The organism is Gemmobacter nanjingensis, from assembly GCF_014652195.1.
In the GTDB taxonomy this organism is placed as follows: Bacteria; Pseudomonadota; Alphaproteobacteria; order Rhodobacterales; family Rhodobacteraceae; genus Gemmobacter; species Gemmobacter caeni.
The window spans coordinates 1-41,025 of sequence record NZ_BMYI01000025.1 but is presented as its reverse complement, the minus strand read 5'-3'; the positions used below and the strand labels follow the sequence as shown (position 1 = coordinate 41,025).

Below are 41,025 nucleotides of genomic sequence, written 5' to 3'. Positions count from 1 at the left end.
GGACGTGCGACCCGAAAATCAGGCGCGACCGAGTTATCCACAAAAAACCCGCACAACAGACTGACCAAACAACAGAATCACCCCAGAAAAGCCAGACGATGCACGCGCCCAAGCCCCCCCAACACCCCAACGCGAGTCACACCTCGACCCAATACCGTCAGGCGCGGCATCACTGATGCCTCGCTCCCGGTGGCTCAGCCTGCTCCCCACATCTGTTGCGTCAGACGGTGATCCCGTAAGCTCCGCGCAGAACGCCCGCCGGGAGATCTGCATGTGCAACCTCTATGCGCAAACAAAGTCACAGGACGACATCCATCACGCGCTGCGGGAGATCACCGATGACGATGCGGTCATCGAGGATCTGACGGGCAATCTGCCCTCCCTGCCCGGCATCTGGCCGGATTATGCCGCGCCGATCCTGCGGCACGGGGCGCACGGCTACCATATATCCATGGGACGCTGGGGTATGCCGACGCCGCCGCAATTCCTCACCGGCAGAAAGGTTGATCCCGGCGTCACCAATATCCGCAACCTTGACTCACCGCATTGGCGGCGCTGGCTGGCGGTGCCGCATCGCTGCCTGGTTCCGTTTAGCAGCTTCGCCGAACCCGACAGCCGCCCCGGCCCGATGCGCGGGAAACCCGTCTGGTTTACCCTTGGCCGCGAACCGCCAGTGGCCTTCTTTGCCGGTATCCGCACCGAATGGACCTCAACGCGAAAGCTGAAGGAGGGCGCCGTGACTGTGGACGCCTTTGCCTTCCTGACCTGCGCGCCCAACCGCGAGGTGGCAGACATCCACCCCAAGGCCATGCCGGTCATCCTGACCCGGCCAGAGGACTGGCGCATTTGGCTGACAGCCCCGTTCGAACGTGCCCGCCGCCTGCAACAGCCCCTGCCCGATGGCGAGCTGGAAATCCTGCCAGAAGGTTCGTCCGCAGAGTTCGGCTGACCCAAGGGACACGACCAGCCCCTCCAGGCATGCCCGCAGCGCACAAAAGTTAGCCAACTGGCAAAGTTTTCCTTGCCAAATCTTGTTGAAAGATCATTGTTAGCCACATGGCTAAGTATGATTCTGACCTCTCTCTGCTGTTCCACGCCCTGTCAGACCCGACCCGCCGGACGCTTCTGACGCGGCTGGCGGCCGGGCCTGCGCCGGTGACGGAGCTTGCGGCCCCGACCGGGCTGCGTCTGCCGACCGTGATGCGGCATCTTTCGGTGCTGGAGGAGGCAGGGCTGATCGCCACGTCCAAGGACGGTCGCGTGCGCTCCTGCGCCATCGTGCCCGAGGCGCTGGCGCCGGTTCGTACCTGGCTGGATGAACAACGCAACATCTGGGAAAGCCGCCTCGACCGGCTTGATTCTTATGTCATGAAGATCATGGAGGAACGCGCGAAATGACCACCGATCTCGACCCCGATACCGATCTGAGCTTTACCCGCACCCTTGCCGCCCCCCGCCAACTGATCTGGGAATGCTGGACGCAGCCGCGCCATATCCCGCATTTCTTCATCCCCTCCCCGCACAAGGTGACGGCGGTGGATATCGACCTGCGGGTCGGGGGCCGCTTCAACACCACCTTCGAGGTGGAAGGCAACGTGATGGACAATCGCGGCGTTTATCTGGAGGTGGTGCCGGGCGAGAAGCTTGTTTTTACAGATGCTTATACCGAGGGGTGGAAACCCGCGCCGGAGCCGTTCATGACAGCGATCCTGTTGCTGTCGGATGCCCCGGATGGCGGCACGACCTATACGGCCATCGCCCGTCACCGCAATCCCGAGACCCGCAAGTCGCATGAGGCCATGGGCTTCTTCGATGGCTGGGGCACGGTCGCGACCCAACTCGAAGCCTATGCGCGCGGGCTGATTTGATGGGCCGCTTTGCCACGCTGCATTTCGAACGGCAGGTTGCGGCACCCGTCGCGACCCTGTGGCAGACCTGGACCGCACCCGCCGCACGCGCGGTCTGGGCGGCCCCCACGCCCACCGTCTCGGTTGAGTTTCTGGAAGCTGACAGCCGGACCGGCGGGCGCGAAATCTCCCTGTGCAAGGTCGACGGACAACCTGACATCCGCTGCGAGGTCGGCTGGCTGGACATGCAGCAGGCACAGCGCAGCGTGAACTACGAGGTCGTTTCCGTTGATGGCGTGGTGCAATCGGCAGCCATGGTCACGGCAGATTTCACCCCCGAGGGCGAAGGCTCCCACCTCTCGGTCACGGTGCAGCTTTCCTTGATGGCAGGGGATATGGAGGCAGGCTATCGACAGGGCTTCGATGCCGGGCTTGGCAATCTCGCAGCGACCGCCGAACGGACCATGGTGATCCGGCGGACGATCAGGGCGCCGCGGCAACTGGTCTGGGACACCTGGGTAAACCCGGACACCTTACCGCAATGGTGGGGACCAGAGGGGTTTTCCTGCCGTACCAAACGGATCGACCTGCGGTCGGGCGGAGAGTGGGTGTTTGACATGATCGGGCCGGACGGCACGGTTTTCCCCAACCATCACCGCTATGGCGAACTTCGACAGCCCGAGCGGCTGGGCTATACGCTGCTCTGGGGCGAAAACGGGCCGAAACACGCCGACGCCTGGGCCCAGTTCGACGAGACGGATGGCACGACAACCGTCACGCTGGCGATGATCTTCAGTTCGGCGGCCGAGTTCCAGCAGGCCAAAGGCTTTGGCGCCATCGAACTTGGCTTGCAGACCTTGGGAAAACTGGCCCGGCAGATCGGTGCGCCGTAAACCACGCCCGCGCAGCCGGGTCAGCCCGAGGCCTTGGCGATGTCGACGGTGACGCGCACATCACATTTGCCCAGCCCCGCCGCGTCGATCACGGCCTGCGAAGCCCCCTGTGCCCGCACCTTCAACTGCACTTCGATGCGGGCAAGGCGCGGGTCAACCAGCCGCGCGTCATAGGTGACACCAATGTCCACCAGCGAGGACGCGCCCGACTGACTCACCGCGGGCCCCTTCCCCGTGAAACGGGTGTCATCCACGCGGCTCCAGTCGATTGTGCGGGCCGCGCCTTCCATGCGGAACCTGTCCGGATGGAAGGCACCGTTCCAGACGATATCCCGCGGGAAGACCAGCGCATCGGTCACCGGGTCCAGCGCCGCATCCAGACCGGCCGGGCAGTGCGAAACCTGCCTGCCGGTCACGGTGCCGATCCATTTGCCATCCTCCGGCACCATCACATCGAAAAGCTCCAGCGGGCATTCCCCGTCGCCACCGGCGGCAAGGTCGATCTCGCGCAGGGACAGGCTGCTCCAGATATAATCGCCGTCAAAGCGCACAAGCGTCGTGCTGCCAGCAGGTGCGGCGGTGCCCAGAACGACTTCGGCCTCTTCCATCGTCACCGCCGCCAGTGCGCAGCGGCAACCGCCCGCGCCGCAATCCGCGACAACCAGCTTTTCCTGCGCCAGCGCGGGGGGCGCCGCCAGGAGGGTGACAATACACAGGGCAAGACGGGTCATTCGGGGCTCCATCCGGGGACAAGCGTGGAAATCGGGTCGTCGCTGGCCGGCCGGAACGCGACACCCCCGAAAGAGGGTGCCTTGGCCATCGACAGGCTGGGCAGAATCACGGCCATTGCTCCATCGGTCACAGCGTCTGTCTCCCCGAAGACGCACAGCGGCCCCAGCGCGCTTTCCTCGCATGGACCGTTCTGCGCCAGCCATTGCAGCGGATTGAGCACCAGCATCCTGTCATCCGGCCCCGTCAACGTGACACCTGGAAAGCGTGCCCTCACCCCGGCAGCCGTTTCCGCGAAGAACGCCTCCTCCGCCTGCCATCCGTCTGGCAGATTAAATGACAGGCCGGTCGCGGCATCTTTATAGGGGGTGGCACCCGGCAGAGGCACCGGCTCGGCAGGGGGAGCATCCTCGCCCATTCCCGCCTGTTCAAAGCCCACCGGAATCTCGAACGTCCGAACCCCGTCTGGGGTTACCTCGATCTCGGCAGCGAAATACATCCCCCCGGCAGCAAGCCCCTCGACCTGCCAGCGTCCGGGGTAAAGCGTGGTCTCCCACGCCCCGGAAAAGGCTTCGGGCATCGCCACGGCCTCGGGCGCGGAAGCCAGGGGTGTGAGCGGCACCGCGCTCCACGAGACCGGATCATTTTCGTATCCGGACGGGGGCGAAATCCGCACCGGGGTCTGGACGGGAACGCCTGCATCACTCCCCACCTCCAGCGGCATGGAAAAGATGACACGACGGTCGGCGCTGCGACCAAGAACGTAGCGCAGCACATAGCGCCCCGGAGCGTCTGGCGCCACCATGCTGCCCGCACCTTCGGGGCGATCCCCCGGCTCTATGGTTTCCGCGACATAGAAATATGAGAGATCCCCGGATGTGTCCTCTTGCCCCTCGGGCACGATCGCGACCCAGTCATCCGCTCCGGCGGGACCAGCCCACAGCACGGTGAACGGCTCCCCCGGCAGAACCGGCCCCGTCGGCGTCAGGCGCGCGGTCACATTGGCGCCGATCGCGACATAGGGCGAGGTCAGGCCCGGAACACCCGGCTTCATGCCCGACACGAAACCATCGGCAACGGGATAGACATCGGGACGAAACTCGGTGCCTGGCCGGAACGCAAAACAACGTGCATGCTCCACAAAGAAGCTGCCGACGGGTTCGAAACGCCATGACCCGCAGGCGCCGTCAGCCTCGCAGATGGCGCGACAGGCTTCGGCGGTGCCGTCTGCCGGAAAGTCGAAAGCGGCGGGTTCCGGCAGATCGGGGCCAAAACTCTGGCCTGTCGTGGCAATGGCGAAACCGGGCATCCAGACATCGCCGGGGAAATGGCGCGCCGGGGCATCGGGCTCCGGCTCGGGCAAAGGTTCCGGCGCTGGAAGTTCTGCCCCGCTCACCGCCTGCTCCAGCGCGCCTGCAAGGCCCCCGGCATCCGAGGCCTCGATATAGCGCCCGCCGGTATTGTCGGCGATACAGGCGACCTCCGCCGCCTCATCGCGAGTGAGGCCAAAGCCGATGACATGCGCGGTGAAATCGACGCCGGACTGTTCCAGCTCGGTGGCCAGCGCGCAGGGGTCGGCCTCGCAGGTTTCGATCCCGTCGGTCACAAGCACCACGGTTGCAGGTTCCTCCGTGCTGCGCAATGCTTCGGCCGCCTGTCGCACGGCCTCGGTCAACGGGGTCTTGCCCTGAAACCGCATCGTCCGGACCGCATCGAGGATCGCCGTCGCGCTGCCGGCCTCGGGCGCCACCATCAGTTCGATATCCGCGCAATTGCCGCGTTCCCGGTGCCCGTAGGCCATCAGTCCCAGCACCCGGTCGGCGGGCATATCCGCCAGAACATCGGCCACCACCTCGCGCGCAATCTCCAGCTTGGGTCGCCCGTCGATCTGCCCCCACATCGAGCCCGACCCGTCCATCACGATCAGCGTGCGGCTTTGGGCCATGGCAGGCACAGCCAGGCCAAGCGCAAGAAGCGTCGCGCACAGACGATGACAAATCAGGGGCATGGCGGTCTCCGGCTCATGGTCATGCGCGATCATGCTGCGAGAATGCCCGCGCGTCTTGGGCCGAGCGGCAGTGAATGCGGGTCAGACGGAACCCTGCCCCCCGTCGCGCAACCGCTGGAGAGCAAGATTGCGCGTTTCAGTCGGGGTCTGTCCGAAAGCCTGCCGGAACCGCTGATTGAACCAGGAGAGGTCACCAAACCCCGCTTCAGCGGCAATCCGGCTGACCGGCAGCCCATGTTGCATCGGGTCAGACAGGCGCCGACAGGCCAGCATCAGACGCCTGCTCAGGACGTGATCCGTGAACGAGGTCCCCTCATCGGCAAAAAGTGCCCGCAGATAGCGCGGCGAGATTCCATGACGCCCCGCTATCCAGCCGGACGAAAGATCCGGGCTGGTCAGGTGCCGCTCGATGTCCGCCCTGATGGCCCGCAACCGCGCAACGCGCGCGCCCCGTCCCCGCGCGATCTGTTCGGTTTCACGGTCGGCCCCGATCGCCAGCATCACCAGATCCTGAAGATGCGTGCCGCATTGTTCCAGATCGGATGTCGACAACTGCGCCGCCTCGGCGTGGATGGCACGGGCATAGGCCAGCATCAGTCGCCATTGCGGTGTCAGCGAGATCTGCGCCCGGAGTGCAAGCCTGTCGCCCGCCGGTGCCAGCAGCGCACGCGGAAGCGACAGGTAGAAGGCATGCGCGCCCTGCCCCTCAAACCGGGCGACGCCCGGCTCCCCGGTCGGATCAAGGTAGATCGAGCCCACCGCGCAGGCCTGCTCGTTGCCGCCCCGCTGACGAATGGTGAAGCCGCCGGAAAACGGGATATGCAGCAGGATATTGTCACCCGTTCCCGCCGCCAGCGCCAGGGTCCGGCTGGTCACGCAGGCGGAATGGCTGGTATCGGCAAAGACCGCCTGCCCGATCAGCGCAATCGAGGTGCGCGAGGCGAAATCCTCGCCCGTCGGCGCAACCATCAGCTGACAGACCTGCGCGCAGGCCGCTTCGAATTCAGCAATCCGCTGGCCGGGGTCCAGCGCATTGGTGTCGAGTTGGAAATGGGTCATGGCAAGCAGGGACTTTCGGCAACCCCCAAAGCCTTGCCTGCGGAAATGAAGCTGTCAACCGATCCCCGCGACACAGGCCGCGCGGGTTCTGGGATTTGCCCGCCTGTTCCGGCAAAAAAGAAACCTGTTCCCCTCTGGCACGGGATCGGGTGCAGATATTCCCGCCGCCGCGCTGAAGGGATTCAACTGCGGGCGCGCACAGCCAAAGGCCAAGAAAATATCCCGGCAAAATACCCAAGGAGGCAGGATTGGTTCCTTGATCATCCGACAAGAACCCATGAAATGAGAACAAAAGCCTCCTTCAGCGAGAGAACCCCGATGACCCGTCTTGCCTTTGTTCCTCTTTCAGGCCTCGCCGCGCTGTTTGCCAGCACTGCTTTCGCAGCCGATCTTGGCCCGCTGGTCACCCCTGCGGAGCTGGCCGCCGCCAGCGCCGACGCGCCGATCATCCTCGACATCCGCGCCAAGGGCTATGCCGAGGGCCATATCGAAGGCGCGGTTTCCGCGCCCTACGGCCTGTTCCGCGGCCCCGAGGAGAATCCGGGCGCCGTCCCCCCGGTCGAGAAGCTGGAAGAAACCTATGAATCGCTGGGCCTCGATCCGGCGCGGCCGGTGGTCATCGTGTCGCAGGGCGATACCGATACCGATTTCGGTGCCGCCGCGCGGGTTTACTGGACGCTGAAAAGCTCGGGCTTTACCGAACTTTCGGTGCTGAACGGCGGGGCGACAGCATGGGCCAATGCCGGGCTGCCGATCTCGACCACCGCCGTGACCCCGGCGCCGACCGACCTGACGATCACCTGGAACGATACCTGGACCGCCGATACTGCGGCTGTCAGCGATGTCGTCGCGGGCAAAAGCAAGGCCATCCTTGTCGATGCACGTCCGCCCGCCTTCTTTGAAGGCAAGAAGGCCGCTCCCGCCGCGGCCCGTCCGGGCACGCTGCCCGGCGCGCAGAATCTGCCTTACACCGAATTCTTCCGCGCGGGCGCCACGGCGATCAACCCGACCGGCGATGTGGCGGCGCTGAAGGCGCGGCTGGGCATCGGCGCGAATGACGAGGTGGTGTCCTTCTGCAACACCGGCCATTGGGCCGCGACCGACTGGTTCGCGCTGTCCGAACTGGCTGGGATCGAGAATGTCCGGCTCTATCCCGCCTCGATGGTCGAATATTCCCATACCGATGGCGAGATGGCGAACCAGCCGGGGCTGTTCACCAACCTGCTCAATCAACTGACGGGCGGCAACTGATGTCCGCCGCTGGCACGGTTTCGGCACGGCCATCCGGTCAGGGCCTTTGGCGCGCGGGCCTGCTCGCGGGGGCGCTGGCGGCTGTGGCGTTGGTCGCGCTGTTCGTGGGCGCGCGCTACGGGTTGATGCTGGCCATCGGCCTCGGCTTCGGCATCACGCTGGAGGGGCTGCGCTTCGGCTTTGCCGGTCCGTGGAGGGCGATGATCCTGCGGCGCGAACCCGCCGGGGTGCTGGCGCAGCTTCTGGCCATCGCCCTTGTCGCGGTCGTGGCCATCCCGCTGCTCAGCAGCCATCCGGGGGAGCTGTCGGGGGCACAGGCGCCGATCGGCTGGGCCATGATCGGTGGCGCCTTTGCCTTCGGCGCAGCGATGCAGGTGGTGCTGGGCTGTGGCTCGGGCACGCTGGTCAATGCGGGCTCGGGCAATCCGGTCGGACTGCTGGCCCTGCCGTTCTTTGCCATCGGCAGTTTCGCCGGGGCCTATGGGCTGGTCTGGTGGACAAGCCTCGGTGCGCTGCCGGTGCTGACGCTCCGCGGCGGCTTCGGGCTTGGCGTGACGCTGGCAGGGCTGGCGCTGGTAGCCGGGCTGTTCTGGCTGCTTGGCAAACCCGGCACGCGGCGCCTGCCGACACGTTATGTCGTCGCGGCCCTGCTGCTTGCGGCCCTTGGCATCGGCAACCTGCTGGTCGCGGGCCAGCCCTGGGGCGTGGTCTACGGTCTGGGCCTTTGGGCTGCCAAGGGCGCCAGCGCCATGGGGGCGGATCTGTCCGGCTCTGCTTTCTGGAGCGCGCCGGGCTCGGTCGAGCGACTGCAAAGCTCTCTGCTGACCGATTATACCTCGCTGACCAATCTTGGCCTGATCGCCGGGGCGTTCGGTGTCGCCACATGGCGCAGCGGCGGCCTGTCACAGCCCTTGCCGCGCTATCCGGCCCGCGCCTGGATCGCCACGATCATCGCCGGGCTGCTGCTGGGCTATTCCTCGCGGCTGGCGTTTGGCTGTAATGTCGGCGCCTTCTTCTCGGGCATCTCGACCGGCAGCCTGCACGGCTGGGTCTGGTTCGCGGCCGCCTTCGCAGGGGCCTTTGTCGGCATCCGCATTCGCCCGATGGTCGGGCTGGAGGCACGCGCATGACCCGCCGTTTCACCGCGACGCTGATGGTCCTTGGCCTTGCCGGGCTGCTGGCCTTCGACCTCACGACCACACCCCCCAACCCTTACAAGGCACCCGTGGTCTTTGCCTTCGGCTCTGGCCTTGCCGCATCGGGCGGCTTCTGCGGAGCCTTGCCGAACTAAGGCCAAACCAGAAAGGCGCCCGGATCAAGCCTTGCAGACGATCCGGGCGCGGCTTCTGCACCTCTTTGCCAATACTCTTACGAGCCATTGATTTAACTTGATTATTTTGGCACCGCACGCGGATGATTTGGCGCCGCAGCCCCAGACACCACCCGCTTCGCCTGTTTAAGCTCTGCCCAGAGACGGCGGTCTGCCGTCGAGGGAGGAAGCCATGGAATACAAAATGCTCATCAACGGCAGGTTGGTGGCAGGCGAGCGCATGCTTGACGTCATCAACCCCGCCACCGAAGAGGTTTTCGCGCGCGTTCCGCACGCGACTGAAGCCCAACTTGACGAGGCCGTCGCCGCCGCAGCGGCGGCGCAAAAGATCTGGGCGAGGACCACCATGGCCGAGCGCCGCGCCGTGATCGAGGATCTGGCCGCCGCCATCCGCGCCAATGCCGACGATCTGGCCCGCACCATCACCATGGAACAGGGCAAGCCCCTGCCCGAAGCGGCGGGCGAGGTGGAGTGGAGCCAAGGCTACCTGCTGCATACATCGACTCTGCAGCTGCCCGACCGGATCATTCAGGACGATGCGCAATTTCGCATCGAGACCCGGCACAAACCGCTGGGCGTGGTCGGCGCCATCGTCGCATGGAATTTCCCGCTGCTGCTGGCCTGCTGGAAAATCGGGCCTGCGCTGATGGCCGGGAATGCCATCATCCTCAAACCCGCACCGACAACACCCGTCACCACGCTGAAGCTGGGCGAGATCTGCGCCCGTATCCTGCCCGCGGGGCTGGTCAACATCCTGACCGACAACAATGATCTCGGCCCGAAGATGACCACCCATCCGGGCATCGCCAAGATCGGCTTCACCGGATCGTCTCAGACCGGCAAGCGCATCATGGCCAGCGCCGCCGACACGATGAAGCGCGTGACGCTGGAAATGGGCGGCAATGACCCGACCATCGTGCTGCCCGATGTCGACGTGCGCGCGACCGCCGAAAAAGTTTATGGCGGGGCTTTCTTCAACGCGGGTCAGGTCTGCCTCGCGATCAAGCGCGCCTATGTGCATGACGCGATCTATGACGATTTCTGCGACGCGCTGGCCGACATCGCCAGGGCCGCCGTGGTGGATGACGGGCTGAAGCAGGGCACCACCGTCGGCCCCATCCAGAACAAGGCGCAGTTCGAGAAGGTGAAGGGCTATCTGGAAGATGCCCGCACCAGCGGCCGCATCATTGCCGGGGGCGAGTTGCGCACTGGCAAGGGCTATTTCATCAGCCCGACCATTGTGCGTGATGTAACCGACGGCCAGCGTATCGTGGACGAGGAACAGTTCGGCCCGATCCTGCCGGTGATCCGCTTCAGCGATGTGAATGACGTGATCGCGCGGGCCAATGCCTCCGAATACGGGCTGGGCGGGTCTGTCCATTCCGCCGATCTGGACAAGGCAACCGAAATCGCGGGCCAGATCGACTCTGGCACGATCTGGGTGAATCAGCAGCTCAACATCGGGCCGCATATTCCGATGGCGGGCTTCAAGGGCTCGGGCCTCGGGGTGGAACAGTCTGTCGAAGGGCTGGCCGAATACACCCAGATGCAGGTTCTGAACGTCGCGCGCGGCTGAGGCCACCATTGACGGCTCCGCCTGCCCGGCCCGCCGGGCGGGCCTTGCCCTTTCCGGAGATCAAACATGTCTCATGCAATGGCGGCAGGCGCTGCCCCGAAAGACGGGCTGTCGCATGTCACCGGCCCCGGGGAACCACCGCTAAAACAGGCCACCATCCCGCAGCTTCTGCGCGAGGCGGTCGCCAGCCATAGTGATGCCGAGGCGCTGGTGTTCTGCGAAACAGGCAAGCGGCTGACCTATCGGGCTTTCGCGCAAGAGGTGGACCGCTGCGCCGCCGGTTTACTGTCACTCGGGGTGACGCAGGGCGACCGGGTCGGTATCTGGTCACCCAACCGGCTGGAATGGGTGCTGACGCAATTCGCCACCGCCCGCATCGGCGCCATTCTGGTAAACATCAATCCGGCCTACCGTCTGTCGGAACTCGACTATGCGCTGAACAAGGTTGGCTGCCGCGTGCTGATCACGGCCCGTTCGTTCAAAAGCTCGGATTATGTGGCAATGATCCGCGAACTGGCCCCGGAACTGGGCCGTGAGGGGCCCTTGGCCTGCTCCCGCCTGCCGGAGTTGCGGCATATCGTGGTCATGGGCGATGACGCGTCCTCCGGCATGATCGCCTTCACCGATCTGACCGGCCGCGCCACCCCTGCCCTTCTGGCGCGGCTGGACGGCATCGAGGTCGGGCTTACGCCTTCGGACCCGATCAACATCCAGTTCACCTCGGGCACCACTGGCATGCCCAAGGGCGCCACACTGTCGCATTTCAACATCGTCAACAACGCGCGTTTCGTGACCGACCGTATTGCTCTGACCTCAGCCGACCGGCTGGTCATTCCGGTGCCGCTTTATCATTGCTTCGGCATGGTGATGGGTGTGCTGGGCGCGGTCAGCAAGGGCGCGAAGATGATCTTCCCCGGCGAGGGCTTCACCCCGGCGCAGACGCTTGACGCCATCGCGGCGGAAGGTGCCACCGCCTGCTACGGCGTGCCCACCATGTTCGTTGCCATGTTGCAGGAACTGGATCGCCAGCACCGCGACCTGTCCACCCTGCGCACCGGCATCATGGCGGGGGCGCTGTGCCCCATCGAGGTGATGAAGCGCGTGAACCGCGACATGCACATGCGCGAGGTGACGATCTGCTATGGCATGACCGAAACCTCCCCCGTCTCGTTCCAAAGCTTTACCGACGATCCCACCGAAAAGCGCTGCGAAACCGTGGGCCGCATCCATCCGCATCTGGAGGTGAAGCTGGTGGACGCCGAGGGCAACACCGTGCCGGTGGGTGAAAAGGGTGAACTCTGGACCCGCGGCTATTCGGTGATGGCGGGCTACTGGGGCGACGAGGCCGCAACGGAGGCCAGTATCACAGACGGCTGGATGCACACCGGCGATCTGGGCGTGCTGGATGCGGAAGGCTTCTGCACAATCGTCGGACGGGTCAAGGACATGATCATCCGGGGCGGCGAGAACATCTACCCGCGCGAGATCGAGGAGTTCCTGATCCGCCACCCCGAGGTCAGCGATGTGCAGGTCTTCGGCATCCCCGACGATACTTTCGGGGAAGAGGTCTGCGCCTGGGTCGTGCTGAAACCCGGCAGCACGCTGATGGCAGAGGCATTGCGCGACCATTGCAAGGGCCAGATCGCGCATTTCAAGATCCCGCGCCATGTGCGGATCGTGACTGACCTGCCGCTGACCGCCACGGGCAAGCCGCAGAAATTCGTCATGCGCGACCGGATGCAGGAGATGCTGCGCAACGAGGCGGCTCAGAACGCGTGATCGTCCAGATGGCAGGCGATGCAGCGGCGGGTGGGACCAGAGGGCCTGCCCGCCGCATGTTCGTCGATATGGCAGCTCTGGCAAAGGCCATGGAACTGCGCCTCCAGCAGCGGGGCGACCTTCTGGTCGGTGACATGGCAGGCCATGCAGGGCGGCCCGGCCGTGCGGTCGACAAACTCATGGTGACAGGTCGCACAGGGTTTGCCGAAATGCGACTGATGGGTGAAGGTCATCGGCAGCACCGCAAGGCTGCCCCCGAAGCGGGCCGCGCGCTCCGGCAGTGGCTGGTCCATCGGCAATCCGGTGACGACCAGCGCCACCCCGGCCAGAAACAGCGCGGCCAGCAGCCATTTCACGGCATCACCTCACGCATCAGGACGAAGACGGCCACCGCCCCGCCACCGGCCCCCAGCCAGGCTGCAACCGGAACAGCGGATGCGCGCGGCCAGATCCGGCGACCAAAGGCGCAGGCCAGCGCAATGGCGGCCAGAGCCGCCGCCTGCCACCACAGAGGCAGATAAAAACCGCTCAACAGGACATGCAGCAGCGTTGCCGCCAGACAGGCCAGCGCAAGATGCCGGTGCAGCCTGCGAAAGCCGCGATAGCTCGGGTGCAGGCGCCGGCGATCAGGCATGCGGGCAAGGATGCTCAGCCCTGCCAGAAGCAACAGACCGGCAAGGCCCAGCCACATATGCAGGGGACCACCCGGCAACAGATAGAACCGCGCCACGGCATCGCCCGCGAGAAACCAGAACGCATGCAGACCGGCAATGGCCAGAACCCAGTAGCCCAGCAATTCATGCGGGCGCGGTGTGCCACGCGGGCCGGGGATCATCTGGAACAACAGACCCGCCAATGCCAGAAACCCCAGCGCATTGCCGAAGTCCCAGAACAGCCCGCCACTGCGCCACGGATCGGCCAGCGCCATGACCGCAAGGATCAGCAGCGCCGGAACCGCCCGTTCACGGCCAGGGATATTCCGCAATCTCGATGCCCAGATTGCGCAGATCCTCGACCACCTTGCGGCGATAGATCACGACATCGCCAACCGGCACCGCCCGACGGCGCGTCACCTCGGCCTCGGTGAAATGGCCGCTGCCATCAGACCACTGATCAAGAATATAGTTCATCACCTCCGCGATCTGAGCGTTGGTCATGTTGTTCCCGACCACGCCGGGCACATGCATGACGTAGTCACGACCGGATTCGATGCTGACGATATGGCCAACCGAATTGGGAAAGGCGGGAATGCCGCCTTCCACCGTGCCCAGCCCCTGCATGCCGTGGCAGCCGGAACAATGCAGCACATAGTTCGCACGGGGTGAGGTCGCGGTATTCCCCGCGACACCCGGTGCAGCCGTGGCCAGAACCAGAAGCGAAGCCAGCAGGGCCTGTTTCATCATGCTCTCACTCCGTCGGCGGGCGCAGGGCCTTCAGATCATCCTGCGTGGTCATGCTGGCGCGCATCTCGGCGATCTGGGCAGGCGTCACTGGCTGGTCGGTCTGGCCCAGATCAGACAGAACCCAGGTGGTGATCTGCGCCAGTTCCTCATCCGTGGTTCCGGCGACCGGCACCATGATCAGCCCCATATAGCGTTCGCCGTTCACGGTGATCGGCTTGGCGAAGCCCTTGGTGACGATGCCGCTGATATAGGTCGGCGCCTTGTCGCCCAGCGCCTGCCAGAAATCCGGCCGGTTCAGCGGCGGGGCCAGCCCCGGCGTTCCGATCCCGCCGGTATTATGGCAGGCGGCGCAATGCGCGTCGAACAGGGCCGCCCCCGCATCCTCGGCGGATGCGGGACCGGACAGGAGACCGGCAAGAGCGGCCACAAGGAGAACCGCGCGCATCAATCGGCCAGACCCACGACGACCGACACCGTACAATGATAGCCCTTGTCGGTATTGGCGGTGCACCAGTTGATGTCGTTGTAAAGACCCATGCGATAGCCGGGACGTTCGCCCTTGTTGTTGTTGCAGAAGGTCGCGCTGGGGATGAAGGGTTTGCCGCAGCAGTCATTGTAGCTGATGAGGTAGTCCTTGCCGTCATCGGGATTCGAGCAGGTGCCGACCCAGGACACCGCCGAAACGCTGCTGCCCGGCGGGCAGGAGGTCAGCGAGCCGCCGGAATCCTCGCACAGGAAACCGTCGATGGCGCAATGCCGCCAGTAGCTGCACGGATCCGCCGCGCCGCCTTCGGTCGAGGCGAAGGCCCGGCGGTCGAAAGGCAGCACCGGCACCGAGACGGCGGCGCCCAGCAGCGCCATGCCGGTGCGGGCGAGGAAGGACCGGCGGCCATTGCGGCGCGCGGAAGAACGGATATTCGCCTCAGTCGCACCATCGAGGCGCTTGAGGAATCTGTCAATGAAACGGGTCATGTCGGTTTCCTTCTTGATGTCACGATATGTCAGGAGGTCATCCCGGCCACAGCGGCCTGATAGGAGGGGATGCCGGTTTCAGAAGCGGTGAACAGGCTTTCAAGCTGTTCCCGGCTGTTCACGAGACCCTTGGCCGCCACCTTGCCATCCTTGTCGATGAGTACGGCGAAGGGCAGTTTCGAGACCTTGAAGCTCATCCCCAGCTCCGGGGACAGCACATAGGGGAAGGCTTCGAGGTTTTCGGCTTCAATCAGGCGGCGGTGCAGTTGCTCGCGCCCGTCCGAGGCCAGAACCACGTCGAGCCAGCCCTGTTCGTCAGCCTTGATGGATTTCAGCGCGGGCAGCAGCGCCTTGCAGATCGGGCAACTGGTCGACAGGAAAAACACCAGTTGCGAACGCCCCCCTGCCCGTCCGAGCGTCAGCCCAGGCCCGTTCAGGTTGGGCAAGGCCAGCGCCGGAACCTTGTCACCCAGCGCTGGCCCCGCATCCGAGATCATCGCGCCGACGGGCGAGACACGCTCGAACAGAATACCGATCTGGCGGGCCAGGGCGAAGATCACCGCAAGCTGGATCAGCACCACGACCCACAGCAGGATGTTCGAAAAGATCAGGAGGTTCATGCTAGAGGTCTCCCTGCCGGATATAGGGCAGATGCGAGGCAAGGCGCTCGATGATGGTATAGATGGCGACAAGGACCAGCGCGCCGGCAATGGCGATGGCAACATCGAACTTCGGCACCGGGGCCGCAGGCAGCATCGCCACCGACAGCGCCAGCAGGGTCAGCACGGCATTGCGGCCCAGCGTGAAGACCGACACGATTTGCGGCAGACCGCCGCAACCGCAGTCGATCCGGCTGCGGCCCTGCACCAGGGCCACTGCCATGATGGCCGCGTAGCCCGAGAACAGACCCGCCGCCAGAAACCCGCCGAAAGGACGCGAAACCGGCAGGATCAGCGCAAGGATCGTTGCCACCTCGACGCCGGTCAGCAGCCGAACCGCCGGGGCAGCCCAGGCTTCGGGCACCAGGCCGTAACCCTGTGCGAAACCCACGGTTTCCAGAAACCGTTCCACCTTGTGCCAGACCGCCCGCGCCAGCACGATGACCAGGAAGCTGGTCACCGTCACCGAAGCAAGAGAGGCAAGCGCCGCCATCTCAGTAATCCGTCGCGATCATCGTCGGGAAGAAGGCAGCCCCTTCCTTGGCGGCGCTTTCCGTCAGGCTGACGGTATCGCCCAGCGTCACATCGTAACGATGCAGCCCGCCCAGATGATCCACGCCGATCAGTTGCGGCACCTCGCCCGTGCTCACGGCGATATTGGTTTCGCCATGCGCAGCGCTGCGACCCACAACCTCACCGCTGGTCATGTTGATCGCCCAGATCTCTTCCGCCGGGTTCTTGTGCGTGCCGTCGCCCGCATTGGAATGCATCATCACGAACAGGGTTTTCGACGCGGCGTGATAGGCCATCAGCGTATAGCCAGAAGGCGCCCAGCCATCTTTTGCGAAGGCGATGGTGCGGCCCAGCACCGGCTTGTCGCCGCTGTCATCAACCTCCAGCAGCTTGCCGTCAAACGAGATGTAGACCAGCTTGCCGTCGATCCGCAGCGCGACACCGAAGATCGGCGCCGTATCGGCATCGAAGATCTTGTCCGATTTCGCCGGTTCGCTGACCGTGCCATCGGCGCCAACCGTGTATTTCACCAGAGAGCCATCACCGCAGATGGTGGTGAAGGCCAGCTCTTCAATGGAGGGATAGGCGGTCCAGCAGCCGGGGGTCGGCACCTCGACCAGATCCTTCCCCGCCGCCAGATCGACCACGTTGATCGAGGTCGCGGGCGTGGCATTCTGGACCAGCATGTATTTGCCATCCGCCGAAAGGTTCAGTGCGCCCTTCTGGCTAAGCGTCTGAGCCATCTTGTCGGACACCGTGAACTCGCGCCGCAGGTTCAGGGTTTGCGGGTCGTATTCCTCGATCACCGCCTCGATGGGGCCGCGGGTATAGCGCTTCATGTAGACCGAGCCGGTATAGATCGACTTGCCATCCCCACTCATCAGCATCTGGCTGAAGGTGCCCGCGCCGATATTGCCTTCGAGCGACAGGTCATCGGCGTTCAGCACGAAGACCGAACTGGACCCCGAGATGCCCATATCCATCAGATAGATATGATTTCCCTCGGAAATCCGCGCTTCGACGGCAAGGGTTTCGGGCTGGATGTCTTTTTCCTGTGCAAGAACCTGACCGCCGGTGGCGGCCAGAACCGAAAGCGAAAGCAGAAGATGGTGTTTCATTTGGCGACCTGCTGAAGTGACTAGGGGTTTCATGCGGCGGCGCGGTCCCGCCGGAATCCGGGGGGTGGGGCGGAGGAAGGGCTTTGCCGAAGCCATCCCGCCACGCGCGGCGGGTTCGGTCCGGTCAGACTCTGCACGTCCATTCTGTTCATCCTCGACCGCCTCCCCTCGGTTCTGGATGAAAACCAGATCACGGCAGCGCGGGCCGGGTCTTGGCCGGGTGCGCCAGAATTGCGGCCCCACGCGCCAAAAAAAACATTTCAGATCAATGTTCGATCAGGATTTGAAGATGGTCTTCATAGTAGCCGCCCGGCGAAAGCTGATAAAGCTGCCGGAAACTGCGGTTGAAGTGCGACAGATCACTGAACCCCGCGCGATAGGCCAGATCGGAAATCGCGGGCCGCTGTTTCTGCCGCGCCGCACGGCGCAGATGGCTGGCGACCAGCTTCATCCGGGCCTCGCAAAGCACGCGGGTAAAGGTGGTGCCATTGTCGCGGAAATCGCGTTGCAACTGACGGCGCGACATATGCACCAGCCCGGCGAGCCGCTCGATGGTGAAGTCGCTGTCGGGGACATGCCGCTCGATCGTGTCGCAGATGTAGCGGAACCGCCCGTGCCGGTCGCGGAACGACGCCGCGTCGCCCGGGCGTTCATCAGGGCGGAACATCATGGCAATGAAATCGAACAGATAATCGGCATGGGAATCGCCATGCCCCTCGCCGTTCATCAGCGCATCAAGACTGGGCCGCAGCGGATGCGCCCGGTCCATGCGCCGCCCGGTGACAGGACTGGCCCCCCGCCCTTCCAGGCAGAGGCTGCGTGGCAGATGCACCGACAGGAACGACGATGCCTTGCCGTCGAAACGCAGTTCGGCCGTGCGCGTCGAATCCATCAGCAGACTGTCGCCCGCCATCAACACCTCTTCCCGGCCATTATGGGCCACGCGCATCTCGCCGGATTTCTGCATCAGCAGGAAAAGATATTCGTGGTCGTCCCGGCGAATGCCCGCGCGCAGACGTTCGATCTGGTCGATCTCGCATTGCATGTCTGCGATATCGACCCCGTGACGGCGGCGCAGACTGAAGATTCCGACCGGCTTGCGGGTGTTCTTCACCGGCTTGCTATAGTAGTGGCCACAATTGTTGAGGATACAACTGTTCCACTCGTCGAAACACATCATGGCCTTTCCTCCCCAAAAAGGCTGCATGGTCATCGTGCCGGTTCCGGTGCCCTCGACGCCTCTTTGCGGGCGTGTTTTCAGGGAACGCAGGGAATCCGGGCGTTGCCGGGTATAGTGCGCTGGCCCGGGTCGGTGATCAATAGTGGAATGTAACCGCTGTCTGACAAGGCCAAAGCGGCAACGGTCAGGTTGGGAACCGTTCACGCCGCGCCTCGGGCGATATCTTGCTGCGCGGTCAGGGCGCAGCACAAAGGCCCTGCGCAAGAGCGTGTCGAACCACAGCCACCTCAGGATGTTTCCGGCAACAAAGCCTTCACAATCTCCGTATTCGCCACGAACCACCGGCAGGTTTTGATGCAAACGCGAGGCATACGGCCGGTCAGAGGAGCCGCATCAAATATCACTATCAAGCCACGCCACACCCGAGTTGCGATCCACTCCGCACACACGGTGGACGCCTGCATTCTGGAGTTAATCGAGTAACCGGCATCCAGGCCACAGCACCGCCACCTGCTGCCAGTCAGGTACAGAGCCTCATAGTAGCGCTTATCGGATCATTCATGCGGTAGCGGCGGGTGAAGAACCGCATATCAGATTCAGGGTGGGACGCCGGAAGGAAAGGCAGTCGCGAAAATCTTCAGCGACAAAGATGATGTCGCGCAACCCTGTCACCGGCGTTTCGGTCGTGATCGAGCGCCGGATAGAGGATATGATGACCCGCGCCGACCGGGACGAATTCGACCCTTATCTGCTGCCCGGCGATGCCATCGCCTGCTATGACAGCGCGGTGACCAACATTGCCGATGTGGCCCGCGTCGTGGGCACGGTACTGGGAAGCACTTGACCTCAGGCGCCGGGCGGCATCCGTTCCAGCCAGGCAAGGATCTGCCCGCGCGTCTCTTGCCAAAGCGGCAGGATGTTGCGAGCCGCGTCGGCAAGTGGCTGGCTGTCACCCGACTTCCAGGCGGTCTCAATGGCATGGAGTCGGGCATGAAGCGCCACGGCGCCAAATGTGCCCGCCGCCCCCGCGCAGCGGTGCAAGAGTTGCATCCGCGCGGCGGGGTCACCGGCCTGCGGCTCGTCGGCCAGATCCCGCGCCATTGCGTCCATCTGGTCGATGAACCGCCCCGTCAGGGCGTGGAGTGCGGCAGAAACAGGTGCGGTGTCATCCGGCACCAGCCGGGAGGCATCGAACAGGGGCCCTGTTGGTCTGGCCACGGCCCCCATCCCTTCCGCCTGCGGCGCGGCGCCGGAAACCTCTGCCAGGACCGCAAGCAGTTCCTTGCGGTCAATGGGTTTCTTCAGCACATGCGTCATGCCTGCGGCCCGGAAGGCGGCCACTTCTTCCGGCAGGGCATGGGCGGTGATCGCAACGATGGGAGCTGCCGCCGAGGCGCCCGTTCCCGTGCGGATCGCGCGGGTCGCAGCCCGCCCGTCCATGACGGGCATCGAAATATCCATCAGGATCACATCGAACCGGGTTTCTGCGGCGCGTGCCACGCCCTCGCGGCCATCACAGGCCTCGGTCACCGCATGACCTGCGAGCGTGACCATGTCATGCAGGATGATCCGGTTGATTTCGTTGTCCTCGACAATCAGCACGGAAAGGGCGTGGCCGGGAGCCGCCGCATCCGGCGGCACGGCGGCAGTGCCCTCCGGCAGCGGCAAGGCGGCCGCGCTGCGTTCCAGCGGCAGCCGCATCCAGAACACGCTGCCTTCGCCCTGTGTGCTTTCCACCCCCACCTCGCCGCCCATCAGCCCGGCCAGCCGCCGCGAAATGCCCAGCCCAAGCCCGGTGCCCGAGCGCCGCCCGTAAGAGCTGTCGATCATCTCGAAATCGCGGAAAATCCGTTCCAGATCGGCTTCGGCAATCCCGAGGCCGGTGTCGATCACCCGCAACTCGACCTCCGAGACCGGTGCCGCCGGGTCCAGCGCCTCGATCTCGATCCGCACCCCGCCGCGGGGCGTGAATTTGATCGCGTTGTTCACGAAGTTCAGCAAGACCTGCCGGATCTTGTCGGGATCGCCGACCGCCGGTTCGAAGGGCGGGCTTTGCCAGCCCCAGTCCAGCGTGATACCATTGACCTTGGCCAGACCGTGCTGATTGGCGATCACATCTTCCACGATGTCGGACAGGCGGAACGGCCTTGATTGCAGGCGCATCATCCCGGCCTCCAGTTGCGAAATGTCCAGAACATCGTTCACCAGCGCGCTGAGCAGCCGGCCCGAAACCTCCATCGAGCCGAGATAGGCTTTCTGCTGCGGGTCAAGCCGGGTATCGGCCAGCAGCGACATGGTGCCCAGCAACCCGTTCAGCGGTGTGCGCATCTCGTGCGACATGACTGCCACGAATTCCGCCTTGGCCTTTTCGCCCGCGACGGCACGGTCATGCGCCTCGATCAGATCGGCCTCGGCCTGCCTGATCTGCGAGATGTCGCGGATGAACAGCACGAAGATCTGCCCCTGATCGCCCTCTGCCACACGCAGCGAGATTTCGGCCGGAAAGACGCGCCCGTCGCGCCCGATGCCATCGACATAAAGCCGCCCCAGCGTTTCCGGCGCGGGATTGCGCAGGGCAGCGGCAAGGCTGCGGTCCCTGTCCTCGTCGGGCTTGATGAGCGTCAGAAGATCCTGCCCGGTGACCTCTTCCACCGTACAGCCAAAGATCGCCTCTGCCGCCGGGCTGAAATCCAGAATGCGCGCCGCGCGGTCACAGACCACGATCCCGTCAAGCGAGGTCTGGATCACCGTGCGCATCCGCGCCGTGGTCAGCATCTGGTCCACGGCGCGGCGCTCGCTCAGCCGGTACATCCGCAGCAGCAGCACCGCCAGCAGCGAGATCGCCACGAACATCCCCCCCGCCATCAGGGCAAGCCTGGCCAGTGTCGTGGTCACGGCGATGCGCGTGGCATCCGAATGTGTGGCGAACTCCGCCAGTCCCATGACCGAAAGCGCGCGTACCACGGGTGCAACCGTCTCGGCCTCGCGGTCCATCTGGTTCAGGGCCGCCACCAGCCCGGCATCGGGCAGATCAGCCAGAGCGCTCATCCGGTCGCGCGCCTGGCGGATCACCTCGAAATTCTGTTTGAACTCGGCATTGCGGCGCAGGGTGGAATAGGTGCCCGTGGCGCGAAACGTGTCGATCCGGCTGTAGAAGATGTCGAACCGCTTGCGCAGATCGGCAAGCTGGGCCGCGGTGGTTTGCCCCAGATGCACCTCGACACGGGCGGTATCCAGCGCGTGACGGAAGCGCAGGAATTCCGCATCAACCTGCGACAGCGTCCATTGCAGATTGTCCGAAGCGGCAGAGCGCAGCGTGTTCAGCTGCGCGACCACGTTCTGCGTCATGGCGCCCATGATGCCGAACAGGATGGCAAGGATGGCCGAAACCACCAGCAGGCGCAGGCGCCGTAACCGGCGGCGCTTCCGGTCAGCAGCCGGATTCAGCCCGGAGCCTGGCATCGCGTCATCCGTCACCTGTCGTTCTTCCGATCCGCTGCCGATCCTAGGGTCGAACCTCGATCCGTTCCAGTTGCCAGATGCTGCGGGTGTAGATCACCTCGCTGCGGTAGGCCGGGTCGGAATCGTAGGGATAGACAATCCACAGCGGCCCCTTGTCACGGAGGGACATGGCGGTGCCGTTGCGGCTGTGGGCGATGATGGGGGCATTCTCCGGCCAGTCCTCCACCGGGATCTCGACCGAATAGTCATTGGCGGCATAGGCCTCCAGCAGCGCGCCGGTCATGCCGGCAGCCCGCAGCACCGCGCCCAGCGAGACGCCGGTGAATTCCTGCGGGCCTTCCGTCCAGACCGTGCTTGTGGTGAAAGTAATCTGTGGCAAGGCGGCAAGGGCGGCTGCATCGAAGGTGACGCTGGTGCCGGGCTTGCCGTCGACAGTACCCGTCAGGGTCAGCAACGGGGTATCGGCCTGCGCCGCAGTCATGGCAGCAAGGCTGGTCAGCACGGCCAGGACGATTTTGCGGGTAAGACGTGGGGCCAAGGCGGTGATATCCTCTGGAAGGGCTGGCTGCGGAACCGGCGCGCGGATTTTTGAGCCGGAGACTAGCATGTTGGGCACCGGCCGGGCATTCGCATCGGAACTGTCGGACTATCCTTGCGGATAGGGGCTCAATAGGCGCCCCGCCCGGTCCAGAGCGCACGGAAGGTCAGCCCGGTCAGCACCAGATCCAGCAAGAGCGACGTCGAGCGCGCATGGGCGATATCCATTTTCATCACTCGGCACGCCCGGACACCTGCCGGGGTTCTGCCCCAAGGCGCCGGAACAAGACCTTAGGGGCTGTTTGGCGGGCCGGCCTGGCAAGGCCGCCAAACAACGGCTGCGGGGTGGCGACTTGACCTCTCCGTCAGGATGCGCCCCGATATCCTTTGGCAAGGCCTCACACTTGCCATCTTTCAACCTATAATCGTCAAGCGCTGGCGTTGTTTCCTCCCAACATGAATCGCCCCAAAGGAGAGTGAAGCTGTATCTGGCCCAATCGCGCCCGACCGATGCCGCGTCCAAGGCAACAAATGGAGCAAATGGCATGCGTATCCTGATCGCGGACGACCACGACCTCGTGCGCGATACGATCATGCTGTTCCTGCAAGTCGAAGCTGGCGCCGAGGTCGCGGCCGTAGGCAGCCTGCCGGAAGCGGTGAAGGCCATCAAATCCGCGCCGCGCTTCGATCTTGTCATTCTGGATGTGGCGATGCCTGGCATGAACGGGCTGGAAAGCCTGCGGCAGGTCATGGCCATGGCGGGCGGGCAGCGGGTCGCGCTGATTTCGGGCACGGCGACTGCCGACATCGCCGAACAGGCACTGGCCATGGGGGCTGCGGGCTATCTGCCCAAGACGCTCAGCGCGAAGTCGCTGGCCAATGCGGTGCGCTTCATGGCGATGGGCGAGCAATATGCCCCGCTGGAGTTTCTGCGCGCCGCGCAGGAAGAAGCACCGCATCCGCTGGTGCAGCGCCTGTCAGGACGCGAGATGGATGTGCTGCGCGGGCTGGTTTCGGGGAAGGCCAACAAGGAAATCGCCCGCGACCTCGGGATCACCGAGCCGACCGTGAAGCTGCATATGAAGACGCTCTATCGCAAGATCGGCGCGCATAACCGCACCCAGGCAGCGCTGATCGCGCGGGATCAGGGTCTGTTCTGACCTATCCACCCGGATAGGCGACGGCTCCGCTCACGCGGTGGGCCATCCCCCTGCAACGCCCGGTTTGCAAGCGCGCGCCGCTTCTGGCATATGCAGGCCGTTCCAGCGCGCGAGGGGCCAATGGCCGACGATCTGCATCTTTCCGACGACGATCTGGCGGAGGACATCCATCCGCTGTTTCATGGCGCCCCCGCGACCACAGAATTCCGCAAGCTCCGCAAGCGGCTGGTGCGCGAGGTGCGGGATGCCATCGACAAATACGGGATGATCGAACGCGGCACGCGCTGGCTGGTCTGTCTTTCCGGCGGAAAGGACAGCTATACCCTGCTTGCAGTCCTGCACGAACTGAAATGGCGCGGCCTCCTGCCGGTCGATCTGCTGGCCTGCAATCTGGATCAGGGTCAGCCGAATTTCCCGGCAACCGTCCTGCCGGACTTCCTGCAACGCATGGGCGTGCCGCATCGCATCGAATACCAGGACACCTATTCGGTGGTGATGGACAAGATCGGGCCGGGCAAGACCATGTGCTCGCTCTGCTCCCGGCTGCGGCGCGGCAATCTTTACCGCATTGCGCGGGAAGAGGGTTGCTCGGCCGTGGTGCTTGGCCATCACCGCGACGACATTCTGGAAACCTTCTTCATGAACCTGTTCCACGGCGGACGGCTGGCAACCATGCCACCCAAGCTGCTGAATGAGGAAGGCGATCTGTTCGTCTGTCGCCCGCTGGCTTTCGTGGCCGAGGCCGATTGCGAGAAATTCGCCCGCGCCATGAATTACCCGATCATTCCCTGCGATCTGTGCGGCAGCCAGGAAGGCTTGCAACGCCAGCAGGTCAAACAGTTGCTTGACGGATGGGAGGCCCGAAGCCCCGGCCGGCGGCAGGTGATGTTCCGCGCGCTGATGAATGCGCGACCGTCGCATCTGCTCGACCCTTCCATTTTCGATTTCACCGGGCTGACTGCGAAACCCGGAACATTTAGCGAAAATCCTCCGCATCTCGGACAGGAATTTTAACGAACCGTCGAGGATGCGCGCCTAGGGTGCATCGGCGACCGAGGGGTCGCGGATGTGGCGAGGGGCGCGATGTCGGGTCAAATCCGGAAACGACTGTCAGAAAACATGGGCCGGATGCTGCGGCGCTTGCGGCAGCCTGAAACTCTGCTCCTGCTGCCTGCGGCGACGCTGGCGGCCTACTGGCTGGGTGGAGAGCGGGCCCTGCTGGGACTCGCGCTCGGTGCGCCGCTGGCAGGCGTGGCACTGGATCTGCTGCGCCCGGCTGAAACCGTCATGCCTCCGATGCCGGATGGCTTGCAGGGTCTGGCACTCTGCCCTCAACTGGTGACGCTGCTCGATGCAGCCTTGCGCGCGGCACCGGCCAGCGGTTTGCAGACCGGCTGTCTTGTCGTGCAGTTCGACGATGCCGCCTTGTTGCTGGACCGGCATGGACGCGCTGCGCAGACCGAGGTGCTGGCCCGCTGTGCCGAACGCATTTGCAGCGCCCTGCGCAGCGGGGATGTGGTTGCGCGGCTGGAAGGTGGCGGTTTTGCGGTGGCGCTGAGCCCCCAGCGGCGGCTGGATCTGGAAAGCATGATCCAGCTTGCCGCGCGGCTTCAGGCCGCGATTGCGCCGCCCATCAGCCTCAATGCAATGCGCCTCTATGTCAGCTGCTCGGTCGGTTTCTGCCTCGGCGTCGCGGCACCTGCCGCCGAAGGCCGTGCGTTGCTGGATGCGGCGCAGATCGCGGCGGATGAGGCGCTGCGCAACGGCCCAGCCGCCATCCGCGCCTTCGCCCCCGACATGGCGCGCAAACGGGCCGACCGCGATGCCCTGCGCGGCCTGTTGGAAAACGCGCTGGATCAGGGCGAGATCCGCGCCCATTTTCAGCCGCAGGTTTCCACCGATACCGGCGACATCACCGGATTCGAGGCGCTCGCGCGATGGCATCACCCCGAACGCGGCGTGGTGCCCCCTGTCGAGTTTCTGGGGGCGATTGAAGAGGCCGGGCTGGCGGAGCGTCTGGGCGAGGTCATGCTGTTTCAGGCGCTGACGGCCCTGTCGCGCTGGGATCGCGCGGGGCTGAATGTGCCGAAAGTCGGCATCAACCTCTCAGCGGCAGAGTTGCGCAATCCCCGCTTCGTCGAGAAGCTGGAATGGGAAATCGACCGTTTCGGTCTGGAGCCAGGTCGTCTTTGCATCGAGATTCTGGAAACCGTGATCGCCAGCACCGAACATGACGTGATCGTGCGCAACATCGCGGCAATGGCGCAGTTGGGCTGCACCATCGACCTTGACGATTTCGGAACCGGCCATGCCTCGATCACCAATATCCGACGCTTCGCCGTGCACCGGCTGAAAATCGACCGCAGCTTTGTGACACGGATCGACGCCGACCCCGGCCAGCAGAAGATGGTCGCGGCCATTCTGTCTCTGGCGAAACAGCTTGACCTCGACACCCTGGCCGAAGGGGTGGAAACGGCGGGCGAGCATGCGATGCTGGCGCAACTGGGCTGTCGCCATGTGCAGGGCTTCGGCATCGCCCGCCCCATGCCCTTCGATCAGGTGCAGGACTGGATCGCCCGGCATCAGGCAAATCACCGGCCGCTGCCGCGAATCGGCACACGGGCCACGAAATGACGCCGCGGGGCTGTCATTGGCCACCCCGCGCCGGGAAAACCGCTTGACCTTTTCTCCCCCCTTCTGTTGAACCACGCCTGACCCACGCCCGGGTCAGCCTTTTCAAGCGACACGGTGGGGATCGCAGATGGACGATCAGAACAAGAACCTTATTCTGGCGACGGCGCTGAGTTTCCTTGTGATCCTCGTGTGGTTCGTGCTGTTCCCGCCGGAAGAAACGGCGCCGACGGCCGATCCCGTTGCCGCGACCCAGCCTGCGACGGCGCCCGCCGCGACAGCAACGGCGACGCAGGCACAGCCCGAGGTCGCCCCCGTCCCCGAGGCGCCCCGGCTGAAGATCGACACGCCGAAGCTGTCGGGCTCGGTGTCGCTGCTGGGCGGTCGCATTGATGACCTGTCGCTGAAAGCCTACCACGCGACCATCGACCCGAAATCGGATATCGTGCGCCTGCTGACCCCGGTCGGCGAGCCGCATGCCTATTACGCCCTTTACGGTTGGACGCCGGGCGGGACGCTGGATTTCGCGGATGTGCCTGGCGCCACGACGGAATGGCAACAGGTCGGCGGCGATACGCTGGCGCCGGGCAAGCCCGTCACGCTGGAGTGGGCGAATGGCAAGGGCCTGACCTTCACGCGCCAACTGGCCGTTGATGACAATTACATGTTCACCGTTACGGATTCCGTTGCCAACACGGGCACCGAAACGGCGACGCTGCAACCCTATGGCGTGGTAGCGCGCCACGGCAAACCGGCCGATCTGCAAAGTTTCTATGTACTGCACGAGGGCGTTGTCGGCCGGACTGACGGCAAGCTGGCCGAGATCAAGTACAAGGATGTCGCCGATCTGCCGCAGGTCGCCCGCGAAGGCGCGCAGGCCGAAGTGACCGAGGGCACCGCCGACGGCTGGCTGGGCTTTACCGACAAATACTGGATGACCGTTCTGGTCCCCGAGCAGGGCAAACCCTACACCGCCGTGGTGAAATACAACGCCCAATCCGACATCTATCAGACCGAGACGCGGATGCCGGTTGTCACCGTGGCGCCGGGGGCCAGCACCGAAGTTTCGTCGCGCCTGTTCGCCGGAGCAAAGGAATGGGAAACCATCCGGAACTACCAGAACAACGACGGAATCGCGGGCTTCATCGATTCGATTGACTGGGGCTGGTTCTTCTTCTTCACCAAGCCGATCTTCTGGCTGCTGCACCACCTGCACGGCTGGATCGGCAACATGGGTCTGGCCATCATCGCACTGACCTTCGTGCTGAAGATCCTCGTGCTGCCGCTCGCCTACAAATCCTATGTCTCGATGGCGCGGATGAAAGAGCTTCAGCCCGAGATGGAGGCGCTGAAGGAACGCGCGGGCGAGGATAAGCAGAAGCTGCAAAAGGAAATGATGCAGCTTTACAAGGAAAAGAAGGTCAATCCGGCAGCAGGCTGCCTGCCGATTTTCCTGCAAATTCCGATCTTCTTCAGCCTTTACAAGGTGATCTTCGTCACGCTCGAACTGCGTCAGGCGCCGTTCTTCGGCTGGCTGAACGACCTGTCGGCGCCCGATCCGTCGTCGCTGTTCAACCTGTTCGGGCTGCTGCCCTGGGCGGCCCCGGCACATGGCACCTTCCTCGCCATGATCTTCATTGGTGTGCTGCCGATCCTGCTGGGCATCTCGATGTGGCTGCAACAGAAGCTGAACCCGGCACCCGCCGATCCGGCGCAGGCGATGATTTTCGCCTGGATGCCCTGGGTGTTCATGTTCATGCTGGGCAGCTTTGCTTCGGGTCTTGTGCTGTACTGGATCACCAACAACACGATCACTTTCATCCAGCAGTACCTGATCATGCGCAGCCATGGCCACAAGCCGGATATCTTCGGCAACATCAAGGCGGGCTTTTCGAAGAAACAGCCCGAGCCAGCGAAGGGCAAGAAATGAAGGCACGGCTGAACACCATCTGCCGACATCCGATCAAGAGCCACGGACGCGAGAGCCTCGCGTCCGTTCGGCTTTCGGCGGGTGCCGGTCTGCCGTGGGACCGGCACTGGGCCGTGGCGCATGATGCGGCCCGGCTGGTCGAGGGCTGGAATCCTTGCGTGAACTTCGCGCGGGGGTCCAAGGCGCCTGCATTGATGGCGATCAATGCCGCGCTGGACGAATCGACTGCAACCGTGACGCTGACCCACCCGGAACGTGAACCACTGACCTTCCGACCCGATGATGCAGCCGACCTGCCGCGGTTTCTGGATTGGGTGCGCGAACTGAACCCCGCAGGTCGGGCGATGCCCGAACGCATTGTCAGCGCCGGGCGGATCATGTCGGACACCGATTATCCGTCGGTCTCGATCCTGAATCTGGCCTCCAACACCGATCTGGGCGCGCGGATGGGGATGGACCTGTCGCCGCTGCGCTGGCGCGGCAATCTCTGGGTCGAGGGCTGGCAGCCCTGGGCGGAATGGGATCTGGTCGGGCGCAGGCTGCGGATCGGCGACGCGCTGCTGGAAGTGCGCGAGCGGATCGAGCGGTGCAATGCCACCAAGGCCAACCCGGCGACCGGACGCATTGAAGGTGATACGCTGGGCGCGCTACGCGGTGCCTTCGGGCATCAGGATTTCGGCGTTTACGCCGTCGTCGTCGAAGGGGGCGAGATTGCCCCCGGCATGGAGGTAACCATCCAATGACCGCCCTGCCCTTCCCGCTTGCCGAAGAGCCTGATGATTTCGCGCGCGAACGTGGCCGGCTGATGTTCGCCGGTCCGGTCGATTTCGTGAAAGGCGTGGTTGCCATGCCCGGCCTGCCGCCGGCAGACCGGCTGGAGGTCTGTTTTGCCGGTCGCTCGAACGTCGGGAAATCCAGCCTGATCAATGCGCTGACCGGCCGCAAGAACCTCGCGCGCGCCTCGAACACGCCGGGGCGGACGCAGGAGATCAACTATTTCACCCTTGGCGAAAGCCGCTATCTGGTTGACCTTCCGGGCTATGGTTTCGCCGAAGCGCCGGTTTCGACGGTGCAGAAGTGGCAGACGCTGTTGAAGGCCTATCTGCAAGGCCGCCAGACCCTGCGCCGCGCCTTCGTGCTGATTGACAGCCGCCATGGCGTCAAATCGGTCGATGACGAGATCATGACGCTTCTCGACAAATCTGCCGTCACCTTCCAGGTCGTGATGACCAAGATGGACAAGCTGTCGCGCCCGGAACGCGAGAAGAACCTCGATCAGGTGCGCGCCGCGCTGGCAAAGCACCCGGCGGCCTACCCCGAGATCGTGATGACCTCCTCGGAAAAGGGTGACGGCATCGCCACCCTGCGCGCCATCGTCGCGGGGCTGGAATGAACGCGCTGGTGCAGGTCGCGCTTGGCGGCGCCATGGGGGCGAGCCTGCGCTATGGCGTCAATCTGGGCATGCAGCGCCTGCTGGGCAGCGGCTTCCCCTGGCATACGCTGACGGCGAATGTGCTGGGTTCAGCGGTGATGGGCGTGCTGATGGTGGCGCTGGCGCATCGCGGGCATCAGCATCTGGCGCCCCTGCTGATGACCGGGCTTCTGGGCGGCTTCACCACCTTTTCTGCCTTTTCCATGGATACGGTCGCGCTGGCCGAGCGCGGCCAGATGACCGCGGCGGCGCTCTATGTCGCGGCCTCGGTCCTGATCGCACTGGCGGCCTTTGTGCTGGCCGTCCACCTGACGCGGAGCATTCTGACATGAGCGGTGTGAAACTGCTGACCGTTTCCGAGGATGAGGGCGAACAGCGGCTCGACCGCTGGTTCAAGCGCCGCTTTCCGCATGTGACTCAGGGCGCGGTCGAAAAGATGTGCCGCACCGGGCAGGTGCGGGTGGATGGCAAGCGCGCAAAAGCGGCGGATCGCGTCGCACCGGGTACGGTGATCCGCGTGCCGCCGCTGCCGGAAAATGACGCCCCCTCGCGGCCGCGCCCCGATGGCGTCAGCGCAGCAGATACGCGGATGATCCAGGATGCGGTGATCTTCAGGGACGAGCATATCATCGTGCTGAACAAGCCGCCGGGGCTGCCCTCGCAGGGCGGCTCGGGTCAGGGCGACCGGCATGTCGACGGGCTGACCGAGGCGCTGAAATTCGGCTACAAGGACCGGCCGAAGCTGGTGCACCGGCTGGACAAGGATACTTCGGGTGTCTTGGTTCTGGCCCGCACCGACCGGGTGGCCCGCGCCCTGTCCGAGGCGTTTCGTCACCGCAATACCCGCAAGATTTACTGGGCCGTCGTCGCGGGCGTTCCACAGCCCAAGCAGGGCTCGATCAAATATGCGCTGATGAAGGCACCGGGCCGTGGCCGGGGTGGCGAGGGCGAGAAGATGGTCTGCATCCATCCTGCCAAGGTTGGTGATTACCCCGATGCCAAGCGGGCGCAGACCGATTACTTCACGCTCTGGTTCCTTGGCACCCGGCTGAGCTGGATGGCGCTGGAGCCGATCACCGGCCGTACCCACCAGCTGCGCGCCCATATGGCCGAGTTCGGTCATCCGATTCTTGGCGATGGCAAATATGGTGGCTCGGACGCTGAAAATCTGGGCGATGGCTGGGGCGCGGGCACCGGCGGTGATCTGTCGCGCAAGCTGCACCTGCATGCCCGGCGGCTGAGCATCGAGCATCCGATCACCAAGGAACCGATCACCTTCACCGCCCCCCTGCCCGAGCATATGGCCCGCACCTGGAAGCTGCTCGACTGGAAAGAGGGCGACGTGCCGGAAGACCCGTTCGAAAAGCTGCACTGATGAGCGACTGGACCCCCAAACGTTTCTGGAAATCGGCGAGCGCCGAACCTGTGGACGGCGGCTTTGCCGTTCATCTGGATGGCCGCGCCGTGAAGACCCCGGCCAAGGCGGCTCTGGTGCTGCCCACCCGCACACTGGCTGCCGCCATCGCCGCGGAATGGGACGTCCAGCAGGGGCAGGTACGCCCCGAGACGATGCCGGCCACGCGCGCCGCCAATTCCGCCATTGACAAGGTGCGCCCGCAATTCGCGCAAGTGGCCGATATGCTTGCAGATTATGCAGGAACTGATCTGCTGTGCTACCGTGCCGAAGGGCCGGATGCGCTGATCGCTCGGCAGGCTGCGGGCTGGGACCCATTGCTGGACTGGGCGAAGCAACGCCATGGCGCACCCCTGATCGCCACCTCAGGCGTCATGCATATCGCGCAGGACCCTGCCAGCCTTGCTGCCCTGCGCGCCGCGATTTTCGCGCAGAACGAATTCCAGCTGGCGGCCCTGCACGACCTGATTGCCATTACCGGCTCTGCCGTTCTGGGCCTTGCCGTGACCGACGGGCACCTGAGCCCGGCGGAAGCCTTCGATCTCAGCCGAATCGATGAACACTGGCAGATCGAACAATGGGGCGAAGATGCCGAGGCCGCTGAGGCCGAGGCCGTCAAACGCCAGGCGGTCGAGGACGCCGCCCGTTTCTACGCATTGTGTGGGTAACAATCTTGCCCAATTTCCGGGCAGATGTGACGCATCTTTCGTGATCCCTGCGCAAACTGCCCGCGCAGGGACAGTTTGCGCTATCAACTCGGTTTCACTTGACGGCCCAAAGCGCTTTACACGAAACTGCCCGTCACTGAGAGGGAAGCCTCCCTCAGTCTTCTGCTCCGTACGGGGCCATAACACCGCCCGCAAAGGGTGGACACTCAGGAAGAGGTACGCATGAAAAAATCGCTATTCCTTGGCACGCTTTCGGCCACCGCGCTGATCGCTGGCATCGCCGGCGCCGCGACGCTGGATGACGTGAAGGCCCGGGGCGAACTGATCTGCGGCGTGAACGTCGGCCTGACCGGCTTCGGCGCGCCCGACGCCAACGGCAATTATCAGGGCTTCGACGTGGCGCTTTGCAAGGCGGTCGCGGCGGCAGTGCTCGGCGACGCTTCCAAGGTGAAATACATCCCCACCACCGGCGAAACCCGTTTCACCGCGCTGGCCTCGGGCGAGGTTGACCTGCTGGTCCGCAACTCGACCTGGACCTTCATGCGTGACGTCGACCTGAAGTTCGATTTCGTCGCCGTGAACTACTATGACGGTCAGGGCTTCATGGTGAAGAAAGACCTGGGCGTGTCCTCGGCGAAGGAACTGGATGGCGCCACGGTCTGTATCCAGACCGGCACCACGACCGAGCTGAACCTGGCCGACTTCTTCAAGGCCAATAACATGACCTACACGCCGGTCACCGTGGCTGACGATTCGGAAGGCCAGCGTCAGTATCTGGCAGGCGCCTGCGACGCCTACACCACCGACGCTTCGGGCCTTGCCGCCTCGCGCGCCTCGATGCCGGATGCCGAAAACCATATCATCCTGCCGGAAATCATCTCGAAAGAGCCGCTGGGTCCGCTGGTTCGCCATGGCGACAACCAGTGGGGCGATGTGGTCCGCTGGACCTATTACGCTCTGGTCGCGGCCGAAGAATACGGCGTGAACAAGGCCAACATCGAGGAGGTCGCCTCGACCACCCAGAACCCGGAAGTGAAGCGCCTGCTGGGCGTCGAGGGTGAACTGGGCGAGAAGCTGGGCCTCGACAAGGAATGGGCCAAGCGCGCCATTGCCGCGGTCGGCAACTATGGCGAGATCTTCGAGGCGAACATCGGTTCGGGCACCCCGATCGGTCTGGCCCGCGGCCTGAACGCGCTGTGGACCCAGGGCGGCCTGCAATACGCCCCGCCGTTCCGCTGATCTGAAAACGATACGGGCGCGGCTTCGGTCGCGCCCGCGTCCAACACGACCGAACTGCCTGCACAGACAAAGCACCGGCCAACCCGGGCAAGGCAGGCTTCAGGGGGTATAAAATATATGGCTTTCGTTCAGGATGCGCCGAAAGATTCCTTTCGGCTGAGCATGCTTATCTACGACACGCGTTACAGGTCGCTGACCATTCAGGTGGTTGTGCTGATCCTGTTCATGCTGTTTCTGTCCTGGCTTCTGAACAACACGATCCAGAACCTCGCCGCGAAGGACCGGACCTTTGATTTCGGGTTCCTGCTGTCCCGTGCGGGGTATGACATCAACCAAAGGCTTGTCGATTACACTAACGACAGTACCCATGCCCGCGCCGCCTTCATCGGCCTGCTGAACACGCTGCTTTCCGCCGTGGTCGGCTGTGTGCTGGCCACCATCATCGGCGTGGTGGTCGGTGTGTTGCGACTGTCGAACAACTGGATCATCTCGCGCCTGATGACCGTCTACGTCGAGATGTTCCGCAACGTGCCGGTTCTGCTGTGGATTCTGCTGGCAGCCACCATCCTGTCGGAAACCACGCCCAGCCCGCGCGATTTCCGCGTGACACCGGAAATGCAGGCGGCGGATGAGGCGCCGAAGGCCTCCATGCTGTTCGGCATCATCGCCGTCACCAACCGCGGCACCGACATTCCCGAGCCGAAGTTCTGCATCGGCAAGCCGCGTGAAGAATGCGACGCCGACCCGAACGAGGGCGGCCTCGGCACCATTGACCTCGGCATCTTCAAGGTTTCGCTGAATCTGCTGGCGTTGCTGCTGGTGTTTGGCGGCTCGATCTTCGCCGCCCGGCGGCTGAAGCAGCAGGCCGATGCCACGCAGGATGCAACGGGCGTCCGCCCGGTGACATGGTGGAAAAACCTGCTGATCCTCGTGCTGCCCTCGGCCATCCTGCTTTGGGCGCTCGGCCTGCACTTCGTGGTGCCCGAGCTCAAGGGCTTCAATTTCACCGGCGGCATCACGGTGTTGCACAGCTTCACCGCCCTGACACTGGCATTGGCGCTTTATACCGCTGCCTTTATCGCAGAAATCGTGCGTGCCGGGATCATGGCCATCTCGCGCGGGCAATCCGAGGCCGCGTCGGCCCTAGGCCTCCGCCCCGCCCGCACCATGCGGCTGGTCATTCTGCCCCAGGCGCTGCGGGTGATCATCCCGCCGCTGATCAGCCAATACCTGAACCTGACCAAGAACACCTCGCTGGCGATTGCCGTCTCCTACATGGATCTGCGCGGCACGCTGGGCGGCATCACGCTGAACCAGACCGGGAAAGAGCTGGAGTGCATGCTGCTGATGATGGGCATTTACCTCACGATCAGCCTCATCATCTCGGCATGCATGAACATCTTCAACCGGGCCGTCAGGCTGAAGGAGCGCTGAGATGCAGGAACAACTCGTCTTCGTGCGCAACCAGATGCTGCCGCCCGAGGCTCCGCCACCGGGGCAGAAGGGCATCACCCGCTGGATGCGCGAGAACCTTTTCTCGGGACCGATGAACTCGGTCCTCACGGTGCTGGGCATCCTGGCCGTGGTCTGGCTGCTGATGCATATTCTGCCCTGGCTGATGCATTCGGTCTGGAACGCCAATTCACTCAACGAATGCCGCCAGATCATTCAGGAGCGCTGGGGTGAAGGCGCGACCGGGGCCTGCTGGGCCATGGTGCGCGAACGCTGGCCGCAATATCTGTATGGCTTCTACCCGCGTGACCTCTACTGGCGGCCGAATCTTTCGCTGCTGCTGCTGTTCGGAGCGCTGGCGCCGGTGTTGTATTCCAGCCTGCCCCGCAAGATGCTGTGGATCACGGCACTTTACCCGGCAACCGCCTTCTGGCTGCTGTGGGGCGGCTCGATCTGGGCGCCCGTCGTGGCAATGCTGGGTTTCGTGGTGCTGTGGCTGGTGTTCTCGGTGCTGCAACCGCGCCTGGGCGTGCCCGTCTCTGCCGGGATCGGCGTGGTCGTGGCGTCGCTGTGGTGGCTGTTCCTGCAAGCTCCGGCCACCGACCTTCTGCAAGGCATCCTGCCGCTGAGCCTTCGCCCCGTCGGCAGCCGGGACTTCGGCGGGTTCCTCCTCTCCTTCGTGATCGGTGTCACCGCCATTTCGGCCTCGCTGCCCATGGGCATCCTGCTGGCACTGGGGCGGAAATCCGACATGCTGCTGGTGCGTACCCTTTCGGTGGGCTTTATCGAGTTCATCCGGGGCGTACCGCTGATCACGTTGCTGTTCACCGCCTCGCTGCTGCTGCAATACTTCCTGCCGCCCGGCAGCGATTTCGACATCATCCTGCGTGTCATCATCCTCGTGACCCTGTTCGCTGCGGCCTATATCGCCGAGGTGATCCGGGGCGGCCTCGCGGCGCTGCCGCGCGGCCAGTATGAGGCAGCGGATGCGCTGGGGCTGGATTACTGGCAGGCGCAGCGGCTGATCATCATGCCGCAGGCGCTGAAAATCTCGATCCCAGGCATCGTCTCGTCCTTCATTGGCCTGTTCAAGGATACCACGCTGGTGGCCTTCGTCGGCCTGAACGATCCGCTGAAGGGCATCACCACGATCGTGCGCGCCGACATCAACTGGAAGGGCATCTACTGGGAGCCCTATATCTTTGCCGGCGCCATCTTCTTCCTCATCTGCTTCGGCATGTCGCGCTACTCCATGTGGCTCGAACGCAAGCTGAAGACCGATCACCGTTAAGGAGCCTGACCATGGCTGAACACGCAATCGACCGCTCGAAACTGAAGGTCTCGGACGAGGTCGCCATCCAGATCACCCAGATGAACAAATGGTATGGTCAGTTCCACGTCCTGCGCGATGTGAACATGACGGTTTACAAGGGTGAACGCATCGTGATCTGCGGCCCTTCGGGGTCGGGGAAATCGACGCTGATCCGCTGTATCAACCGGCTTGAGGAACATCAGGCCGGGCAGATCATCGTGGATGGCACCGAATTGACCAACGACCTCAAGAACATCGACAAGGTGCGCTCGGAGGTCGGGATGGTGTTCCAGCACTTCAACCTGTTCCCGCATCTGACGATTCTGGAAAACTGCACGCTCGCCCCGATCTGGGTCCGCAAGGTTCCAAAGAAAGAGGCGGAAGAAACCGCCATGCATTTCCTGCGCAAGGTGAAGATCCCTGAACAGGCCAACAAATATCCCGGCCAGCTTTCCGGCGGTCAGCAACAGCGCGTGGCAATTGCCCGCTCGCTCTGCATGAAGCCCCGGATCATGCTGTTCGACGAACCGACCTCGGCGCTTGATCCCGAGATGATCAAGGAGGTTCTGGATACCATGATCGAGCTGGCGGAAGAGGGCATGACCATGCTCTGCGTCACGCATGAAATGGGCTTTGCCCAGGCCGTCGCCAACCGCGTGGTCTTCATGGATCAGGGCCAGATCGTCGAACAGAACGAACCGCGTGAGTTCTTCAACAATCCGCAAAGCGAACGGACCAAGCTGTTCCTCAGCCAGATCCTCGGCCACTGAAGTCTGTCGGAATCAGAAAGGGGCGCCCGTCGTGGCGCCCCTTTTCCTTTGCGTCAGGCCGCGATCTCGCGCGGGATGATGAAATCATCCACGCTGCCCTGCCCCCAGTCCACATCCGCCCAGCTTTCCACCGCAAAATCGCAAACCAGCGTGGCGCCGGTGGGATAGCGCTGGAACTCCGCATTCAGCGGTGCGCGGGCGACGATGCGATGGGCGAACTCGCCAATGCCGGGATTGTGGCCGATCATCATCACCACATCCGCCGTCGCATGGCGCAGCACCGCCAGCATGACATCCGGCCCGGCATGGTACAGCGCCGGTTTCAGATCCAGAATCGGTGTGCCGGGCAGCGCGGGCGCGATCCCGGACCAGGTTTTCCGCGTGCGCAGCGCGTCCGAGCACAGCACCTGCCCCGGCACATAGCCGCGCGAGGCCAGCCATTCGCCGAGATCGGCGGCGGCAGCCTTGCCCCGCTCATTTAGCGGGCGGTCATGGTCGCTCATCAGCGGGTCGTCCCAGCTTGATTTCGCGTGGCGCGTCAGGATCAGGCGCTTGGTCATGTGTGGAACTGCCCCATGTGATAGGCTGATTGTTCCGGCAGTCTTGCATAGCTTTGCGACACCGGGCAAGCGCGCCGCACAAGGCAGCCTCCCGTCAGACAGTCGCGCCCCTCTGGCGTATCCAGAAAGCTGTGACAGGCAGGCACATCATACCCCGCCCCGGTCAGCGCCCCGGCGGGACAGGCGGTCAGACAGGGCTGCGTGCAGCTCTCGCAGGGCGGCCTCCCCGCCTCCGGCATCTCCACCACCTCTTTCAGCGCGAGCGCCCCGCGTGCGGAAAAGAACAACCCCTGCCGCACATGCACCAGCAGCCGCACCGGGCTTTCCCATGCCGTGCCACAGCGCAGGGCCCATTGATAGAAGGGATGCCAGGGCGGTCCGCCAAAGGGAAACAGGGCCTTGGCGCCCAGATCGCAGGCCAGCCGCCCGATCACCCGCCGCGACCAGCGATCCACCGGATCGGGCGCACCATCATTCCATTCCGGCCCAGCGGTGAAATGCGCCCAGAACCCCGGCTCCGCTGGCCCGATCAGCAGCAGGGTCCGCGTGCCCGCAGGCAGCCCCTCCCCCGCCGTGACCGCAAACCCGCCCAGAACCTCCAGTCGCTCCGCTGCCAGCCGTGCGGCGATGCCGTCCAGCGTCACGCTCATGGCTTGCTCCTTGCCAAATACTCCCGCCGGAGGCATCCACCGCTTCCGGCAGCGCCGCGTCAGGAAATCAGCGCCGCACGCGCGGCGTCACCCGCGGCACCGTCGAACGGATCTGGCTGCCCGCCCCGTGATCGGTAAACAGTTCCAGCAAACATGCGTTGGGCAGTCGCCCGTCCAGAATTGTCACCGCCCGCACGCCCTGATCCAGCGCCATCAACGCGGTCTCGGTCTTGGGGATCATGCCGCCCGCGATCACCCCGTCGGCGGTCATCTGGCGCACTTCCTCGGGGCTGATCTGCGTCATCACCTCACCCGCCGCATTCTTCACGCCCGAGACGTCGGTCAACAGAAGCAGGCGATCCGCCTGCAACGCCCCCGCAATCGCCCCGGCAGCCGTGTCACCATTGACGTTGAAGGTCTCGTTATCCTCCATTCCGGTCGCCACCGGCGCCACAACCGGGATGATCCCGGCATTATAGAGATCGCGCAGAACCTGCACGTTCATCTCCACCGGCTTGCCGACGAACCCCAGCTCCGGGTCATCGGCGATGCAGACCATCAGGTCGTCGTCCTTGCCGGAAATCCCGACCGCGCGGCCGCCCTGATCGTTGATCGCCTGCACGATCCGCTTGTTCACGAGACCCGAGAGGATCATTTCGACCACCTCAACCGTGGCCTTGTCGGTGACCCGCTTGCCCCGCACGAATTCCGACTTGATCCCCAGCTTGTTCAGCATGTCATTGATCATCGGACCGCCGCCATGCACCACGACCGGATTCACGCCGACCTGCCGCATCAGCACGATGTCACGGGCAAATTCGGCCATGGCATCATCGTCACCCATCGCATTACCGCCGAATTTCACGACGACCACCGCGCCGGAATAGCGTTGCAGATAGGGCAGAGCCTCGGACAGCGTTTTCGCGGTGGCGATGGAATCTTGCATGGTGCGCAACTGCTTTTTCATGGGGGCCTCGCGGGGTTCAGGCCGTTGGTACCCCCTTTGCCGCCCCCTGCCAAGCTTGCAAATCCCCCGCTGCGGCGTAGGGTGGCGGCAAAGCGCGGAGGCGGCGATGAGCGAACAGAAAGTCATGGTTCTGACAGGGGCAAGCCGGGGCATCGGCCATGCCACCGTCAAGCGGTTCAGCGCCGAGGGCTGGCGGGTGCTCACCTGCTCGCGTCAGGCATTCGATCCGCGCTGCCCCTGGCCGGGGGGAGAGGAAAACCACATCCAGATCGACCTTGCTTCGCCCGACGCCACCATCGCCGCGATTGCCACGATCAAGGAGAAGCTGGGCGGGCGCCTCAATGCGCTGGTGAACAACGCCGGCATCTCGCCCAAAGGGCCCGGCGGCGCGCGGCTGAACACGCTGGAAACCGACCTGCGCACATGGGGCCATGTGTTCCATGTGAACTTCTTCGCCTCCATCGTTCTGGCCCGCGGCCTGAAAGACGAGCTTTCCGCCGCGCGCGGCTCGGTCGTCAACGTGACCTCCATCGCAGGTGCCCGCGTCCACCCCTTCGCTGGCGCGGCCTATGCCACCTCCAAGGCCGCGCTTGCGGCCCTGACACGCGAGATGGCGCATGATTTCGGCCCGATGGGCGTGCGCGTGAACGCCATCGCGCCGGGTGAGATCGAAACATCAATCCTCTCCCCCGGCACAGAGAAGATCGTCGAGAAACTGCCGCTGCAACGCCTTGGTCAGCCCAAAGAGGTGGCAGATGTCATCTGGTTCCTGTGCTCCGACCAGGCCAGTTACATCTCCGGCTCAGAAATCGAGGTCAACGGCGCCCAGCACGTCTGACCCCACATACCTGCTTGACCCCGCCGGGGATTGTATCTAATCAGCCAGAAGGCTCCGGCGGGTTGGCGGAGAGGTTACGCAGCGGATTGCAAATCCGTGAAGACCGGTTCGATTCCGGTACCCGCCTCCATTCCCCACTTTTCGCTGAATTTCCTGCAATCTTCGCCAGAAGTCGCCATTGATTTCATTGAGAAAATAGACTGTGGGCCATCTTCTGCGCGAAGATGGACTGTGGCTGCCCAACTTGTGTGGGTATCGAATGCGGGTATTCTCGGAACTGTCGATACCCACAGCCACCCGCAGGACCGATTCATATGCCCTTGACCGATGCCGCCTGTCGTGGCGCAAAGCCCGATCCCTCTGGAAAACCACGGAAATTGCCCGATGGTGGCGGTCTGCTTCTATTCGTCTCGCCATCGGGCGGCAGGCTGTGGAGAATGCGGTATAGGTTCGAAGGCAAGGAAAAGATGCTGTCCTTCGGGGCCTACCCCGATGTGAAGCTGGCCGATGCCCGCGCCCTGCGCGACAAGGCCAAGCGGGCACTGGCCGAAGGACGCGACCCTGGAGCCAATGCCAAGGCCGCACTGACCGGCCCCTGTCGGGGATACGTTCGAAGCCGTGGCGCGGGAATGGATCAAGGCTCAGTCGGCAACGTGGTCGCCCGCCCACAGCGCCCGCATCTTGTCACGCTTTGAACGGGACGTGTTCAAGGCGATTGGCTCAACTGCCGTGGCCGAAGTGACCGCCCCGCAGATTCTCGCCATGCTGCGCCCCGTGGAGGACCGCGCCCCGGACGTGGCGGGACGCATCCGCATGACTACAGGGGCCATCATGCGCTACGCGATTGCCACCGGCAGGGCATCCCGCGATCCCGCAGCAGACCTGCGCGGCGCGCTTCGCCCCACTGTTGCGCGGCGCCAGCTTTGTCGGAATGGGGTGTCAGCTTTGTCGGTGAAAATTTTGTGCAAACCCTTTCCTGACGGCCCCCCATCCCGAGCCTGACCTTTACGCAGCCATCGTTATACCGACAGCAAACGCGACCGATGCACATCGGCACAGGGCGCATCAAGCTAGATTGCGGCTTAAACTAGATGAGGCAACTTCACCGGCGAGACGATGAAAGTAATCCCGTTGTTGTCCTGTTTCCAAGCGAACCCATACTGGAATGCTTCCTCCGTGGGCACCAAGAAGACGTGCGCGTCACCGCGAAAATCTCCTTCCCAGCCCACGTCTCGAGCGAGATCTTTCGCTGTTTGGAAGTCAGCATAGAATTGCTCGACAACCTCAGGGCCGTACATCACATCGTCCGCCTTCAGCATCGCGGTATACTCAGCAACGGTAGGACAGTGTTCCCACCCAAAATCGATGGGAGCCAAAGAATAAGCAGTGAATGCCATGGCGAATCCTCCGAGATAAGCCCGCAAATGATAGCCTTTCCGAGATCCCCTTCAAGCGTTGCAATACATCAGCCTAGGCCTCGAGATTTCTCGAACGGGCTCACCTAACCATCGCCGCTCTGAATCTGGCTCACGGCCGCGCCGACTTCCTCAGGTGTCGTCGCGGCGTCGATTGCGGCGCTGGCGGTGAGGCGGAGGGCCTCCAGATCGGCGGCGGTGCTGCGCCAGAGGGTGGCGAGGTTGAGCCAGATCTGCGCGAGGCTTGCGCCATCGGGGGCGGTGATGCCCA

Annotated in this window: 44 protein-coding genes, 1 tRNA gene and 1 pseudogene; 27 read left to right on the top strand and 19 right to left on the bottom strand. The window is 64.0% G+C overall.

Annotated features, from left to right (window positions below; genetic code table 11):
• The first annotated feature begins 271 nt into the window (after positions 1-271).
• The 4 genes from IE126_RS23035 to IE126_RS23020 all read left to right on the top strand — a co-directional run bounded on the left by IE126_RS23035 (position 272) and on the right by IE126_RS23020 (position 2,740).
• Positions 272-949: an SOS response-associated peptidase gene (locus tag IE126_RS23035; RefSeq protein WP_189382502.1), complete on the top strand. Its 678-nt coding sequence runs from the start codon at positions 272-274 to the stop codon at positions 947-949.
• Positions 950-1,056: 107 nt separating this feature from the next.
• Positions 1,057-1,398: an ArsR/SmtB family transcription factor gene (locus IE126_RS23030; RefSeq protein WP_189382500.1), complete on the top strand. Its 342-nt coding sequence runs from the start codon at positions 1,057-1,059 to the stop codon at positions 1,396-1,398.
• Positions 1,395-1,868 (top strand): SRPBCC family protein, encoded by a 474-nt coding sequence (locus IE126_RS23025; RefSeq protein WP_189382498.1) that lies wholly within the window; start codon positions 1,395-1,397, stop codon positions 1,866-1,868. Before IE126_RS23030 ends, IE126_RS23025 begins: the two co-directional genes overlap by 4 nt.
• The gene (locus tag IE126_RS23020) at positions 1,868-2,740 is read left to right on the top strand and encodes an SRPBCC domain-containing protein (protein WP_054303795.1); all 873 of its coding nucleotides are present in this window, start codon (positions 1,868-1,870) and stop codon (positions 2,738-2,740) included. Before IE126_RS23025 ends, IE126_RS23020 begins: the two co-directional genes overlap by 1 nt.
• Positions 2,741-2,760: 20 nt before the next feature.
• Here the strand turns inward: IE126_RS23020 and IE126_RS23015 are convergent, their stop codons facing one another.
• The 3 genes from IE126_RS23015 to IE126_RS23005 all read right to left on the bottom strand — a co-directional run bounded on the left by IE126_RS23015 (position 2,761) and on the right by IE126_RS23005 (position 6,536).
• Positions 2,761-3,471 (bottom strand): hypothetical protein, encoded by a 711-nt coding sequence (locus tag IE126_RS23015; RefSeq protein WP_189382496.1) that lies wholly within the window; start codon positions 3,469-3,471, stop codon positions 2,761-2,763.
• A complete protein-coding gene (locus tag IE126_RS26130; RefSeq protein ID WP_229825837.1) occupies positions 3,468-5,477 on the bottom strand; it encodes a vWA domain-containing protein in 2,010 nt (669 codons plus the stop codon). Before IE126_RS26130 ends, IE126_RS23015 begins: the two co-directional genes overlap by 4 nt.
• A gap of 81 nt (positions 5,478-5,558) precedes the next feature.
• Complete coding sequence (locus IE126_RS23005; RefSeq protein WP_189382494.1) at positions 5,559-6,536, bottom strand: helix-turn-helix transcriptional regulator; 978 nt, start codon at positions 6,534-6,536, stop codon at positions 5,559-5,561.
• Between the two features lie 318 nt (positions 6,537-6,854).
• Here IE126_RS23005 and IE126_RS23000 point away from each other — a divergent pair, with 318 nt between their 5' ends.
• The 5 genes from IE126_RS23000 to IE126_RS22980 all read left to right on the top strand — a co-directional run bounded on the left by IE126_RS23000 (position 6,855) and on the right by IE126_RS22980 (position 12,472).
• Positions 6,855-7,787 carry a sulfurtransferase gene (locus IE126_RS23000; RefSeq protein WP_189382493.1) on the top strand — a complete coding sequence of 311 codons (933 nt, stop codon included), beginning with the start codon at positions 6,855-6,857 and terminating at the stop codon, positions 7,785-7,787.
• Positions 7,787-8,917: a YeeE/YedE thiosulfate transporter family protein gene (locus tag IE126_RS22995; RefSeq protein ID WP_189382491.1), complete on the top strand. Its 1,131-nt coding sequence runs from the start codon at positions 7,787-7,789 to the stop codon at positions 8,915-8,917. Before IE126_RS23000 ends, IE126_RS22995 begins: the two co-directional genes overlap by 1 nt.
• A complete protein-coding gene (locus IE126_RS22990; protein ID WP_170120578.1) occupies positions 8,914-9,078 on the top strand; it encodes a hypothetical protein in 165 nt (54 codons plus the stop codon). Before IE126_RS22995 ends, IE126_RS22990 begins: the two co-directional genes overlap by 4 nt.
• A 211-nt stretch (positions 9,079-9,289) precedes the next feature.
• A complete protein-coding gene (locus tag IE126_RS22985; RefSeq protein WP_308430004.1) occupies positions 9,290-10,693 on the top strand; it encodes an aldehyde dehydrogenase family protein in 1,404 nt (467 codons plus the stop codon).
• Between the two features lie 66 nt (positions 10,694-10,759).
• Entirely contained in the window at positions 10,760-12,472 is a 1,713-nt protein-coding gene (locus tag IE126_RS22980) for an AMP-binding protein (protein WP_229825834.1), read from the top strand.
• Here the strand turns inward: IE126_RS22980 and IE126_RS22975 are convergent.
• The 9 genes from IE126_RS22975 to IE126_RS22935 form a co-directional block, all read right to left on the bottom strand.
• Positions 12,460-12,828, bottom strand: coding sequence for a cytochrome c3 family protein (locus IE126_RS22975; protein WP_189382488.1), 369 nt, complete (start codon positions 12,826-12,828; stop codon positions 12,460-12,462). The two genes, IE126_RS22980 and IE126_RS22975, sit on opposite strands and share 13 nt — an antisense overlap.
• A complete protein-coding gene (locus IE126_RS22970) occupies positions 12,825-13,457 on the bottom strand; it encodes a hypothetical protein (protein WP_189382486.1) in 633 nt (210 codons plus the stop codon). The genes IE126_RS22975 and IE126_RS22970 overlap by 4 nt, the downstream gene beginning before the upstream one ends.
• Positions 13,435-13,875, bottom strand: a complete 441-nt coding sequence (locus tag IE126_RS22965; RefSeq protein ID WP_189382485.1) for a c-type cytochrome — start codon at positions 13,873-13,875, stop codon at positions 13,435-13,437. The genes IE126_RS22970 and IE126_RS22965 overlap by 23 nt, the downstream gene beginning before the upstream one ends.
• 4 nt (positions 13,876-13,879) lie before the next feature.
• Positions 13,880-14,320, bottom strand: a complete 441-nt coding sequence (locus IE126_RS22960) for a c-type cytochrome (protein WP_189382483.1) — start codon at positions 14,318-14,320, stop codon at positions 13,880-13,882.
• The gene (locus IE126_RS22955) at positions 14,320-14,847 is read right to left on the bottom strand and encodes a methylamine dehydrogenase light chain (RefSeq protein ID WP_054303806.1); all 528 of its coding nucleotides are present in this window, start codon (positions 14,845-14,847) and stop codon (positions 14,320-14,322) included. Before IE126_RS22955 ends, IE126_RS22960 begins: the two co-directional genes overlap by 1 nt.
• 29 nt (positions 14,848-14,876) lie before the next feature.
• On the bottom strand, positions 14,877-15,467 hold the full coding sequence (locus IE126_RS22950) for a redoxin family protein (protein WP_054303807.1): 591 nt from the start codon (positions 15,465-15,467) through the stop codon (positions 14,877-14,879).
• A gap of 1 nt (position 15,468) precedes the next feature.
• A complete protein-coding gene (locus IE126_RS22945; protein ID WP_108130830.1) occupies positions 15,469-15,999 on the bottom strand; it encodes a MauE/DoxX family redox-associated membrane protein in 531 nt (176 codons plus the stop codon).
• Position 16,000: 1 nt separating this feature from the next.
• Positions 16,001-17,137, bottom strand: coding sequence for an amine dehydrogenase large subunit (locus IE126_RS22940; RefSeq protein WP_189382481.1), 1,137 nt, complete (start codon positions 17,135-17,137; stop codon positions 16,001-16,003).
• Between the two features lie 265 nt (positions 17,138-17,402).
• A complete protein-coding gene (locus IE126_RS22935) occupies positions 17,403-18,317 on the bottom strand; it encodes a helix-turn-helix domain-containing protein (protein ID WP_158640812.1) in 915 nt (304 codons plus the stop codon).
• A 649-nt stretch (positions 18,318-18,966) separates the two neighbouring features.
• On the opposite strand from IE126_RS22935, the gene IE126_RS22930 reads away from it, so the two are divergent.
• Positions 18,967-19,161: a hypothetical protein gene (locus IE126_RS22930; protein WP_189382479.1), complete on the top strand. Its 195-nt coding sequence runs from the start codon at positions 18,967-18,969 to the stop codon at positions 19,159-19,161.
• A gap of 2 nt (positions 19,162-19,163) precedes the next feature.
• On the opposite strand, the gene IE126_RS22925 is transcribed toward IE126_RS22930, so the two are convergent.
• Together IE126_RS22925 and IE126_RS22920 are read right to left on the bottom strand one after the other, a co-directional pair.
• Positions 19,164-21,779 carry an ATP-binding protein gene (locus IE126_RS22925; protein ID WP_229825833.1) on the bottom strand — a complete coding sequence of 872 codons (2,616 nt, stop codon included), beginning with the start codon at positions 21,777-21,779 and terminating at the stop codon, positions 19,164-19,166.
• Positions 21,780-21,822: 43 nt separating this feature from the next.
• Positions 21,823-22,317: an oxidoreductase gene (locus IE126_RS22920; RefSeq protein ID WP_229825831.1), complete on the bottom strand. Its 495-nt coding sequence runs from the start codon at positions 22,315-22,317 to the stop codon at positions 21,823-21,825.
• 544 nt (positions 22,318-22,861) lie between these two features.
• On the opposite strand from IE126_RS22920, the gene IE126_RS22915 reads away from it, so the two are divergent.
• The 13 genes from IE126_RS22915 (at position 22,862) to IE126_RS22855 (ending at position 36,324) form a co-directional block, all read left to right on the top strand.
• Positions 22,862-23,476: a response regulator transcription factor gene (locus IE126_RS22915; protein WP_108130837.1), complete on the top strand. Its 615-nt coding sequence runs from the start codon at positions 22,862-22,864 to the stop codon at positions 23,474-23,476.
• Positions 23,477-23,596: 120 nt separating this feature from the next.
• Positions 23,597-24,490: a tRNA 2-thiocytidine(32) synthetase TtcA gene (gene ttcA, locus IE126_RS22910; protein WP_108130834.1), complete on the top strand. Its 894-nt coding sequence runs from the start codon at positions 23,597-23,599 to the stop codon at positions 24,488-24,490.
• Positions 24,491-24,559: 69 nt separating this feature from the next.
• A complete protein-coding gene (locus IE126_RS22905) occupies positions 24,560-26,110 on the top strand; it encodes a putative bifunctional diguanylate cyclase/phosphodiesterase (protein ID WP_189382475.1) in 1,551 nt (516 codons plus the stop codon).
• 127 nt (positions 26,111-26,237) lie between these two features.
• Positions 26,238-28,037, top strand: coding sequence for a membrane protein insertase YidC (yidC, locus tag IE126_RS22900; RefSeq protein WP_054303814.1), 1,800 nt, complete (start codon positions 26,238-26,240; stop codon positions 28,035-28,037).
• Complete coding sequence (locus tag IE126_RS22895; RefSeq protein WP_189382473.1) at positions 28,034-28,780, top strand: MOSC domain-containing protein; 747 nt, start codon at positions 28,034-28,036, stop codon at positions 28,778-28,780. The genes yidC and IE126_RS22895 overlap by 4 nt, the downstream gene beginning before the upstream one ends.
• Positions 28,777-29,430 carry a ribosome biogenesis GTP-binding protein YihA/YsxC gene (yihA, locus tag IE126_RS22890; protein ID WP_189382470.1) on the top strand — a complete coding sequence of 218 codons (654 nt, stop codon included), beginning with the start codon at positions 28,777-28,779 and terminating at the stop codon, positions 29,428-29,430. Before IE126_RS22895 ends, yihA begins: the two co-directional genes overlap by 4 nt.
• Entirely contained in the window at positions 29,427-29,801 is a 375-nt protein-coding gene (gene crcB, locus IE126_RS22885) for a fluoride efflux transporter CrcB (protein ID WP_054303817.1), read from the top strand. Before yihA ends, crcB begins: the two co-directional genes overlap by 4 nt.
• Positions 29,798-30,844 (top strand): RluA family pseudouridine synthase, encoded by a 1,047-nt coding sequence (locus tag IE126_RS22880; RefSeq protein ID WP_108130998.1) that lies wholly within the window; start codon positions 29,798-29,800, stop codon positions 30,842-30,844. Before crcB ends, IE126_RS22880 begins: the two co-directional genes overlap by 4 nt.
• Positions 30,844-31,551: an ATP12 family chaperone protein gene (locus IE126_RS22875; RefSeq protein WP_189382468.1), complete on the top strand. Its 708-nt coding sequence runs from the start codon at positions 30,844-30,846 to the stop codon at positions 31,549-31,551. Before IE126_RS22880 ends, IE126_RS22875 begins: the two co-directional genes overlap by 1 nt.
• Before the next feature lie 222 nt (positions 31,552-31,773).
• Positions 31,774-32,790: an amino acid ABC transporter substrate-binding protein gene (locus tag IE126_RS22870; protein WP_054303820.1), complete on the top strand. Its 1,017-nt coding sequence runs from the start codon at positions 31,774-31,776 to the stop codon at positions 32,788-32,790.
• 117 nt (positions 32,791-32,907) lie between these two features.
• Positions 32,908-34,224, top strand: coding sequence for an amino acid ABC transporter permease (locus IE126_RS22865; RefSeq protein WP_189382466.1), 1,317 nt, complete (start codon positions 32,908-32,910; stop codon positions 34,222-34,224).
• A gap of 1 nt (position 34,225) precedes the next feature.
• The gene (locus tag IE126_RS22860; protein ID WP_108131005.1) at positions 34,226-35,533 is read left to right on the top strand and encodes an amino acid ABC transporter permease; all 1,308 of its coding nucleotides are present in this window, start codon (positions 34,226-34,228) and stop codon (positions 35,531-35,533) included.
• Positions 35,534-35,544: 11 nt separating this feature from the next.
• On the top strand, positions 35,545-36,324 hold the full coding sequence (locus IE126_RS22855) for an amino acid ABC transporter ATP-binding protein (protein ID WP_054303823.1): 780 nt from the start codon (positions 35,545-35,547) through the stop codon (positions 36,322-36,324).
• A 53-nt stretch (positions 36,325-36,377) separates the two neighbouring features.
• Here IE126_RS22855 and IE126_RS22850 read toward each other — a convergent pair whose 3' ends face one another.
• The 3 genes from IE126_RS22850 to argB form a co-directional block, all read right to left on the bottom strand.
• A complete protein-coding gene (locus IE126_RS22850) occupies positions 36,378-36,884 on the bottom strand; it encodes a SixA phosphatase family protein (protein ID WP_054303824.1) in 507 nt (168 codons plus the stop codon).
• Complete coding sequence (locus IE126_RS22845) at positions 36,881-37,534, bottom strand: ferredoxin (RefSeq protein ID WP_189382463.1); 654 nt, start codon at positions 37,532-37,534, stop codon at positions 36,881-36,883. Before IE126_RS22845 ends, IE126_RS22850 begins: the two co-directional genes overlap by 4 nt.
• Before the next feature lie 67 nt (positions 37,535-37,601).
• Positions 37,602-38,501 (bottom strand): acetylglutamate kinase, encoded by a 900-nt coding sequence (argB, locus tag IE126_RS22840; RefSeq protein ID WP_054303826.1) that lies wholly within the window; start codon positions 38,499-38,501, stop codon positions 37,602-37,604.
• A 106-nt stretch (positions 38,502-38,607) separates the two neighbouring features.
• Here argB and IE126_RS22835 point away from each other — a divergent pair, with 106 nt between their 5' ends.
• From IE126_RS22835 to IE126_RS26420, 4 genes are all read left to right on the top strand, one after another.
• Positions 38,608-39,339, top strand: a complete 732-nt coding sequence (locus tag IE126_RS22835) for an SDR family NAD(P)-dependent oxidoreductase (RefSeq protein WP_054303827.1) — start codon at positions 38,608-38,610, stop codon at positions 39,337-39,339.
• Positions 39,340-39,395: 56 nt separating this feature from the next.
• Positions 39,396-39,469, top strand: a tRNA-Cys gene (locus IE126_RS22830).
• Between the two features lie 94 nt (positions 39,470-39,563).
• The gene (locus IE126_RS22825) at positions 39,564-40,034 is read left to right on the top strand and encodes an Arm DNA-binding domain-containing protein (RefSeq protein WP_308430003.1); all 471 of its coding nucleotides are present in this window, start codon (positions 39,564-39,566) and stop codon (positions 40,032-40,034) included.
• Complete coding sequence (locus IE126_RS26420) at positions 39,958-40,341, top strand: tyrosine-type recombinase/integrase (RefSeq protein WP_407646082.1); 384 nt, start codon at positions 39,958-39,960, stop codon at positions 40,339-40,341. The genes IE126_RS22825 and IE126_RS26420 overlap by 77 nt, the downstream gene beginning before the upstream one ends.
• Positions 40,342-40,421: 80 nt before the next feature.
• Here IE126_RS26420 and IE126_RS22820 read toward each other — a convergent pair whose 3' ends face one another.
• Positions 40,422-40,736 (bottom strand): hypothetical protein, encoded by a 315-nt coding sequence (locus IE126_RS22820; RefSeq protein ID WP_189382460.1) that lies wholly within the window; start codon positions 40,734-40,736, stop codon positions 40,422-40,424.
• 104 nt (positions 40,737-40,840) lie between these two features.
• Positions 40,841-41,025 (bottom strand): annotated as a pseudogene (locus IE126_RS22815) (hypothetical protein); the annotation flags it as partial.

Coding starts and splice junctions, on each gene's coding strand:
- IE126_RS23035 (WP_189382502.1), top strand. CDS start 272: ATGTGCAACCTCTATGCGCAAACAAAGTCACAGGACGACATCCATCAC.
- IE126_RS23030 (WP_189382500.1), top strand. CDS start 1,057: ATGGCTAAGTATGATTCTGACCTCTCTCTGCTGTTCCACGCCCTGTCA.
- IE126_RS23025 (WP_189382498.1), top strand. CDS start 1,395: ATGACCACCGATCTCGACCCCGATACCGATCTGAGCTTTACCCGCACC.
- IE126_RS23020 (WP_054303795.1), top strand. CDS start 1,868: ATGGGCCGCTTTGCCACGCTGCATTTCGAACGGCAGGTTGCGGCACCC.
- IE126_RS23015 (WP_189382496.1), bottom strand. CDS start 3,471: ATGACCCGTCTTGCCCTGTGTATTGTCACCCTCCTGGCGGCGCCCCCC.
- IE126_RS26130 (WP_229825837.1), bottom strand. CDS start 5,477: ATGCCCCTGATTTGTCATCGTCTGTGCGCGACGCTTCTTGCGCTTGGC.
- IE126_RS23005 (WP_189382494.1), bottom strand. CDS start 6,536: ATGACCCATTTCCAACTCGACACCAATGCGCTGGACCCCGGCCAGCGG.
- IE126_RS23000 (WP_189382493.1), top strand. CDS start 6,855: ATGACCCGTCTTGCCTTTGTTCCTCTTTCAGGCCTCGCCGCGCTGTTT.
- IE126_RS22995 (WP_189382491.1), top strand. CDS start 7,787: ATGTCCGCCGCTGGCACGGTTTCGGCACGGCCATCCGGTCAGGGCCTT.
- IE126_RS22990 (WP_170120578.1), top strand. CDS start 8,914: ATGACCCGCCGTTTCACCGCGACGCTGATGGTCCTTGGCCTTGCCGGG.
- IE126_RS22985 (WP_308430004.1), top strand. CDS start 9,290: ATGGAATACAAAATGCTCATCAACGGCAGGTTGGTGGCAGGCGAGCGC.
- IE126_RS22980 (WP_229825834.1), top strand. CDS start 10,760: ATGTCTCATGCAATGGCGGCAGGCGCTGCCCCGAAAGACGGGCTGTCG.
- IE126_RS22965 (WP_189382485.1), bottom strand. CDS start 13,875: ATGATGAAACAGGCCCTGCTGGCTTCGCTTCTGGTTCTGGCCACGGCT.
- IE126_RS22960 (WP_189382483.1), bottom strand. CDS start 14,320: ATGCGCGCGGTTCTCCTTGTGGCCGCTCTTGCCGGTCTCCTGTCCGGT.
- IE126_RS22955 (WP_054303806.1), bottom strand. CDS start 14,847: ATGACCCGTTTCATTGACAGATTCCTCAAGCGCCTCGATGGTGCGACT.
- IE126_RS22950 (WP_054303807.1), bottom strand. CDS start 15,467: ATGAACCTCCTGATCTTTTCGAACATCCTGCTGTGGGTCGTGGTGCTG.
- IE126_RS22945 (WP_108130830.1), bottom strand. CDS start 15,999: ATGGCGGCGCTTGCCTCTCTTGCTTCGGTGACGGTGACCAGCTTCCTG.
- IE126_RS22940 (WP_189382481.1), bottom strand. CDS start 17,137: ATGAAACACCATCTTCTGCTTTCGCTTTCGGTTCTGGCCGCCACCGGC.
- IE126_RS22935 (WP_158640812.1), bottom strand. CDS start 18,317: ATGATGTGTTTCGACGAGTGGAACAGTTGTATCCTCAACAATTGTGGC.
- IE126_RS22930 (WP_189382479.1), top strand. CDS start 18,967: ATGATGTCGCGCAACCCTGTCACCGGCGTTTCGGTCGTGATCGAGCGC.
- IE126_RS22925 (WP_229825833.1), bottom strand. CDS start 21,779: ATGCCAGGCTCCGGGCTGAATCCGGCTGCTGACCGGAAGCGCCGCCGG.
- IE126_RS22915 (WP_108130837.1), top strand. CDS start 22,862: ATGCGTATCCTGATCGCGGACGACCACGACCTCGTGCGCGATACGATC.
- ttcA (WP_108130834.1), top strand. CDS start 23,597: ATGGCCGACGATCTGCATCTTTCCGACGACGATCTGGCGGAGGACATC.
- IE126_RS22905 (WP_189382475.1), top strand. CDS start 24,560: ATGTCGGGTCAAATCCGGAAACGACTGTCAGAAAACATGGGCCGGATG.
- yidC (WP_054303814.1), top strand. CDS start 26,238: ATGGACGATCAGAACAAGAACCTTATTCTGGCGACGGCGCTGAGTTTC.
- IE126_RS22895 (WP_189382473.1), top strand. CDS start 28,034: ATGAAGGCACGGCTGAACACCATCTGCCGACATCCGATCAAGAGCCAC.
- yihA (WP_189382470.1), top strand. CDS start 28,777: ATGACCGCCCTGCCCTTCCCGCTTGCCGAAGAGCCTGATGATTTCGCG.
- crcB (WP_054303817.1), top strand. CDS start 29,427: ATGAACGCGCTGGTGCAGGTCGCGCTTGGCGGCGCCATGGGGGCGAGC.
- IE126_RS22880 (WP_108130998.1), top strand. CDS start 29,798: ATGAGCGGTGTGAAACTGCTGACCGTTTCCGAGGATGAGGGCGAACAG.
- IE126_RS22875 (WP_189382468.1), top strand. CDS start 30,844: ATGAGCGACTGGACCCCCAAACGTTTCTGGAAATCGGCGAGCGCCGAA.
- IE126_RS22870 (WP_054303820.1), top strand. CDS start 31,774: ATGAAAAAATCGCTATTCCTTGGCACGCTTTCGGCCACCGCGCTGATC.
- IE126_RS22865 (WP_189382466.1), top strand. CDS start 32,908: ATGGCTTTCGTTCAGGATGCGCCGAAAGATTCCTTTCGGCTGAGCATG.
- IE126_RS22860 (WP_108131005.1), top strand. CDS start 34,226: ATGCAGGAACAACTCGTCTTCGTGCGCAACCAGATGCTGCCGCCCGAG.
- IE126_RS22855 (WP_054303823.1), top strand. CDS start 35,545: ATGGCTGAACACGCAATCGACCGCTCGAAACTGAAGGTCTCGGACGAG.
- IE126_RS22850 (WP_054303824.1), bottom strand. CDS start 36,884: ATGACCAAGCGCCTGATCCTGACGCGCCACGCGAAATCAAGCTGGGAC.
- IE126_RS22845 (WP_189382463.1), bottom strand. CDS start 37,534: ATGAGCGTGACGCTGGACGGCATCGCCGCACGGCTGGCAGCGGAGCGA.
- argB (WP_054303826.1), bottom strand. CDS start 38,501: ATGAAAAAGCAGTTGCGCACCATGCAAGATTCCATCGCCACCGCGAAA.
- IE126_RS22835 (WP_054303827.1), top strand. CDS start 38,608: ATGAGCGAACAGAAAGTCATGGTTCTGACAGGGGCAAGCCGGGGCATC.
- IE126_RS22825 (WP_308430003.1), top strand. CDS start 39,564: ATGGACTGTGGCTGCCCAACTTGTGTGGGTATCGAATGCGGGTATTCT.
- IE126_RS22820 (WP_189382460.1), bottom strand. CDS start 40,736: ATGGCATTCACTGCTTATTCTTTGGCTCCCATCGATTTTGGGTGGGAA.